Raw genomic sequence first — 55,991 nt, 5'->3', positions numbered from 1 at the left:
AAGAGGAAATCCTGCAATGTGATCACTGCTCCATGACATTTCCTCAATTTTTAAAGGTGGGCCGTTTTGGATGTGCACAATGCTATGAAACCTTTAAAGAACAGCTTAAACCTGTTTTGGGCCGCCTTCACAGTGGCAACTGGTCACATAACGGAAAAATTCCAAAACGAATTGGCGGCGGAATTTATCTTCGAAAGCAATTAGATGAACTGAAACACGCACTCAGAGAGTCCATCATCAATGAAGAGTTCGAGAAGGCTGCTGAGATACGTGATGAAATACGCAACTTAGAGAAACAATTAGCAGGCAGCCAAGAGGGAGGGGAATAACGACGTGTCACTCGAACGTTTTCTTAATCAAGCGGTCAGCTCCTGGATGAATGCAGAAGGACCTGATTCCGATATTGTCCTAAGTTCACGAATCCGCTTGGCCCGAAATTTTAATGAATATCGATTCCCTACTTTATTTTCACATGAGGAAGCGAAAAGGATCATTTTAGAAATAGAAGAGATTTTAAACAATTCGCGACTCCACAAATTTGACCAAATGGAATTGTTGAAAATTGACCAAATGCAGCCACTTCAGAAAAGAGTTTTAGTAGAAAAGCATTTAATCAGCCCTCATTTAGCGGAAGATTCACCATATGGTGCAGTTCTATTAACCGAAAATGAAGAAGTTAGTATTATGATTAATGAAGAGGATCATATCCGAATTCAATGCTTGTTCCCAGGCTTGCAATTATCTGAGGCTTTGGATGCTGCAAATGAAATTGATGATTGGCTTGAAAGTCATATCCAATATGCCTTTGATGAAAAACACGGCTATCTAACAAGCTGTCCTACCAATGTAGGAACAGGCCTCCGTGCTTCTGTAATGATGCATTTACCAGGGCTAATGTTGACGCAGCAGATTAACCGTATGATTCCTGCGATTCATCAATTAGGACTTGTTGTGAGAGGGATTTACGGCGAAGGCAGCGAAGCCCTGGGGAATATTTTTCAAATCTCCAACCAAATTACATTAGGTAAATCGGAAGAGGATATCGGCCGTGACTTAATGGCGGTTGTCAGCCAGTTAATTTCACAAGAAAGGTCGGCGCGCGAAGCATTACGAAAGACTTCTAACATACAATTAGAAGACAGGGTGTTCCGCTCATTGGGCGTGTTATCTAATAGCCGAATCATTGAATCAAAGGAAGCTGCAAAGTGCTTATCCGATGTTCGGCTTGGAATAGATATGGGGTATATCAATGATATGCCAAAAACGATTTTAAATGAATTAATGATATTAACACAGCCGGGATTCTTGCAGCAATATGCCGGCGGACCGTTAAGACCCCATGAGAGAGATATCAGACGTGCAGCATTAATCAGGGAACGATTAAATTTGGAGAAAGAAAAAATAGGTGAGGAGTGAGAGTATGATGTTCGGCCGTTTTACTGAGAGAGCACAAAAGGTTTTAGCTTTAGCACAGGAGGAAGCGATTCGTCTTGGACACAACAATATTGGAACAGAACATATTTTATTAGGGTTAATTCGTGAAGGAGAAGGAATCGCAGCAAAAGCCCTTTACGGTCTTGGATTAGGTTCTGATAAAATCCAAAAAGAAGTTGAAAACTTAATTGGCAAAGGACAAGAGACGTCTCAAACGATTCACTATACTCCTAGAGCAAAAAAGGTCATTGAGCTTTCCATGGATGAGGCACGTAAATTAGGCCATTCCTATGTGGGTACAGAGCATATTCTCCTTGGGTTAATCCGTGAAGGAGAAGGGGTTGCCGCCAGAGTTCTTAATAATCTTGGTGTCAGCCTGAATAAAGCACGTCAGCAGGTCCTTCAATTATTAGGAAGCAACGAATCAGGCGGACATCAAGGCGGTGGGGCAGTCAGTGCCAATACCCCAACTCTTGATAGCCTTGCTCGTGATTTAACAGCAATTGCAAGAGAAGGCAGTCTCGACCCTGTGATTGGCCGCAGCAAAGAAATTCAGCGTGTCATTGAGGTCTTAAGTCGTCGGACAAAAAATAACCCTGTCCTAATCGGTGAGCCTGGTGTTGGTAAAACAGCAATTGCTGAAGGGCTTGCCCAACAAATAGTTAATAATGAAGTTCCGGAAATTCTCCGTGATAAGCGCGTCATGACGCTTGATATGGGAACCGTTGTTGCGGGAACAAAATATCGAGGTGAATTTGAGGATCGTTTGAAAAAAGTCATGGATGAAATTCGCCAAGCAGGCAATATTATTTTATTCATTGATGAGCTTCATACTTTAATCGGAGCCGGCGGTGCAGAAGGTGCAATTGACGCATCTAATATTTTAAAACCATCGTTAGCCCGCGGAGAGCTACAATGTATTGGGGCTACGACATTAGATGAATACAGAAAATATATTGAAAAAGATGCGGCGCTCGAACGACGCTTCCAGCCGATCCGTGTTGATGAACCGACGGCAGAAGAATCCATTCAAATTTTAGAAGGTCTACGTGACCGATACGAAGCCCACCATCGTGTTTCAATTACCGATGAGGCAATTGAAGCAGCCGTTAAGCTGTCTGACCGATATATTTCCGACCGATTCTTGCCTGATAAAGCGATTGATTTAATCGATGAAGCAGGTTCGAAGGTACGTCTTCGTTCTTACACTACTCCTCCAAATTTAAAAGAATTAGAGGTAAAGCTTGAAGACGTAAGAAAAGAGAAGGACTCAGCCGTTCAAAGTCAAGAATTTGAGAAAGCAGCCTCCTTAAGAGATACGGAACAGCGCCTTCGTGAACAACTGGAAGAAACGAAGAAAACTTGGAAAGAAAAACAAGGCAAGGAAAATAACGAAGTAACCGTTGAGGATATCGCGAGTGTTGTTTCTAGCTGGACGGGAGTACCTGTTTCGAAACTTCAGCAAACGGAAACAGCAAAGCTATTGAATTTAGAGGAAGTTCTTCATTCACGGGTGATTGGTCAAGAGGAAGCGGTTATTGCAGTCTCCAAAGCTGTTCGCCGTGCGAGAGCAGGGCTAAAAGATCCGAAGCGTCCGATTGGTTCCTTTGTCTTCCTTGGACCAACTGGGGTCGGAAAAACAGAATTAGCACGGGCTTTAGCCGAAGCGATGTTTGGCGATGAGGATGCGATGATTCGGATTGATATGTCAGAGTATATGGAAAAGCACTCTACATCTCGTCTTGTCGGTTCGCCTCCAGGATATGTCGGCTATGAAGAAGGCGGGCAATTAACTGAGAAAGTACGCCGGAAACCATATTCCGTAATCCTCTTGGATGAAATTGAAAAGGCTCATCCGGATGTGTTTAATATTCTGCTTCAAGTCCTTGAAGATGGACGTTTAACCGATTCTAAAGGAAGAACGGTTGATTTCCGTAATACTGTTTTAATCATGACCTCCAATGTCGGGGCAGAAGCATTAAAGCGAAACAAGTATGTGGGCTTTAATATTCAGGACAGCGCACAGGATTATAAAGATATGAAAGGCAAAGTGATGGAAGAATTAAAGAAAGCCTTCCGTCCTGAGTTCTTAAACCGTATCGATGAAATTATTGTCTTCCATGCACTTGAGAAGAAGCATCTCGACGAAATTGTGACACTGTTATCCGATCAATTAGTTAAACGCTTAAAGGAGCAAAATATTTCAATCGAATTAACGCCTGCAGCCAAAGGCAAAATTTCAGAAGAAGGGTACGATCCAGAATATGGAGCAAGACCGCTTCGCCGTGCGATTCAAAAGCATATTGAAGACCGCCTGTCTGAAGAATTGCTTAAAGGTACATTATTAACAGGCCACCATGCTATAATTGATGTGAATAATGGGGAATTTGTTGTAAATTCAGCTGAGAAAACTAGCTTAACAAAATAAATTGAAATAAGTCTGCAAAAAGATAACAGTAGTTACTAGTAGAGGTACACGTGAATAAAGACCAGCCGTGTACCTCTTTTTCATTTTTCGGCTATTAGAAAGGTAGAATTAATAATGGCAAAACGGAAAACAAAGTTTATGTGTTCAGAGTGCGGTTATGAATCCCCAAAATGGATGGGAAAATGTCCAGGGTGCGGTTCGTGGAATAAGATGGTCGAGGAAGTAGAAGTAACAGGAGCAAACCGAAGGGGAGCATTTGCTCATTCCCAGGGAGGATCTGCAATTCTTTCTAAGCCGACCCCGATTACCTCCATTGAAATGGTAAGTGAGCCAAGAATCCTTACTGACTTAAATGAATTAAATAGGGTCCTGGGCGGCGGCGTCGTGAAAGGTTCATTAGTATTGATTGGCGGAGACCCGGGAATCGGAAAATCGACTCTTCTGCTGCAGGTATCTTCCCAGTTAGCCAATAAAGGAAATCCGGTTTTATACATATCTGGTGAGGAATCATTAAGGCAAACGAAACTTCGTGCCGAGCGGTTAGGGATTACCTCTGAAAATCTGCTCGTCTATGCGGAAACAAATCTTGAGGAAATTAATCGTACGATTGATGGTACGAATCCGAGTTTTGTTATTATCGATTCCATTCAAACTGTCTTCCATCCGGATATTACCTCGGCACCGGGGAGTGTTTCTCAGGTTCGTGAGTGCACCTCTGAACTAATGAGAATTGGCAAAACGAAGGGAATTGCGATTTTTATCGTTGGGCACGTCACAAAGGAAGGTTCGATTGCAGGCCCAAGGCTATTAGAACATATGGTGGATACGGTCCTTTATTTTGAAGGAGAAAGACACCATACGTATCGGATATTACGGGCAGTCAAAAACCGCTTTGGCTCCACAAATGAAATGGGTATTTTTGAAATGAAAGAATTTGGTCTCGAAGAAGTTGAAAACCCATCGGAAATTTTCCTCGAGGAACGGTCGCGAGGGGCAGCAGGCTCCACGGTGGTAGCTTCGATGGAAGGGACACGCCCCGTCCTAGTGGAAATCCAGGCTTTAATCTCACCAACAAGCTTTGGAAATCCACGAAGAATGGCCACAGGAATTGACCATAACCGGGTGCCGCTATTAATGGCAGTCCTCGAAAAACGGGTGGGGATGCTTCTGCAGAATCAGGATGCTTATTTAAAGGTAGCGGGCGGGGTAAAATTGGATGAGCCAGCGATTGATCTAGCTGTTGCTGTTAGTATTGCTTCGAGTTTTAGAGACAAACCGACAAGGCCGACTGATTGTATTATCGGTGAAGTCGGGCTGACAGGAGAGGTTAGAAGGGTATCTAGAATCGAGCAGCGTGTTCAGGAAGCTGCGAAGCTCGGATTTGAGCGGGTCATCCTGCCTGCTAATAATTTAGGTGGCTGGAGCGGTCCAAAAGGAGTCGAATTAATTGGTGTTTCCTCTGTTAGCGAAGCACTAAAAGCAACGTTGGGGGAGTAATAGATGGATCATAAAAAACTTGGAGAGCAGACTGTCAGTGATGTTTTACAGCTTATTGCACCGGGTACACCCCTTCGTGAAGGAATAGATAATGTCCTTAGAGCGAATACAGGGGGACTCATTGTTATTGGGTATAACGAAAAGGTGAAAAGTATTGTCGATGGCGGTTTTGAAATTAACTGTCCTTTTTCGCCAAGCTTCTTATATGAATTGGCCAAGATGGATGGTGCCATTATTCTTAATGAAACGGGTAGTAAAATTCTATTTGCTAACGCTCAGCTTGCGCCAGATTCAGATATTACCTCATCCGAAACAGGAATGAGGCACCGAACAGCTGAAAGAGTTGCCAAACAAACGAAATCGCTGGTCATCGCGATTTCTCAACGGAGAAATGTGATTACCTTGTATCAAGGGAATTTCCGTTATGCCTTAAAAGACATAGCAGTCATTTTAACGAAAGCAAATCAAGCGATTCAAACACTGGAAAAATATAAGACCGTGTTAGAACATAGTATTACAAATTTAAGCATTTTAGAGTTTGAGGAATCCGTTACATATAATGATTTTTTACTAGTTCTTCACCGGTTTGAAATGGTTTTAAAAATAAAAAATGAACTATTGACCTTTCTTTATGAGTTGGGAACAGAGGGACGCCTCATTCGCTTGCAGATGAATGAAATTTTGACAGAACTGGAAGAGGCAATCATGTTTATTATCAAGGATTATGCCTTCGACAGAGAAGTGAAAGCAAGAGACGTCCTTCAAAGGATGCAGGTTTTGGCGAACAGCGGCACAATTGAAGATATGGTGTTATTAAAGATGATGGGTTATCTCGGTTATGTTCATTTAGATGAAAATAAAAATCCCCGCGGTTATCGAATTCTAAATAAAATCCCTAGGCTGCCTGCCATCATTATTGAAAATCTAATCAGCAGTTTTGAAGAGCTTTCCAATATTATTACCGCTACCGTTGAAGAACTCGACGAAGTAGAGGGGATTGGCGAGGTCCGAGCCAAGAAAATTAAAGAAGGATTTAAATTGATTAAAGAGAGGCTCTATACAGATCGTCATTTATAATTGGTAATTATTTGACACAAAAAATTTCCAGTGCTACCCTATGAGGAGTAAGAATTGAACATCACAAATAGATTTCAAAACCTTTACAATTTGGAAAAATAATCATCAATTCAAGGTTTCAATTTTACGAATATGTTTATAATGAGTAGAGGAGGTGAAGGAATGTTAAAACGAATTGTGCAGGCTTGCTTCCTCATAATGGGTGGTACGCTTGGGATCTTGTTTTTACCGGAATTGTTCAATTTACTTCATATTAACGACATTCCAATTATTAATAATTCTTATGTTACTGCTATTTTAGGTGCTATTATTTTTTATCTTATTACCTTTTGGGCAGTAGACCATGTGTTTAATTTTATCACTTGGGCTGAAGATTCATTAGTGAAAATTCCTGTTACGGATGTGCTTTTTGGTAGTTTGGGGCTGATATTTGGGCTGCTGGTTGCCTTTTTAATTGGCTTTGCCCTTAACGCGGTACAAGTGCCGATTTTAAATGCAGTTGCGCCAATTTTATTGACGCTTGTGTTTGGTTATCTCGGCTTTCAAGTTGGCTTTAAAAAGCGGGATGAGCTTTTAGGTCTTTTTGGCAAGGGTAGCAGCAAGAAAAAGTCAGCCGAAGAAGAAAATGAAAAAGAAGCGAAGCATCCTCTGAAAATATTAGATACAAGTGTCATCATTGATGGACGCGTGGCTGATATTTGTCAGACAGGATTTTTGGAAGGGACGATTGTCATTCCCCAATTTGTTCTTGCGGAATTACAGCATATTGCGGACTCTTCTGATGTGTTAAAGCGTAATCGTGGCCGAAGAGGTCTGGATATATTAAACCGAATTCAAAAAGAACTTGCCATCAAAGTAGAAATTTATGAAGGTGACTTTGAAGAGATTAGTGAAGTAGATTCGAAATTGGTGAAGCTAGCGAAAATAACGAATGGTATCCTAGTAACCAATGATTTTAATCTTAATAAAGTATGTGAATTACAGAATGTCTCTGTGTTAAACATTAATGATTTAGCTAATGCCGTCAAACCGGTGGTTCTTCCAGGGGAGGAATTGACCGTTCAGGTGATTAAGGATGGGAAAGAATATCATCAAGGTGTTGCTTATCTAGATGACGGAACGATGATCGTCGTCGAAGAAGGCAGAGAATATATCGGCAAAAGAATTGAGGTACTTGTGACGAGTGTCCTTCAAACCTCTGCAGGCCGAATGATATTTGCAAAACCGAAATTATTAGAAAAAGCTTTGTAGAAATAGAATGGGGTTAGAATATGACCTACCAAGTCATTCTCCCGGCTGCCGGCCAGGGAAAACGAATGGGAGCAGGGAAAAATAAGCTGCTTCTCACACTTAATGAAATTCCAGTACTTATCCATACATTAAAGGTGTTTGAAGAAGACGAGGCTTGCGATGGCATCATCTTAGCAATTAATCCGCAGGATGAAATGGAGTTTAAGGCGCTGCTAAAAGAGCACACCATTAACAAAGTCATCGAATTAGTTCCTGGTGGAAAGGAACGACAGCATAGTATCTATCATGCGCTGAAAACAGTGAAAACCGCTGATGTGATTCTTGTTCATGATGCTGCCCGGCCTTTTATCCGAAAAGAGCATATCCATCGGTTAACGGAAAAAGCGGAGGAAACAGGGGCCGCGATTATCGGGGTGCCAGCGAAGGACACAATGAAAAAGGTTCAGGATGGTAAAGTTGTCGAAACTGTCGAACGTTCAAGCTTGTGGGCTATACAAACCCCGCAAGCTTTTCGTATTTCGCTGTTAAAAGAGGCTTATGAACAAGCCGAAAAGGATGATTTTGTTGGAACAGATGATTCCAGTTTGGTAGAACGTCTCGGATACCCGGTTGCCATGGTCGAGGGCGATTATGACAATATTAAACTGACGACACCAGAAGACTTATTTTTTGCAGAAGCAATTTCGAAGAAAAGAAATTCATAAAGGGGTTTTGTTGATGTTTCGAATTGGTCAAGGCTTCGATGTTCATCAATTAACAGAGGGGCGTCCGCTCATTATTGGCGGCATTACCATCCCATACGAAAAGGGCTTATTAGGTCATTCCGATGCGGATGTGTTATTGCATACGGTTTCTGATGCCTGCCTCGGAGCGATTGGAGAGGGGGATATCGGTAAGCATTTTCCCGATACCGACCCGAATTTTAAGGATGCAGACTCTGCGAAGTTGATGGAGCATGTCTGGCAGTTAGTAAAAGAAAAGGGCTATGAGCTTGTCAATGCTGATTGTACAATTATTGCGCAAAAACCGAAAATGGCTCCCTATATTGAGCAAATGCGGGTACGGATTGCTGAATTGCTGGAAGCAGAACCAGATCAGATCAATGTAAAAGCGACAACGACCGAAAAACTTGGCTTCACCGGAAGAGGAGAAGGTATTGCCTCCCAAGCAGTAGTTTTATTGAAAAAGAAATGATAAAATAAGCAGTTGAGAAAATTAAATAGAGAATTGTCTAGCTCCAGCGCCTAGGGGCTCGGGGTCATAAGCCAATCCGTCAGGAAGGTTAAAGAGCAACCTTCCCGCCGGCTCGTCTTATGCCTGGCTACAGAAAGCTAACGCTTTCTGTACGCATTAAGGGAGAATTAGTCGATTTTCAATCGACTAATTCTCCCTATATCGCCCCTGGGCAAGGCGCTTGCGCTTTTCTAATTGGAGGCATTATAGCTATGTCAAACGAAGTTCGTGTAAGGTATGCGCCAAGTCCGACTGGACATTTACATATTGGAAATGCCCGTACAGCGTTATTTAATTATTTATTCGCACGCAATAAAGGCGGGAAATTTATTATTCGGATTGAAGACACCGATAAGAAGCGGAATATTGCGGGCGGTGAAGAAAGCCAATTAAAATATTTAAAATGGCTTGGAATGGATTGGGATGAAAGCGTTGATGTCGGCGGCGAATACAGCCCATACCGTCAATCTGAAAGAAATGATATTTATGAAACCTACTTTAATCAATTACTAGAAAATGGCCATGCTTATAAGTGTTACTGTACAGAGGCTGAGCTTGAAGCAGAGCGGGAGGAGCAAACGGAACGTGGCGAAACACCTCACTATTCCGGCAAATGCCGTCATTTGACCCCGGAAGAGCGCCAGCAGCTCGAAAGTGAAGGCCGTGAGCCAAGCATTCGCATCGCCGTTCCTGAAGGAAAAACCTACAACTTTGATGATATGGTCAAAGGGGTTGTTTCTTTTGAATCGGAAGGGATGGGCGACTGGGTCATCGTTAAAAAGGATGGAACGCCGACCTATAACTTTGCCGTTGCAATCGATGATCATTTAATGGAAATCTCCCATGTTCTTCGTGGAGATGACCATATTTCGAATACTCCGAAGCAGCTGATGGTTTATGAAGCATTAGGCTGGGAACCGCCTATCTTTGGACACATGACTCTAATTGTGAACGAAAGCCGTAAAAAGTTAAGCAAGCGTGATGAATCGATTATTCAATTCATTGAACAATACGAGGAATTAGGCTATTTGCCTGAAGCGTTATTTAACTTTATTACTTTGCTCGGCTGGTCACCTGCTGGTGAAGAGGAGCTATACTCCAAGAATGAATTTATCGAGATTTTTGATGCGAATCGTCTGTCAAAATCACCTGCTTTATTTGATAAACAAAAGCTTACTTGGATGAACAATCAATACATGAAAAAGATAGAAGTGGACCGGGTTGTCGAACTGGCACTGCCTCATTTAATTAAAGCAGGGCGCATCAATGAAAACCTGACTGAAGAAGAACGAAAATGGGTGCATGGCTTAGTTGCTCTTCTGCAAGAAAAAATGAGCTTTGGCGCCGAAATTGTTGAACTTTCCGATATGTTCTTTACAGATGAGGCGGTATATGAGGAAGATGCAAGGGACATACTGACAGGTGAGCAAGTTCCAGAAGTATTAAAGGCATTCTCTCAAGAACTCGATCAGCTCGAAAGCTTCGAGGCTGAGGGCATTAAGGCAGCCATGAAGGCTGTTCAAAAATCCACTGGTCAAAAAGGGAAAAATCTGTTCATGCCAATTCGTGCAGCGGTAACAGGGCAAACCCATGGACCAGACCTCCCGCAGGCGATTGAACTTTTAGGTAAACAAAAGGTTCAAATGAGAATTAATAAAATTATTAGTTAACATTAGAGACAAAATGTAATATAGTATAAGAAAGAATTTCATAGTTATAAAGCGACGAAGAGGAAAAGTAGAAAATTGATGCTTTTAAGAGAGAACCATCACCGGCTGAAAGTGGTTTAAGCCTCTCATTTTTTGAAATGCACCTCTGAGCCCCATGTCGAAAGAGTCAACTCCAGTAGATTTGGGCGGAACAATTCCGTTAACAAGTAAGAGTGAGACTAGTAAGTGTTTTAGATTACAGTCTAATCAGAGTGGAACCACGCATAAGCGTCTCTGTCGTTAAGACAGGGGCGTTTTTTATTTACACAAAAACAAGGGGGAAATGGCGATGTTTAAAAGAATGAAGGAGGATATTGAAGTTGTTTTTGAGCAAGACCCAGCGGCACGAAGCTATTTAGAAGTGGTTCTAACGTATTCAGGCTTACATGCGATTTGGTGGCATCGAGTAGCCCACGCACTCTTTAAACGGAAATTATTTTTCTTAGCCCGGGTTATTTCACAAATCAGTCGCTTTCTTACAGGAATTGAAATCCATCCTGGGGCAAAAATAGGCAGGAGATTTTTTATCGATCACGGAATGGGAGTAGTCATCGGGGAAACATGTGAAATCGGGGATAATGTTACTGTTTTCCAAGGGGTTACGCTCGGTGGTACTGGTAAAGAGAAGGGAAAGAGGCATCCTACTATTAAGGATAATGCGCTTATTGCTACCGGTGCAAAAGTATTGGGATCGATTACGGTTGGGGAAAATTCAAAAATTGGTGCTGGTTCAGTCGTGTTAAAGGAAGTACCGCCGAACTCAACGGTTGTAGGGGTGCCGGGGAGAGTCGTTATTCAAGATGGGAAGCGGATTGGTAAAGATTTAAATCATTGTGACCTGCCAGATCCAGTTGCTGATCGTTTACGGGAAATGCAATATGAACTAAACCAGTTAAGAGATCAACTGGATGATTTGAAGGAAGAAAGGATAAAAGTCAATGGCCATTCAACTTTATAATACACTAACACGTAAAAAGGAAGACTTCATTCCTCTTGAGGAAGGAAAAGTAAAAATGTATGTTTGTGGGCCGACGGTCTATAATTATATCCATATAGGCAATGCCCGCCCAGCGATTGTGTTTGATACGGTGCGCCGCTATTTAGAATTCCGTGGTTTTGCTGTACAGTATGTATCGAATTTCACAGATGTCGATGATAAATTAATCCGTGCTGCCAATCAATTAGGAACGGATGTCCCAACGATTGCAGACCGTTTTATCAATGCTTATTTCGAAGATGTTTCGGCGTTAGGCTGCAAAAAGGCAGATGTCCATCCGCGGGTTATGGAAAATATGGATATCATCATTGATTTTATTAGTCAATTAATTGAAAAAGGCTACGCTTATGAATCCGAAGGAGATGTATATTTCCATACACGGAGTTTCGACGAATATGGCAAACTTTCTCATCAATCGATTAATGATTTGCAAGTTGGCGCAAGGATCGAAGTCGGCGATAAAAAGCAGGACGATTTAGACTTTGCCTTATGGAAAGCGGCAAAAGAAGGGGAAATCTATTGGGAAAGCCCATGGGGAATCGGCCGGCCAGGATGGCATATTGAATGCTCGGCAATGGCGAAAAAATATCTTGGCGAAACGATTGATATTCATGCAGGCGGACAGGATTTAACCTTCCCGCATCACGAAAATGAAATAGCTCAATCGGAAGCACTATCAGGTAAATTGTTCTCCCGCTACTGGATGCATAATGGTTACATCAATATTGATAATGAAAAAATGTCCAAATCACTTGGTAATTTCGTCTTGGTGCATGACATCATCAAGGAACATAATCCACAAGTACTACGGTTTTTCATGCTATCGGTGCATTACCGTAATCCTATCAATTACAGTGTGGAATTGTTAGAAAGTACAAAGGCGGCCTTCGATAGGTTGATGACCTCTTACAAAAATCTAAAACATCGCAGAGAAGCAAGTACGGATTTAACTCATAATAATCAAGAATGGCTTGAAAAAATTGCCGCGTCCCGCGAACAGTTTATCGAAGCGATGGATGATGATTTTAATACAGCGAAAGCTATTTCTGTTCTGTTTGATCTTTCAAAGCTGGCCAATTACTATCTTTTAGAAAAAACAACAGCTGTGGAAGTAATTGATGCATTTACAAATCAATTTGAAGACCTTTTCTTGGTGCTGGGTCTGACAATTGAAAAAAAAGAAATGCTTGATGAAGAAATTGATGCCCTAATCGAACAACGCAACCAGGCAAGGAAAGACCGCAACTTCCAATTGTCTGACCAAATTCGCGACCAGTTGAAGGATATGAACATTATTCTAGAAGATACACCGCAGGGTACTAGGTGGAAAAGAGGCTAATTCATGCTGCACTATGAACATTCAATCGATGTCAAACAATTGAATAGTCTCGCACTTGCCTACATGGGTGATGCCATTTTTGAAACATATGTAAGGCGTCACCTATTGTTCCTCGGACAAGTTCGACCTCACCAGCTGCACCGCGCCGGTACCAGATATGTCTCCGCAAAAGCGCAGAGCCAAATACTTTTTCGAATGATGGATGACGGTCTTTTATCAGAAGAAGAATTAGCGGTCGTGATGCGCGGCAGAAATGCCAAGTCTGGAACCGTTCCAAAAAACACGGATGTCCAAACCTACCGCTACAGTACAGCTTTTGAAGCATTAATGGGCTACTTATACTTAAGGGAAAATATTGCTCGTTTAGAGGAACTCATTCAAAAGGCATTTTTATATGTTGATGAAAAAAGAAAGGAGGAAAAAGAATGAACCAGGAATACATCATTGGAAAAAATCCAGTTATTGAAGCACTGAAATCTGGAAGAGATATTAATAAAATTTTAATAGCAGAAGGTTCCCAGCGTGGTCAGATGTCACAGGTTACCCAATTAGCGAAAGAAGCGAATGTAATCGTTCAATTTGTCCCGAAGAAAAAAATTGACCAAGTCACGGATCAAAATCATCAAGGTGTCCTTGCTTATGTGGCAGCTTATCAATATGCCGAAATGGATGATTTGTTTACAGCAGCAGAAAAGAAAAGTGAACCTCCTTTCTTTTTATTGCTAGATGAAATTGAGGACCCCCACAACCTCGGGTCGATCATGAGGACGGCAGATGCTGTCGGAGCCCATGGAATCATTATTCCGAAGCGCCGGGCAGTTGGCCTTACGGCGACCGTAGCGAAAGCCTCGACGGGAGCAATTGAATATATCCCTGTCGTTCGAGTTACCAATATGGCGCGAACAATTGATGAATTAAAAGAACGCGGCGTTTGGATAGCTGGTACAGATGCAAAGGGGAAACAGGATTATCGGCAAATGGATGGCACGCTGCCGCTTGGTTTAGTGATTGGCAGTGAAGGTAAAGGAATGGGCCGGCTGATCAGAGATAAATGTGATTTTCTCATTCATTTGCCTATGGTAGGAAAAGTCACTTCCTTAAATGCTTCTGTTGCGGCTGCCTTGCTTATGTATGAGGTATATCGAAAACGTCATAGTCTAGAGGGATAGCCATGGATATCCTGCTTGTTGACGGATACAACATAATCGGAGCTTGGCCGGAACTTAGAGCACTAAAGGACCGGGACCTGCCAGCGGCAAGAGATCGTTTAGTGGAGCAGATGGCAGAATACCAAGCTGTTTCTGGTTACCGTGTAATTGTTGTATTTGATGCTCATTATGTACAAGGAACCGAAAAAAAATATAAAAATCATCAAGTAGAAGTAATTTTTACCAAAGAAAATGAAACAGCTGATGAGCGGATTGAGAAAATGGCGATTAGTTTAAGTAATCGGAGAACGCAAATCCATGTGGCAACTTCCGATTTTACCGAGCAATGGGCTATTTTTGGACAAGGGGCCTTAAGAAAATCCGCTCGAGAGCTGCTTATTGAAATGTCATCAATTGAAAAGGGGATTGAAAAAAAAGTAAAGAAAATCCAAGATAAAAAACCTGTCTCCAAAATATCGATTAGCGAAGAAATGGCGGAAATTTTTGAAAAATGGCGCAGAGGGCAAAAATGAGCGTTGGAATTTAATAGATTCTTATGTATAATAATACTATCTATGCTTGTTCGGTGGAGGGGATCTACTTTGAGTACGGACTTCGGGACAAAAATCAATGATGAATTTTTTCGCATGGAAGACGAAGAAATTGTCGATTTAGTGCACCAAGGTGATAGTGAAGCATTGGATTATTTAATCCACAAATATCGTAATTTTGTGCGTGCGAAAGCAAGATCCTATTTTTTAATTGGAGCCGATAAAGAAGATATTGTGCAAGAAGGAATGATCGGCCTTTATAAAGCCATTCGTGACTTTCGTGAGGACAAGCTTACCTCATTCAAGGCCTTTGCCGAGCTGTGTATTACTAGGCAAATCATTACAGCGATTAAGACGGCCACAAGGCAGAAACATATTCCGTTGAATTCCTATGTTTCTTTGGACAAGCCTATCTATGATGAAGAGTCAGACCGGACCTTAATGGATGTGTTGTCTGGTGCTAAGGTGTTGGACCCGGAAGAATTAATCATTAATCAAGAAGAATTCGACCATATAGAAGTTAAAATGACAGAATTATTAAGCGATTTAGAACGAAAGGTTTTGGCCCTTTATCTGGATGGCCAGTCCTACCAAGAAATATCAGAGGAACTAAATCGTCATGTTAAATCCATCGATAATGCCCTGCAGCGTGTGAAGAGAAAACTGGAGCGATACTTAGAAATTCGTGAGTTTTCCCTTTAATTGAACCTGTAGCTAAATTATGTCGTAATTTTGAATCCGCTATCAGAGGATATTGACAATAATTTGGGCTCATGTTACATTTTTAGGGATAAAAAAGATGGGTGAAGGTGCCTTCATATGAGCAAAAAAGTTATACTTGCCTGTGCCGAGTGCGGCTCACGCAATTATTCAACCGGCGGCAATCAGGCTCAATCAGATAGATTAGAATTGAAAAAATACTGTAAGACTTGCGCAACCCATACAATTCATCGAGAAACAAAATGATTTTGATAGATTTTGCAGTGCCACATAAGATAGTTGGGGGTTACAGAAATGCAACGCATAAAGAAATTCTTTAGTGATATTTTACGTGAAATGAGAAAAGTCAGCTGGCCAAAACGCGGTGAGCTTACTCGTTCTACCATTACTGTTTTATCAACGGTTGTCTTCTTTGCAGCATTCTTTGCTGTACTAGATTTAGGAATTTCCAAATTGATTCGGTTAATTCTTGAATAATAAAGTATACTTCATGGTATAATGGTGATTAATAAAGGAATTTTTAACTAAAACCCGTATTGCGGGTTTTTTAATTTGTCTAGAAATAGGGAGGGACGGACGTTAGTCCTCTTAAATGGAAAAAAATTGGTATGTTGTCCATACTTACTCGGGTTATGAAAATAAAGTAAAGGCCAACTTAGAGAAACGTGTGGAATCGATGGGAATGTCGGATAAAATTTTCCGCGTTGTCGTTCCGGAAGAAGAAGAAACAGAAATCAAAAATGGTAAGAAAAAGGTCGTAAAACGAAAAGTTTTCCCTGGGTATGTGTTGGTTGAAATCGTAATGACGGATGATTCATGGTACGTCGTGCGTAATACACCGGGCGTAACTGGATTCGTCGGTTCTGCAGGTTCAGGGTCAAAACCAACTCCATTGCTACCGGAAGAGGTAATAGTATTATTGAAGCGCATGGGTGTAGACGAAAAACGAGTGGATGTTGATTATGAAATCGGCGAAACCGTCCGCGTAAAGGAAGGTCCATTTGCTAACTTCACTGGATCTGTTGAAGAAATGGACAAGAACCATTCTAAGCTTAAAGTTCTTGTAAATATGTTCGGCCGTGATACCCCGGTAGAACTTGATTTTACACAAATTGAAAAATTATAATGTAAAAAAACTTGAAATCAATTTTAAAAAATGTTAATATTTCATAGGTCAGTATGTCTCCGTATTGGAGACAAGACTTTTGTCAAGTTCTTTGTATTTATATAAAGACTAATTGCCTGAGTGGGAGGGGTAAAACCCCATTAACCACATCACGGACTTTAAGGAGGTGTGTCTCGTGGCTAAAAAAGTAATTAAAGTTGTTAAATTACAAATCCCTGCTGGTAAAGCAAACCCTGCACCACCAGTTGGTCCTGCACTAGGTCAAGCCGGTGTTAACATCATGGGATTCTGTAAGGAATTTAACGCTCGTACAGCAGATCAAGCTGGATTGATCATTCCTGTTGAAATCACGGTATTTGAAGACCGTTCATTTACATTTATTACGAAAACTCCTCCTGCTGCCGTTCTTTTGAAAGTAGCAGCTGGAATTCAGTCTGGTTCAGGCCAGCCTAACCGTAATAAAGTAGCAACAGTAAAGCGTGGTACAGTACGCGAGATTGCGGAACAAAAAATGCCTGACCTTAACGCAGCTAGCGTTGAAGCAGCAATGCGCATGGTTGAAGGTACTGCACGCAGCATGGGTATCGTAATCGAAGACTAATCCATGTAAAACTGGTTGTTTGTAATGAGGGTTGCGCGTTAATTATACTCGCAGCCCTTATTCGTGGGAGAATAATTCGCTAAAACCACAATTTAGGAGGAAATTAAAATGGCTAAAAAAGGTAAAAAGTATCTAGAAGCTTCAAAGCTTGTAGATCGCACAAAAGCTTACCCAATTGCAGATGCAATTGAACTTGCTAAGCAAACTAACTTTGCAAAATTCGATGCGACTCTTGAAGTTGCTTTCCGCTTAGGCGTTGATCCTAAGAAAGCTGACCAACAAATCCGTGGTGCAGTAGTACTTCCGAACGGAACTGGTAAAACTCAGCGCGTATTAGTATTCGCGAAGGGTGAAAAAGTGAAAGAAGCAGAAGCAGCTGGCGCTGATTTTGTAGGCGATACTGAATACATCAACAAAATCCAACAAGGTTGGTTTGACTTTGATGTAATCGTAGCAACTCCTGACATGATGGGTGAAGTTGGTAAACTTGGTCGTGTATTAGGACCAAAAGGTTTAATGCCAAACCCTAAAACTGGTACTGTTACATTTGATGTAACTAGAGCCATCAATGAAATCAAAGCAGGTAAAGTTGAATACCGTGTTGACAAAGCTGGTAACATCCACGTGCCAATCGGTAAAGCATCTTTCGAAAACGAAAAGCTTGTTGAAAACTTTACAACTGTATTTGAAACTATGTTAAAAGTTAAACCTTCTGCTGCAAAAGGTACTTACATGAAGAACGTTACTGTTACTTCAACAATGGGACCTGGCGTAAAAGTAGATCCTTCTACAGTAGCAGCTAAGTAAGGTGAAACTTCGATCAGCGATAGCTGATTGTTAGTTGAACCAATCGGGCATTTACGGGCAGTTGAACATTGCTTTGTATACCTGAGGATTAACTTTACTGCCCGTTAATGCGGGACAATTTTTACCAATTGACAATTAAAACAACATCTTATACAATATATTATGTTGTTTAATATTATAAACATTTGTACTGTAGACAGCAGGTGCCGCTAGGCTTAATTTCCTGCCGAGGTAGAGCGAATAGATTCAGCTGAGTTGTTCAGTTGTTATATGCTGCCTCCATGTCATAGATCGATATGGAGGCTTTTACTTGCCTGGTATAAATGTAAAAAATACAGGAGGTGTAAAGATGAGCACTGCAATCGAAGCAAAAAAACATGTTGTTGAAGAAATTACAGATAAATTAAAGAACAGCGTATCAACAATCGTTGTTGATTACCGTGGTCTTACAGTTGCTGAAGTAACTGAACTTCGTAAACAACTTCGCGAAGCTGGTGTTGACTTCAAAGTTTACAAAAACACGATGACTCGCCGTGCTGCTGAAGCTGCTGAGCTTGCTGGCTTAAACGATGCCCTTACAGGTCCTAACGCAATCGCGTTCAGTACTGAAGATGTTGTGGCACCAGCAAAGATCTTAAATGATTTTGCGAAAAAGCATGAAGCGCTTGAAATTAAAGCGGGTGTTATCGAAGGTAATGTTGCGACTGTTGAAGAGGTTAAAGCTCTTGCTGAACTTCCTTCACGCGAAGGCTTACTTTCTATGCTACTCAGCGTACTACAAGCTCCAATCCGCAATCTTGCTCTTGCTACAAAAGCTGTGGCGGAACAAAAAGAAGAACAAGGCGCGTAAGTTAATCTTAACGCTCAACTAATAAAATCGAACGAAAACTAAGGAGGAAACAAATCATGACTAAAGAACAAATCATCGAAGCAGTTAAAAATATGACTGTTTTAGAACTTAACGATCTAGTAAAAGCAATCGAAGAAGAATTCGGCGTAACTGCTGCTGCTCCTGTAGCAATGGTAGGCGGAGCTGGTGCGGCTGCTGTTGAAGAAAAAACAGAATTCGACGTAATCCTAGCTGGCGCTGGAGACCAAAAAATCAAGGTTATCAAAGTTGTTCGTGAAATCACTGGTCTTGGTCTTAAAGAAGCAAAAGATCTTGTTGACAACACTCCAAAGCCTGTTAAAGAAGGCGTTTCTAAAGAAGATGCTGAAGCTATCAAAGCTAAGCTTGATGAAGTTGGAGCTAACGTTGAAGTTAAGTAATTTTTCTATAAAAAAGCTCGCTGTATAAGCGGGCTTTTTTTGACTTCCTCAAAGTTAAACTTTGAGAATTGTCTAGCTTCAGCGCCTAGCCCCTCGAGGTTTCTTGTCGGGGCTGACCAAGGCGCTTCCGCATTTCAAATTCCTCAGGAGGTGAGTCTACATGTCTGAACATTACTATTCTCGCACCCAAAAGGTTGAAAGTGATCCGAAATATTGGGATTTTACGCTCAAGAACCATAACTTCCGATTTAAAACGGACAATGGTGTCTTTTCGAAAAGAGAAGTAGATTTTGGTTCACGGTTATTGATTGAGTCTTTTGCTATCCCAGAAGTGGACGGGTCCATTCTTGATGTAGGTTGCGGATATGGCCCAATCGGCCTATCAATTGCTAAAAGTCATCCTGAACGATTTGTACATATGATTGATGTGAATGAGCGTGCGATTGAATTAGCAAGAGAGAATGCGGTGCTAAACCGAATTGAGAATGTGAACATCTATGAAAGTGATCGGCTGCTAAATGTAAATGAAAATACATTTGCTGCCATCTTAACAAACCCGCCAATACGAGCTGGAAAAAAGACGGTTCATGATATTTTTGAGCAAAGCTTTGAACATCTTGTGATGCAAGGGGAGCTTTGGGTAGTTATTCAAAAGAAGCAAGGTGCACCATCCGCATTTGAAAAGTTAAAAAATATATTTTCCCATGTAGAAACTATTGACAAGTCGAAAGGTTATTTTATCATAAAGGCGATAAAATAGTTGACTCGGATATGTCGTTGTGGTAGCATTATAAAATGCCATCATAATATTTACCGAATTATTCCTTAAAATACTTATTTTTTAGTATAAAAACGGGATAAGAAGGAAATGATGACAAAATAATAGTCAAAATGTGAAAATGTGGTTTTTGAGCAAAAAACCCTTTTTCTTTTTGTCTTATAGAAAGGCTTAAAATTCCGTTCTATAAGATGTAATAGATTATTTTAAATAACGCTTGATTTGAGGGGTGAATCAGTTGACAGGTCAACTAGTTCAGTATGGACGACACCGCCAACGAAGAAGTTACGCGCGAATCAGTGAAGTTTTAGAATTACCAAATCTAATCGAAATCCAAACCTCTTCCTATCAATGGTTTCTTGATGAGGGATTGCGTGAAATGTTCCAGGATATTTCACCGATTGAAGACTTTACTGGTAACCTATCACTAGAATTTATTGATTACAGTCTTGGCGATCCAAAGTATTCTGTTGAAGAGTCAAAAGAACGGGACGTTACATATTCTGCTCCATTGCGTGTAAAAGTACGTCTTGTAAACAAAGAAACAGGCGAAGTAAAAGATCAAGATGTCTTCATGGGTGATTTCCCGCTCATGACAGAAACAGGCACATTTGTGATTAATGGTGCAGAACGCGTTATTGTTTCACAATTAGTGCGCTCACCGAGTGTTTACTTCAGTGGCAAACTTGATAAAAACGGAAAAAAAGGGTTTACAGCAACTGTAATTCCGAACCGCGGCGCTTGGCTGGAGTATGAAACAGACGCCAAAGACGTCGTATATGTCAGAATAGATCGTACTCGGAAACTGCCCGTTACGGTTCTTTTGCGTGCACTTGGGTTCGGCTCTGATCAAGAAATCATCGAATTGATTGGTGATAACGAATATATTCGTAACACACTTGAAAAGGACAACACGGAAGGTGTAGACAAAGCATTGCTTGAAATCTACGAACGCCTCCGTCCAGGTGAACCACCGACCGTTGATAACGCTAAAAGTTTGTTGGTTTCGCGTTTCTTCGATCCAAAACGCTATGACCTTGCAAATGTAGGTCGTTACAAGATCAATAAAAAGCTTCATATTAAAAATCGTTTATTCAACCAACGGTTAGCAGAATCGCTTGCTGATCCTGAAACCGGCGAAATCATTGCTGAAAAGGGATTAGTTCTTGATAGGAGAAACCTTGACAGAATTATACCTGCTCTTGAAAAACACATTAATTTCAAGAACTTTAATCCTGTTGGCGGTGTAGTGGACGAAGAAATTACCCTTCAGGGCATTAAAATTTATGCTCCTGGAGATGAAAATGAGAAAGTCATTAATGTACTAGGCAACGCTTATGTTGCTGAACCAATTAAAAATATTACTCCAGCGGATATTATTGCCTCAATCAGCTACTTCTTTAACTTGCTGCATGGAGTAGGCGATACCGATGATATCGACCATTTAGGTAACAGACGTCTTCGTTCTGTTGGTGAACTATTGCAAAATCAGTTCCGTATTGGTTTATCACGTATGGAGCGTGTTGTTCGTGAAAGAATGTCGATTCAAGACACGGCAACAATCACACCACAGCAATTAATTAATATTCGTCCTGTGATTGCGTCTATTAAAGAATTCTTTGGAAGTTCGCAATTATCTCAGTTCATGGATCAAACGAATCCGTTAGCTGAATTAACACATAAGCGACGTCTATCTGCATTAGGACCTGGTGGATTAACGCGTGAGCGCGCAGGGATGGAAGTTCGTGACGTTCACTATTCCCACTATGGCCGTATGTGTCCGATTGAAACACCAGAAGGTCCGAATATTGGATTGATTAACTCTTTATCATCATATGCGAAGGTAAACCGTTTTGGATTTATCGAAACGCCGTATCGTCGTATTGATCCAGAGACTGGAAAGGTAACTGGACGCATCGATTACTTAACTGCAGATGAAGAAGATCTCTATGTAGTGGCCCAAGCCAATTCACGGCTTGGTGACGATGGTTCATTCCTTGATGAAGAAGTCGTTGCCCGTTTCCGCGGTGAAAACACGACAGTAAAACGTGAACGAATTGATTATATGGACGTATCACCAAAACAGGTTGTTTCTGCGGCGACTGCGTGTATTCCGTTCCTTGAAAATGATGACTCGAACCGTGCCTTGATGGGTGCGAACATGCAGCGTCAAGCTGTACCACTTATGCAACCGGAAGCTCCACGGGTAGGAACAGGTATGGAATATGTATCTGGTAAAGACTCAGGTGCTGCGGTAATTTGTAAGCATGAAGGTATCGTTGAGCACGTGGAAGCCCGTGAAGTTTGGGTTCGCCGTATTAATGTGGTTGACGGACAAGAAGTGAAAGGCGATCTTGATAAATATCGCATGTTAAAATTCATTCGTTCCAACCAAGGAACATGCTACAACCAGCGTCCAATTGTTGCAGTTGGAAACCGTGTTACTAAAGGAGAAATTCTTGCTGATGGTCCTTCAATGGAGCTAGGTGAGCTAGCGCTTGGACGCAACGTCCTTGTTGCCTTCATGACATGGGATGGTTATAACTATGAAGATGCGATTATCATGAGCGAACGTCTTGTTAAAGATGATGTTTATACTTCCATCCATATCGAAGAATACGAATCAGAATCTCGTGATACGAAACTTGGGCCAGAGGAAATTACCCGTGATATTCCAAACGTTGGGGAAGATGCCCTTCGCAACTTGGATGAACGCGGTATTATCCGTACTGGTGCTGAAGTTAAGGACGGAGACCTTCTAGTTGGTAAGGTTACACCTAAAGGGGTAACAGAACTAACAGCCGAAGAACGCTTGCTTCATGCTATTTTTGGTGAAAAAGCCCGTGAGGTTCGTGATACTTCCCTTCGTGTTCCGCATGGCGGCGGTGGTATTGTTCTTGATGTTAAAGTCTTTAATCGTGAAGATGGCGATGAACTGCCACCAGGAGTGAATCAGTTAGTCCGCGTTTATATCGTGCAGAAACGTAAAATCTCTGCAGGGGATAAAATGGCAGGACGTCACGGAAACAAAGGGGTTATCTCGAGAATTTTACCTGAAGAAGATATGCCGTATCTGCCAGACGGTACACCAGTTGATATCATGTTAAATCCATTAGGGGTACCATCACGTATGAATATCGGTCAGGTGCTTGAGCTTCATCTTGGTATGGCAGCACGCTACCTTGGCATTCATGTTGCATCACCTGTATTTGACGGCGCTCGCGAGGAAGATGTTTGGGGCACGATTGAAGAAGCTGGAATGGCACGTGATGCGAAAACGGTACTGTATGATGGACGTTCCGGTGAACCGTTTGATAATCGTATCTCTGTTGGTGTTATGTATATGATTAAATTAGCCCACATGGTTGATGATAAATTGCATGCCCGTTCAACTGGACCATACTCACTTGTTACGCAGCAGCCACTTGGCGGTAAAGCTCAATTTGGCGGTCAGCGTTTCGGTGAGATGGAGGTTTGGGCTCTTGAAGCATACGGTGCAGCCTATACACTTCAAGAAATTCTTACAGTGAAGTCAGATGACGTTGTTGGTCGTGTGAAAACATATGAAGCCATCGTAAAAGGCGAAAATGTTCCAGAGCCAGGAGTACCTGAGTCGTTCAAAGTATTAATTAAAGAGCTTCAAAGCTTAGGTATGGATGTGAAAATCCTATCCGGTGATGAAGAAGAAATTGAAATGCGTGATACGGAAGATGACGATGACTTACAGCAAGTCGATACGTTAAACATTGTTCCTGATGCACAAAGCTTTGAATCTGAAAAGGTTGGTTCAAAAGAATAGACTTTCAAGCTAAAAGCGCACAACACAAGTGTGTGCGCTTTTAGCTTTTATACTTCGTAATTAGAGGGTAAAACCTGGAGATCGAAAGGGAGGTAGGCCCCTTGCTAGACGTTAATAATTTTGAGTATATGAAAATTGGTCTTGCTTCACCGGATAAAATCCGTTCATGGTCATTCGGAGAAGTGAAAAAGCCAGAAACCATTAACTATCGTACGTTGAAGCCTGAAAAGGACGGTTTATTCTGTGAGCGTATTTTCGGTCCAACAAAGGACTGGGAATGTCATTGCGGAAAGTACAAGCGCGTCCGTTATAAAGGTGTTGTCTGTGACCGATGTGGAGTAGAAGTTACAAGAGCAAAGGTTCGCCGTGAACGTATGGGTCATATCGAACTAGCTGCACCTGTTTCTCACATTTGGTACTTTAAAGGAATCCCAAGCCGGATGGGTCTTGTGTTAGATATGTCCCCTCGTGCATTGGAGGAAGTCATTTACTTTGCTTCCTACGTTGTAACAGAATCCGGTGACACAGCTCTTGATAGAAAGCAGTTGCTGTCTGAAAAAGAATATCGTGCATACCGTGAAAAGTACGGAAACAAATTCCAAGCTGCCATGGGTGCAGAAGCGATTAAGAAACTTCTTTCCGATATCGATTTGGAGAAAGAAGTGGATAGTTTAAAGGAAGAATTAAAAACAGCACAAGGTCAACGCCGTACTCGTGCCATTAAACGACTTGAAGTGCTGGAAGCATTCCGTGGTTCCGGTAACGAGCCATCTTGGATGATTCTTGATGTTCTTCCAGTTATCCCGCCAGAATTACGTCCAATGGTTCAATTGGATGGCGGCAGATTTGCAACATCTGACTTAAACGATCTTTACCGTCGGGTTATTAACCGTAACAATCGTTTGAAGCGTTTATTAGATCTTGGAGCACCAAGCATTATCGTTCAAAACGAAAAGCGTATGCTACAAGAAGCTGTTGACGCCTTGATTGACAACGGTCGCCGTGGCCGTCCTGTTACAGGTCCAGGTAACCGTCCGTTAAAGTCGCTTTCCCATATGTTAAAAGGAAAGCAAGGCCGTTTCCGTCAAAACCTGCTTGGAAAACGTGTTGACTATTCAGGACGTTCCGTTATTGTTGTAGGCCCTAACTTGAAAATGTATCAGTGCGGTCTTCCGAAAGAAATGGCTCTTGAATTGTTCAAGCCGTTTGTTATGAAGGAATTAGTTGAAAAAGGCTTAGCGCACAACATTAAATCAGCAAAACGTAAAATTGAACGAGTATCCCCAGATGTTTGGGATGTACTTGAAGATGTTATCAGAGAGCATCCGGTTCTCTTAAACCGTGCCCCTACTCTGCATAGATTAGGAATTCAGGCATTTGAACCAACACTAGTTGAAGGGCGGGCAATTCGCCTCCATCCACTTGTATGTACAGCATACAATGCTGACTTTGACGGTGACCAAATGGCTGTTCACGTACCACTTTCATCGGAAGCACAAGCAGAAGCCCGTCTTTTAATGCTTGCTGCGCAAAACATCTTGAACCCTAAAGATGGTAAACCGGTTGTTACTCCTTCCCAGGACATGGTATTAGGGAACTATTACTTGACTCTTGAACGTGAAGGTACAGTCGGCGAGGGTATGGTTTTTAAAGATACAAACGAAGCAGTCCTTGCCTATCAAAATGGTTATGCCCACTTCCATACACGTGTTGCTGTACATGCTGGATCATTAGGAAATGAAACTTTTACAGAAGAACAAAATAATAAATTATTAATCACAACGGTTGGTAAGCTTATTTTTAATGAGATTCTGCCAAAATCATTCCCATATATCAATGAACCGACTAGACACAATTTAGAAGTTGAAACACCTGCAAAGTATTTTGTAGAAAAAGGCGAAGACATCAAAGCCAAAATTAAAGATATGCCTTTGGTTGATCCGTTTAAAAAGAAAATTCTTGGAAATATCATTGCTGAAGTATTCAAGCGTTTCAAAATAACTGAAACGTCCAAAATGCTTGACCGTATGAAAGACTTAGGATTTAAGCATTCAACAAAAGCTGGTATTACTGTTGGTGTGGCGGATATCGTCGTACTAGGAGAAAAACAAGAAATTCTTAAGGATGCACAAAGTAAAGTAGACAACGTCATGAAACAATTCAGACGTGGTTTAATTACCGAAGATGAGCGTTATGATCGTGTTATTGCCATCTGGAGTGCGGCTAAAGATACTATTCAAGGTAAATTGATGAAATCGTTGAATAAAACGAACCCAATCTTCATGATGTCTGATTCAGGTGCCCGTGGTAACGCTTCTAACTTTACTCAGCTTGCTGGTATGCGTGGTTTGATGGCCAACCCGGCTGGACGAATCATTGAGTTACCGATTAAATCAAGTTTCCGTGAAGGTTTAACGGTATTAGAGTACTTTATCTCTACACACGGTGCGCGTAAAGGTCTTGCCGATACCGCTCTTAAAACAGCTGACTCTGGTTACTTAACACGTCGTCTCGTTGATGTTGCACAGGATGTTATTGTCCGTGAAGATGACTGTGGAACTGATCGTGGCTTTACGATCAGTGCATTAAAAGATGGTACGGAAATCATTGAAGGATTGGATGAACGCTTAATTGGCCGTTATGCTCGTAAGGCTATCAAGCATCCTGAAACAAATGAAGTACTAGTTCCTGAAAACGGATTGATTACGGAAGATTTAGCCGAGATTATTGTCGGAGCAGGAATTGAAACAGTAAAAATCCGCTCAGCCTTTACATGTAATACTCGTCATGGGGTATGTAAAAAGTGTTATGGCCGTAACTTGGCAACTGGTCAAGAGGTCGAAGTGGGCGAAGCAGTTGGTATTATCGCTGCTCAATCCATCGGTGAACCGGGTACACAGTTAACCATGCGTACGTTCCATACAGGCGGTGTTGCTGGAGACGATATCACGCAAGGTTTACCGCGTATCCAAGAGATTTTTGAAGCCCGTAACCCTAAAGGTCAGGCGGTTATTTCGGAAATTGATGGTGTTGTTGTCGGCATTAATGAAGGCCGCGATCGTCAGCATGAAATCGTTGTTCAAGGCGAGGTTGAATCACGGACCTATAATGCACCGTACACAGCACGCTTAAAAGTGGCAATTAATGAACAAGTTGCCCGTGGTCAGGAATTAACCGAAGGTTCGATTGATCCAAAAGAGTTAATCAAAGTAAAAGACGTGACATCTGTCCAAGAATATTTATTGCGTGAAGTACAGAAAGTTTACCGTATGCAAGGGGTAGAAATTGGCGATAAGCACGTTGAAGTAATGGTACGTCAAATGCTGCGCAAAATTCGTGTCAGTGATGCAGGTGAAACAGAGGTACTACCAGGTACACTTCTTGATATTCACCAGTTTACTGATGCTAACGAAAAAGCATTATTGGCTGGCAAAATGCCTGCAACAGGACGTCCAGTTTTACTTGGTATTACTAAAGCATCTCTCGAAACAGATTCATTCTTGTCAGCAGCGTCGTTCCAAGAAACAACAAGAGTTCTTACCGATGCGGCGATCAAAGGCAAGCGCGATGAATTACTCGGCTTAAAAGAAAATGTTATCATCGGTAAGCTTGTACCTGCTGGAACTGGTATGCAACGCTATCGCAAAGCAGAACCAGTCCTAAGAGATACAACTTCTGAAGAAACCGTAACTGTTGATTAAAAATAATTTAGTACGGTATCTGCCCTATGGCAGATACCGTATTTTAAGAAAAAAAATCAAATGTGTTGTTGACATCTTATTATGAAGGTGTTACTATATCAAAGGTGCTCCTATTCACCTGATACTTTGGAGGATATGCGGCTTTATGTCTTATGAAAAAGTATTACAGGCACAAAAGACCATTATAGGAACTAAACAAACAGTGAAAGCACTTAAGGAAGGAAAAGTCCAAGAACTATTTATCGCAACCGATGCTGAACCGAAGGTAACAGCAAAGGTTATAGAAGAAGCCCTTGGGTTAGACGTTCCGATCCAATATGTTGATTCGATGAAAAAACTCGGAAAAGCATGCGGGATTGAAGTGGGTGCGGCAGCTGTTGCAATTATCCGTTAAAAACTGTTTTTGTAGATAGAGTAGTCTGCAAAAACTTTGTTTTTGCAAAAAAATGAACCACCTGGATGTGTGGGCTTACAAATAATGAAGGGAGGAAAAATTCATGCCTACTATTAACCAATTAGTGCGCAAGCCTCGTCAATCTAAAGAGGAAAAGTCAAAATCACCTGCGCTAAATAAAGGTTACAACAGCTTCAAGAAATCACAAACAAATGTATCTTCACCACAAAAACGCGGTGTATGTACTCGTGTTGGTACAATGACACCAAAGAAACCAAACTCAGCGTTACGTAAATATGCTCGTGTACGTTTGACAAATGGTATCGAGGTGACTGCATACATTCCTGGTATCGGCCACAACCTTCAAGAGCACAGTGTTGTTCTTATCCGTGGAGGACGTGTAAAGGACTTACCGGGGGTACGTTATCACATCGTACGTGGAGCGCTTGATACAGCTGGTGTTAACAACCGTATGCAAGGCCGTTCAAAATATGGTACTAAGAGACCAAAAGCAGCTAAGAAATAATTCTTTTATAAATAGAAGCTTCGTTGAAAGGAGGAAATTACATGCCACGTAAAGGTCCTGTAGCAAAGAGAGACGTGTTACCAGATCCGTTATATAATTCAAAGTTAGTAACTCGTCTAATCAACAAAATGATGATTGACGGTAAAAGAGGTAAATCTCAAGAAATTCTTTACTCTGCATTCAACACAATCCGTGAGCGTTCTGGTAAAGAACCAATGGAAGTATTTGAAGCAGCGATGAAAAACATTATGCCAGTATTGGAAGTAAGAGCACGCCGTGTAGGTGGTGCGAACTACCAAGTACCAGTTGAGGTGCGTCCTGACCGCCGTACAACTCTTGGTCTTCGCTGGTTAGTTAACTATTCACGTCTTCGCGGTGAAAAAACGATGGAAGAGCGTTTAGCTAACGAAATCATGGATGCAGCTAACAACACTGGTGCATCTGTTAAGAAGCGTGAAGATACACACAAAATGGCAGAAGCAAACAAAGCGTTTGCTCACTATCGTTGGTAATTTAACCTTCAATATAAAAACTTTCATACTAGGAAGGAGAAAGACCCAATGGCAAGAGAGTTCTCCTTGAACAACACTCGTAATATCGGTATCATGGCACACATTGATGCTGGTAAAACGACGACCACTGAGCGTGTCCTTTATTACACTGGTAAGATTCATAAAATCGGTGAAACACATGAAGGTGCATCTCAGATGGACTGGATGGAGCAGGAACAAGAGCGCGGAATCACAATTACTTCCGCTGCAACAACTGCACAATGGAAAGGCCACCGCGTAAACATCATCGACACTCCAGGACACGTAGACTTCACAGTTGAAGTTGAACGTTCCCTACGTGTACTTGATGGTGCAGTAGCTGTCCTTGATGCACAATCAGGCGTTGAGCCACAAACTGAAACAGTATGGCGCCAAGCAACAACTTACGGTGTACCTCGTGTTGTTTTCGTAAACAAGATGGACAAAATCGGAGCTGACTTCCTATATTCTGTAGGAACAATTCACGACCGTCTTCAAGCGAATGCACATGCTATCCAGTTGCCAATCGGTGCTGAAGATCAGTTTGAAGCAATCATTGACCTAGTGGAAATGAATGCTGTATTCTACGGAAATGACTTAGGTACTGATATTGAAGTACGTGAGATTCCAGAAGAATATCGCGCTCAAGCTGAAGAATACCGCGAAAAGCTAGTTGAAGCAGTTGCTGAACTAGATGAAGAGTTAATGGAAAAGTACCTTGGTGGTGAAGAAATCACTAAAGAAGAACTTAAAGCAGGGATTCGTAAAGGTACCGTTAACGTTGAATTCTACCCAGTAATTTGTGGATCTGCATTCAAAAACAAAGGTGTTCAGTTAATGTTGGATGCTGTAATTGATTATCTTCCATCTCCATTAGATGTACCTGCAATCAAAGGTCATGCTGTTGATGATGAAGAAGAAGCAATTGAACGTCATTCAAGCGATGAAGAGCCATTCTCAGCTCTTGCATTCAAAGTTATGACTGACCCTTATGTTGGTAAATTAACGTTCTTCCGCGTTTACTCTGGTACTTTAGAATCTGGATCTTATGTTCAGAACTCAACTAAAGGCAAGCGTGAGCGTATCGGACGTATCCTGCAAATGCACGCAAACAGCCGTCAAGAAATCTCTAAGGTTTATGCCGGTGACATTGCTGCTGCAGTAGGTTTGAAAGATACAACAACTGGTGATACTCTATGTGACGACAAAAACCCTGTTATCCTAGAGTCTATGCAATTCCCTGAACCAGTTATTCAACTTTCTGTTGAACCAAAATCAAAAGCTGACCAAGATAAGATGACAACTGCACTACAGAAGCTACAAGAAGAAGATCCGACTTTCCGTGCACATACTGACCAGGAAACTGGACAAGTAATCATCGCTGGTATGGGTGAACTTCACCTAGATATCATCGTTGACCGTATGCGTCGTGAATTCAAAGTTGAAGCTAATGTAGGTGCGCCTCAGGTTGCTTACCGTGAAACTTTCCGTGCTTCTGCGCAAGTAGAAGGTAAGTTTGCACGTCAATCTGGTGGTCGTGGACAATACGGTCACGTTTGGATCGAATTCTCACCTAACGAAGAAGGAAAAGGATTCGAATTTGAAAACGGTATTGTCGGTGGTGTTGTTCCTCGTGAATACATCGCTCCAGTTCAGGCTGGTCTTGAAGATGCTCTGCAACGTGGTGTTCTTGCTGGATATCCATTAGTTGATATTAAAGCAAGACTATTTGACGGATCATACCATGATGTTGACTCCTCTGAAATGGCGTTTAAAATTGCCGCTTCAATGGCTCTTAAAAATGCTGCTTCTAAGTGTCAGCCTGTAATCCTTGAACCTATGATGAGAGTTGAAGTTGTTATCCCTGAAGAATATCTTGGTGATATCATGGGACAAATCACTGCTCGTCGTGGACGTGTAGAGGGTATGGAAGCTCGTGGTAATGCTCAGGTTGTTCGTTCAATGGTTCCACTTTCAGAAATGTTTGGTTATGCAACAGCTCTTCGTTCAAGTACACAAGGTCGCGGCGTATTCTCTATGCACTTCGATCACTACGAAGAAGTACCAAAGTCGGTTTCTGAAGAAATCATCAAAAAAAATAAAGGTGAATAATTGATTTCTACCTTTATATCAAGTATAAATACTATTGTAAGCTATGGTTACTATGAAGATAGATTCGTCTATCTTCATAAACCCATATATACTTAATTATTTCTTTTAAATTAAAGGAGGATTTCCTAATGGGTAAAGCTAAATTCGACCGTTCAAAGCCACACGTAAATATTGGAACAATTGGTCACGTTGACCACGGTAAAACAACTTTAACAGCTGCTATCACTTCTGTTCTTGCAAAAACTGGTAAAGCAGAAGCTCGTGCATACGATCAAATCGACGGTGCTCCTGAAGAAAGAGAACGTGGAATCACAATCTCTACTGCACACGTAGAATATGAAACTGATGCACGTCACTATGCACACGTTGACTGCCCAGGACACGCTGACTATGTTAAAAACATGATCACTGGTGCTGCGCAAATGGACGGCGGTATCCTAGTTGTTTCTGCAACTGACGGTCCAATGCCACAAACTCGTGAGCACATCCTTCTTTCTCGTCAGGTAGGCGTACCTTACCTTGTTGTATTCATGAACAAGTGTGATATGGTTGACGACGAAGAATTACTTGAATTAGTTGAAATGGAAATTCGTGATCTTTTATCAGAATACGACTTCCCTGGTGATGACACTCCAGTAATCAAAGGTTCTGCTCTTAAAGCATTAGAAGGCGATGCTTCATGGGAAGAAAAAATCTATGAACTTATGACTGCTGTTGATGAGTGGATTCCAACTCCAGCTCGTGACACTGACAAGCCATTCATGATGCCAGTTGAGGATGTATTCTCAATCACAGGTCGTGGAACAGTTGCTACAGGACGTGTTGAGCGTGGTGTAGTTAAAGTTGGTGACGTAGTTGAAATCGTAGGTTTCACTGAAGAGCCAAAATCTACTACTGTAACAGGTGTAGAAATGTTCCGTAAGCTTCTTGATTTTGCTGAAGCTGGTGACAACATTGGTGCTCTTCTTCGTGGTGTTGCTCGTGAAGAAATCGAGCGTGGACAAGTTTTGGCTAAGCCAAAATCAATCACTCCACACACAAAGTTCAAAGCACAAGTTTACGTTTTAACAAAAGAAGAAGGTGGACGTCACACTCCATTCTTCACTAACTACCGTCCACAATTCTATTTCCGTACTTCTGATATCACTGGTATTTGTAACCTTCCAGAAGGTACTGAAATGGTTATGCCTGGCGACCACATTGAAATGACTGTTGAGCTAATCGCTCCAGTTGCGATCGAAGAAGGAACTAAGTTCTCAATTCGTGAAGGTGGCCGTACAGTAGGATCAGGTTCAATCACTGAAATCACTGAGTAATCAATTACCTATATAAAAAGCAGATGGGTGACGATCCATCTGCTTTTTTTGTTTGCACATTAGTTAGCTGGGCTATGGGACAGTTTTAAGAGTTGGAGTGTTAGTTTTGTCCCATAGAACCTGTCTATGGGACATTTTCGTGTGTTTGAGGAACAGTTTTGTCTCATAGAACCAGTCTAAGGGACATTTTAAAGTGTTTGAGCACTAGATTTGTCCCAAAGCGCTTGTATAAGTGTTCGATCCTCAACTATATGTCTTAATATAGATTAGTTTCTTCTATTATATATAAACACAAATTGATTTAATATTTTGAGTATAAAATTAGGAGAAAACTGGAGATTGAATTTAACTATTGAAATCAAAATCTTGAGCCGCTATAATAGAAAAAGTGTTCAGCACAGAAACATAAAAAAATAATCGTAATTAATGTTGCGTTTGCTTTATGTTTTATGTATAATAGACAATGTTGGTCTTTGACTGCGATGAGGTGGAAGGTTGCTGACACACCCGGCCGCTTTGCCATGGCGAGTGTGTGGGAAATTTTCACTGAGAATGTCTATTTTAAAAATAGGCGAATAAAGGAGGGAAAATAATGGCAAAACAAAAAATTCGTATCCGCTTAAAAGCATATGATCACAGAATTCTTGATCAATCTGCAGAAAAAATCGTAGAAACAGCAAAACGTTCAGGTGCGGCAGTTTCAGGTCCGATCCCGCTTCCAACTGAAAAATCTGTTTACACAATCCTTCGTGCAGTTCACAAGTACAAAGATTCTCGTGAACAGTTCGAAATGCGGACACATAAGCGTCTAATCGACATCGTTAACCCAACTCCACAAACAGTTGATGCGTTAATGCGTTTAGATTTACCATCTGGTGTAGATATCGAAATTAAACTTTAATCAAAATAAATTAACAATTTTACAGGAGGTGTGACTTAAATGACCAAAGGAATCTTAGGAAGAAAGATTGGTATGACTCAAGTATTTGCAGAGAACGGCAACTTAATCCCTGTAACTGTTGTTGAGGCAGCTGCTAACGTTGTACTTCAAAAGAAGACTGTTGAAACTGATGGGTATACTTCAGTTCAAGTTGGATTTGAAGACAAACGCGAGAAGTTATCTAACAAACCAGAAAAAGGCCATGTTGCTAAAGCAAATACTGCTCCTAAGCGCTTCGTTCGTGAATTCCGCGGAGATGACTTAGCAGCACTTGAAGTTGGTCAAGAAGTCAAAGTTGATATTTTCGCTGCAGGCGATATTGTTGATGTAACAGGAATCTCAAAGGGTAAAGGTTTCCAAGGTGTAATCAAGCGCCACGGACAATCTCGCGGCCCAATGGCTCACGGTTCTCGTTATCACCGTCGTCCAGGTTCAATGGGACCAGTTGCTCCAAACCGTGTATTCAAAGGTAAATTATTACCAGGACGTATGGGTGGAGAGCAAGTTACAGTTCAAAATCTTGAAATCGTAAAGGTTGATACTGAACGTAACTTACTTTTAATCAAAGGTAACGTTCCAGGAGCTAAAAAAGCATTACTTAAAATTAAAGGTGCGGTAAAAGCATAGTCACTTTTTAAGAAAGGAGGAACAAAGGAATGCCAAAGGTAGCATTATTAAACCAAAACGGATCACAAGTTGGTGATATCGAGCTTAATGAATCAGTTTTTGGTATTGAGCCTAACCAACACGTATTATTTGAAGCGATTGTTATGCAAAGAGCTTCTTTACGTCAAGGAACTCATAAAACTAAAATTCGTTCTGAAGTAGCAGGCGGTGGCCGTAAGCCATGGCGTCAAAAAGGAACTGGCCGTGCTCGTCAAGGGTCAATCCGTTCTCCACAATGGCGCGGAGGTGGTACTGTATTCGGTCCAACACCACGCAGCTACAGCTATAAATTACCTAAAAAAGTTCGTCGTTTAGCGATCAAATCTGCATTATCTTCTAAAGTTCTAGAAGAAAGCATCTTAGTATTAGAAAGCTTAAACGTTGAAACTCCAAAAACAAAAGATTTCAAAGCTGTTTTAAACGGTCTTTCTGTTGAGAAAAAAGCACTTATTGTTACAGCTGACCTTGATGAAAATGTAGCACTTTCTGCTCGCAACATTCCTGGTGTAACAGTAGTAACAGCTGATGGAATCAACGTATTAGATGTTGTGAACCATGATAAATTAATCATGACTAAAGCAGCGGTTGAAAAAGTAGAGGAGGTGCTTGCATAATGGATGCACGCGATATCATTAAGCGCCCCGTTATCACTGAGCGTTCTACTGACCTAATGGCTGAAAAGAAATATACGTTCGAAGTTGATGTTAAAGCTAACAAAACTCAAGTTAAAGATGCTATTCAAGAAATCTTTGGCGTTGAAATTGAAAAAGTAAACATCATGAACTATAAAGGTAAATTCAAGCGTATGGGTAAATTCGGCGGTTACACAAACAAACGTCGTAAAGCAATTGTAAAACTAACAGCTGACAGCAAAGAAATCGAATTCTTTGAAAGCTAAAATCTAACGAGAAGAGGAGGGAAATAAAATGGCGATTAAAAAGTACAAACCTACCTCCAATGGTCGTCGCGGAATGACTAGCTCTGATTTCGCTGAAATCACAACTAGCACTCCAGAAAAGTCTTTATTAGCTCCATTAACAAGAAAAGGCGGCCGTAATAACCAAGGTAAGTTAACTGTTCGTCATCAAGGTGGCGGCCATAAGCGTCAATATCGTTTAATTGATTTTAAACGTAACAAAGATGGCATTCCAGGACGCGTTGCCACTATCGAGTATGATCCAAACCGTTCTGCAAATATAGCATTAATCAACTATGTGGATGGAGAAAAGCGTTATATCTTAGCTCCTAAAAATCTACAAGTTGGCAATGAAGTAATGTCTGGCCCTGAGGCAGATATTAAAGTAGGTAACGCTCTACCATTAGCTAACATCCCTGTTGGTACAGTAGTACACAACATCGAATTAAAGCCTGGTAAAGGCGGTCAATTAGTTCGTTCTGCTGGAACAAGTGCACAAGTTCTAGGTAAAGAAGGAAAATACGTTTTAGTTCGTTTGAATTCAGGCGAAGTTCGTATGATTCTTGCTGAGTGCCGTGCAACTATTGGTCAAGTTGGTAACGAACAACATGAACTTATTAAAATTGGTAAAGCAGGTCGTTCTCGTTGGTTAGGCAAACGCCCAACTGTTCGTGGATCTGTAATGAACCCTAACGATCACCCACACGGTGGTGGTGAAGGACGCTCACCAATCGGACGTAAATCACCAATGTCTCCATGGGGTAAACCAACTCTTGGATACAAAACTCGTAAGAAGAAAAACAAATCAGATAAATTTATCGTACGTCGTCGTAAAAAATAACGGGACTTTACTACGGTTCAAAGATAGAACCGTAGAACAGTCACGAAGGGAGGTACCTTCATGGGTCGCAGCTTAAAAAAAGGACCATTCGTTGATGATCATTTAATGGTTAAGGTCGAAAAATTAAATGAAACTGAGAGCAAGCAAGTTGTTAAAACTTGGTCTCGCCGTTCTACGATTTTCCCACAATTTATCGGCCACACAATCGCAGTTTATGATGGTCGCAAACATGTGCCTGTATATGTAACTGAAGACATGGTAGGTCACAAACTTGGAGAATTTGCTCCAACTCGTGCTTACAAAGGCCATGGTAATGATGATAAGAAAACAAGACGTTAAGAGAGGAGGGCATCCAAATGCAAGCTAAAGCTGTTGCAAGAACAGTTCGTATTGCTCCTCGTAAAGCACGTTTAGTCGTTGATTTAATCCGAGGAAAGCAAGTTGGTGAAGCTGTGGCGATTTTAAATCTCACTCCTAAGGCTGCTTCTCCAATCGTGGAAAAAGTATTAAAATCCGCTATGGCAAACGCTGAGCACAACTATGAAATGGACGTTAACAGTCTAGTTGTTACTCAAGCATTCGTTGACGAAGGACCAACCTTAAAACGTTTCCGTCCTCGCGCAATGGGCCGTGCTAGCCAAATTAACAAACGCACATGCCACATTACAATCGTATTAACAGAAAAGAAGGAGGGATAAGCTGTGGGTCAAAAAGTAAATCCAGTCGGTTTGCGTATCGGAATCATCCGTGATTGGGAATCTAAGTGGTACGCAGGTAAAGACTTCGCTGATCTTTTACACGAAGACCTTAAAGTTCGTGAGTATATCACGAAACGTTTAAAAGATGCTTCTGTTTCTAAAGTAGAAATCGAACGTGCTGCTAACCGTGTTAACGTAACGATTCATACAGCTAAGCCTGGTATGGTAATCGGTAAAGGCGGTACAGAAGTTGAAGCACTTCGTAAAGCATTAAATCAACTTACTGGCAAACGAGTTCACATCAATATCCTTGAAATCAAGAGAGCTGATCTTGATGCGAAACTAGTTGCTGAAAACATTGCTCGTCAATTAGAAAACCGTGTATCTTTCCGTCGTGCACAAAAGCAAGCTATTCAACGTGCTATGCGCGCTGGTGCGAAAGGTATCAAAACACAAGTATCTGGTCGTCTTGGCGGTGCAGATATCGCTCGTGCTGAACACTACAGCGAAGGAACTGTACCTCTTCATACACTTCGTGCAGATATCGACTATGCTACTGCTGAAGCAGATACCACTTATGGTAAGCTAGGCGTTAAAGTATGGATCTATAAGGGAGAAGTCCTTCCTACTAAGAAGAAAAATGCGGAAGGAGGCAAATAATCATGTTATTGCCAAAACGCGTAAAATATCGCCGTCAACACCGTGGTAAAATGCGTGGTAACGCAAAAGGCGGAACTGAAGTAACTTTTGGTGAATTCGGCCTACAAGCTATGGAAGCTTCTTGGATTACAAATCGTCAAATCGAAGCAGCCCGTATTGCCATGACACGTTACATGAAACGTGGCGGTAAAGTTTGGATTAAAATATTCCCACATAAGCCTTACACTGCTAAGCCTCTAGAAGTTCGGATGGGTTCCGGTAAAGGTTCACCTGAAGGATGGGTAGCTGTTGTAAAGCCTGGAAAAATCATGTTTGAAATTGCTGGTGTTTCTGAAGAAATCGCACGTGAAGCACTACGTCTTGCAATGCACAAACTTCCAGTAAAATGTAAGTTTGTAAAACGAGAAGAAATTGGTGGTGAATCAAATGAAAGCTAATGAACTTCGTGACCTTACCACTGCTGAAATTGAACAAAAAGTAAAATCTCTTAAAGAAGAGCTTTTCAACCTACGCTTTCAATTGGCGACAGGACAACTAGAAAACACTGCTCGCATTCGTGAAGTACGTAAAGCGATTGCTCGTATGAAAACTGTTGTTCGTGAAAGAGAAATCAGCGTAAACAAGTAAAACTAGAGAGGAGGTTCACAGATGAGTGAACGTAACCAACGCAAAGTTTACACAGGACGCGTGGTTTCTGACAAGATGGATAAAACCGTTACTGTTCTTGTTGAAACATACAAAAAGCATCCTTTATATGGTAAACGCGTTAAGTACTCTAAAAAGTATAAAGCTCATGATGAGCAAAACCAGGCAAAAACTGGCGATGTAGTTCGTATCATGGAAACTCGCCCACTTTCAGCTACTAAACGCTTCCGTTTAGTCGAAGTAGTAGAAAAAGCCGTTATTATTTAAATGTTCGGATAAGCTTCAATCCGAAGGGAGGTTACACACATGATTCAACAAGAATCACGTTTAAAAGTTGCTGACAACTCTGGTGCTCGTGAAGTACTAACGATTAAAGTTCTTGGTGGCTCTGGTCGTAAAACTGCTGGTATTGGTGATGTGATCGTTTGTACAGTAAAACAAGCAACACCTGGTGGCGTTGTTAAAAAAGGTGATGTTGTTAAGGCTGTTATCGTTCGTACGAAAAGCGGTGCTCGCCGTCCTGATGGATCTTACATTCGTTTCGATGAAAACGCATGTGTAATCATCAAAGATGATAAGAGCCCACGTGGAACACGTATCTTCGGACCAGTTGCCCGCGAACTTCGCGATAACAACTTTATGAAAATCGTTTCTCTAGCTCCAGAAGTATTATAATTTAAATTCAATTGCCTTTAAGGAGGTGCGAACAGATGCATGTAAAAAAAGGTGACAAAGTAAGAGTCATCTCTGGTAAGGATAAAGGTAAAACAGGTGTAATCCTGGCTGCTTATCCTAAAGATAGCCGTGTATTGGTAGAAGGTGTGAACGTTGTTAAAAAACACTCTAAGCCTTCTCAAGTGAATCCACAAGGCGGCATCATCAGTTTTGAGGCTCCAATTCATGTATCAAACGTAATGCCTATCGATCCTAAATCAGGTAACCCGACTCGTGTAGGTTACACTACGGTTGATGGCAAAAAAGTACGCGTAGCAAAATCCGGTGAAGTTTTAGATAAATAGTTTAAATTAAGAAGGGAGGTACTCACATGAACCGCCTAAAAGAAAAGTTTGTTAAAGAAGTTACTCCTGCTCTAATGAGCAAGTTCAACTATAAATCAATTATGGAAGTTCCTAAAATTGAAAAAATCGTTGTAAATATGGGTGTTGGTGACGCTGTTGCAAATGCAAAAGCACTTGATAATGCTGTTGAAGAATTAGCAACCATCACTGGACAAAAACCACTTATTACTCGTGCGAAAAAATCTATTGCTGGCTTCCGTCTACGTGAAGGTATGCCAATCGGCGCAAAGGTTACTCTTCGCGGTGAGCGCATGTACGAATTCTTGGATAAATTAGTTTCTGTTTCTTTACCTCGTGTACGTGACTTCCGTGGTGTTTCTAAGAAAGCTTTCGACGGTCGCGGTAACTATACTTTGGGTATTAAAGAACAATTAATCTTCCCTGAAATTGATTACGATAAAGTAAGCAAAGTTCGTGGTATGGATATCGTTATCGTAACGACTGCTAACACTGATGAAGAATCTCGTGAACTTTTAACTCAATTTGGAATGCCATTCCAAAAGTAATCGCTAAATAAGGGAGGCGAAAACGTGGCTAAGAAGTCAATGATTGCGAAACAAAAACGCACGCCTAAATATGCAGTACAAGAGTACACACGCTGTGAACGTTGCGGCCGTCCACACTCTGTATATCGTAAATTTAAGCTTTGCCGTATTTGTTTCCGTGAATTAGCATACAAAGGACAAATTCCTGGTGTTAAAAAAGCTAGCTGGTAAACAGCAGAGTTGTGGAAGGAGGTAAAAATAATGGTCATGACAGATCCAATTGCAGATATGCTTACTCGCATTCGTAATGCGAACATGGTGCGTCACGAAAAGTTAGAAGTGCCTGCTTCTAATATGAAAAAAGAAATCGCTGAAATTTTAAAGCGTGAAGGTTTCGTACGTGACGTTGAATTTATCGAAGACAATAAACAAGGTATCATCCGTATCTTCTTAAAATACGGTACAGGTAATGAGCGTGTAATTACTGGTCTTAAGCGCATAAGCAAGCCTGGACTTCGTGTTTACGCAAAATCTACTGAGGTACCACGTGTTCTTAACGGTCTTGGTATCGCTCTAGTTTCTACTTCACAAGGTGTTATTACAGATAAAGAAGCTCGTGCAAAACAAATCGGCGGAGAAGTTTTAGCATACGTTTGGTAATCGAGTTTTTGAATGAATGGAGGTGCACTAAATGTCTCGCGTAGGAAAAAAACCTATTGAAATCCCAGCAGGTGTAACAGTTACTGTGAACAACAGCACTGTTACTGTAAAAGGACCAAAAGGCGAACTTTCTCGTACTTTTAATCCTGATATTACAATCAATGTTGAAGAGAACGTTGTAACAATTACTCGTCCTTCTGATGTGAAAGAACACCGCGCATTGCACGGAACTACTCGTGCGGTGATCGCGAACATGGTTGAAGGTGTTTCCAAGGGCTTTGAAAGAGGTCTAGAATTAATCGGGGTTGGTTACCGTGCGCAAAAGCAAGGTACTAAGCTTGTACTAAACGTTGGTTACTCTCATCCAGTTGAAATCGAACCTGAAACAGGTTTAGAAATCGAAGTACCTGCTAACACAAAGATTATTGTTAAAGGTACTGATAAAGAACGTGTTGGTGCATTAGCAGCCAATATTCGCGGAGTTCGTCCTCCAGAGCCGTATAAAGGCAAAGGAATCCGTTACGAAGGCGAGTTTGTTCGTCGTAAAGAAGGTAAAACTGGTAAGTAATGCCGCATAGGTAAACGAAAGGAGTGACGTAAATGATTACGAAGCAAGATAAAAACGCTACTCGCAAGAAAAGACATGCTCGTGTTCGTGCGAAACTTAGCGGAACTTCTGCTCGTCCACGTCTAAATGTGTTTCGTTCTAATAAACACATTTATGCTCAAATTATCGATGACATGAATGGAGTTACTTTAGCAAGTGCTTCTACAAAAGAAAAAGACTTTAGTCTTGAATCTACTAGCAACGTTGATGCTGCAAAAGCGGTCGGTGAATTAGTCGCTAAACGTGCGGTAGAAAAAGGGATCTCTGCTGTTGTATTTGACCGTGGAGGATACCTATACCATGGACGTATTCAAGCATTAGCTGATGCTGCCCGTGAAAACGGCCTACAATTTTAATAGACAAAGGAGGGACACTTAAAGATGCGTCGTATTGATCCAAACAAACTTGAACTAGAAGAACGCGTAGTTACGGTTAACCGTGTTGCGAAGGTTGTTAAAGGTGGACGTCGTTTCCGTTTCTCTGCACTTGTCGTAGTGGGAGACAAAAACGGTCATGTCGGCTTCGGTACTGGTAAAGCTCAAGAAGTACCTGATGCAATTCGTAAAGCAATCGAAGATGCAAAGAAAAACTTAGTGGAAGTACCAATGGTTGGAACTACTGTTCCTCACCAAGTAATTGGACGTTTTGGTGCTGGTGAAATTCTTCTAAAACCTGCTTCTGAAGGTACAGGAGTTATCGCTGGTGGTCCAGTTCGTGCGGTTCTTGAATTAGCTGGGGTAGCTGATATCCTTTCTAAATCATTAGGCACAAACACTCCAATTAATATGGTACGTGCTACAGTTGATGGTTTAAAACAATTAAAACGTGCTGAAGACGTAGCGAAATTACGTGGTAAATCAGTAGAAGAACTGTTAGGATAAGGGGGGAATTCAAATGGCGAAACTATTAATTACCCTCAACCGCAGCGTAATTGGTCGCCCTGAGGACCAACGTGCAACAGTTACAGCGCTAGGTTTACGTAAATTAAATCAAACAGTTGAGCATCAAGATAACGCTGCGATTCGCGGTATGATCAATAAAGTTGCTCACCTTGTAACAGTAAAAGAACAATAATTAATTGTTTTCTTTCATAAGGAGGTGCCAATATGAAACTTCATGAATTAAAACCTGCCGAAGGTTCTCGTCAAGAGCGTAAACGTTTAGGTCGTGGTATCGGTTCTGGCCAAGGTAAGACTGCAGGTAAAGGTCATAAAGGTCAAAACGCCCGTTCTGGCGGCGGTGTACGTGTTGGTTTTGAGGGTGGTCAAACACCTTTATTCCGTCGTTTACCAAAACGCGGATTCACAAACATCAGCCGTAAAGAATACGCAATCGTGAATCTTGATTCTTTAAACCGCTTTGAAGAAGGTACAGAAGTTACTCCAGAACTTCTTATCGAATCAGGCGTTGTAAGTAACGAAAAAGCAGGAATTAAAGTTCTTGCTAAAGGGAACGTTGAGAAAAAGTTGACTGTTAAAGCTCACAAATTCTCCTCTGCCGCTAAGGAAGCGATCGAAGCTGCTGGTGGAACTACTGAGGTGATCTAATGTTCCAGACAATCTCCAATTTTATGCGCGTGGGTGAGATAAGAAAGAAGATTATTTTCACCCTTTTAATGTTAGTCGTATTTCGACTAGGTACATTTATTCCTGTACCGAATGTAAATGCTGAAGTTCTTGCTAATCAAGATAAGCTAAGTGTATTCGGTATCTTAAATACCTTTGGCGGTGGAGCGTTGAAACAATTCTCCATCTTTGCAATGGGTATCATGCCGTATATCACTGCTTCGATTATTATTCAGCTTTTACAAATGGATGTCGTTCCGAAGTTTACGGAATGGTCCAAGCAAGGGGAATCAGGGCGTCGTAAGATTGCTCAATTCACACGCTATTTCACTGTTGTGCTTGGATTTATCCAAGCATTAGGTATGTCATATGGCTTTAATAACTTAGCCAGTGGCCAATTGATCGAAAATCCTGGAATTGGAACCTATCTTCTGATTGCTGTTACATTAACTGCTGGTACATCTTTCTTAATGTGGTTAGGTGAGCAAATTACTTCCAAAGGTGTTGGAAATGGTATTTCCATCATTATCTTCGCGGGAATTGTTGCTGCTATTCCTAATACTGCTAATCAGATTTATGTTCAACAGTTTGAAAACGCAGGAGAAGCATTGTTCCTACGTATTGTTACCGTAGCGTTAATTGTATTGGCTGTTATCGCAATTGTTGTTGGGGTTATTTTCATCCAACAAGCAACACGTAAAATTCCAATTCAATATGCGAAACGCGTTGTAGCAGGACGCAATCCTGTAGGTGGCCAATCCACTCACATGCCGTTAAAAGTTAACGCAGCCGGCGTTATTCCTGTTATCTTTGCAGTTTCATTCATTGTAACACCAAGAACAGTTGCTTCATTCTTTCCAACTAATGATGTAACGCTTTGGATTACAAAAGTATTCGACTATTCTCATCCAATTGGGATGACTCTTTATGCAGCTTTGATTATCGCGTTTACTTATTTCTATGCCTTTATTCAAGTTAACCCTGAACAAGCAGCGGAAAACTTACAAAAGCAAAGCGGCTATATTCCGGGAATCCGTCCTGGTAAGAGCACGCAAGAATACTTAACACGCGTATTATATCGTTTAACTTTTGTTGGTGCGATCTTCTTATCGGTCATTGCAGTACTTCCTGTTATTTTTATAAAAATAGCAAACTTACCGCAAACGGCTCAAATCGGCGGAACAAGCTTACTTATCGTTGTCGGTGTTGCACTTGAAACGATGAAACAGCTTGAAGCACAACTAGTTAAACGTCACTATAAAGGTTTTATCAAGTAAAAGGTTTTGGGGACCTATGGGCCCCTGAAACCAAATATAGCACGAGGGGGGAACACGTGTGAATTTAGTATTAATGGGGCTTCCGGGTGCCGGAAAAGGCACTCAAGCTGAAAGAATCGTCGAGCAATACGGCATCCCTCATATCTCAACTGGAGATATGTTCCGTGCAGCGATGAAAGAAGGTACTGAACTAGGATTACAAGCTAAATCTTTCATGGACAAAGGTGAACTTGTTCCTGATGAGGTAACAATCGGCATTGTTCGTGAACGATTAAGCAAAGATGACTGTCAAAATGGCTTTTTGCTAGATGGCTTTCCTAGAACTGTACCTCAGGCAGAAGCGTTAGAAAACTTACTAGTTGATTTAGATAAAAAGATTGACTATGTAATTAATATTAACGTAGACAAAAGTATTTTAATGGAACGTTTGACAGGGCGTCGGATTTGTAAAGACTGTGGATCAACCTATCATTTAGTTTTTAATCCTCCAGCTCAAGAAGGCAAGTGCGATAAATGTGGCGGGGAGCTTTATCAACGTGCAGATGATAATGCAGAAACTGTTCTAAATCGTTTAGACGTCAACATCAAACAACAAGAACCATTACTTACTTTTTATAAAACAAAAGGCTATCTCCGCACAATTGATGGTCAACAGGACATCCGTAAGGTATTTGTTGATATTGAGCAATTACTTGAGGGTTTACGTTAATGATCGATGGCAATACCGGGCGAACGACTCTCGAACATCTCTTAAAAAGAAATCAAAAGTATGTGGGAGAAAATGGCTTTTCTATTGTACCGAGTATGTAAGACCGAGAGTTGGGCAAGACTTACATGAGGACTTTTAAATTCCTTAAAATGTAGAATTTAGTTGCGGACAAGTGACGCATAATATGTTAAAATTTTAAGGTTGCTATTGATGTACGAATGAGAAGAATTATATTACATTTTCGAATACTATTTTTGATGATGAGAAGGGAGACGAGTTGATGGCTAAGGATGATGTAATTGAAATTGAAGGTAAAGTCATTGAAACTTTGCCAAATGCGATGTTTAAGGTAGAATTAGAAAATGGTCATACTGTGCTAGCTCATGTTTCTGGTAAAATCCGAATGCACTTCATTCGCATTCTTCCAGGTGATAAAGTTACTGTAGAGCTTTCTCCATATGACTTGACACGCGGAAGAATTACTTACCGCTTCAAATAATTCGCTTGCACTCCGTACTACTAAGGAGGTTAGGATAATGAAAGTAAGACCATCTGTTAAACCGATCTGCGAAAAGTGCAAAGTTATCCGTAGACGCGGAAAAGTTATGGTTATCTGTGAAAACCCTAAACATAAACAAAAACAAGGTTAATCATTGAAGGAGGTGCGCTCATTATGGCACGTATTGCTGGTGTAGATATTCCACGTGAAAAGCGTGTAGTTATCTCTTTAACTTACATTTATGGTATTGGTAAAAATACAGCACAAAAAGTATTAGCTGAGGCTGGCGTTTCTGAAAATACTCGTGTGCGTGATTTAACAGAAGACGAATTAAACAAAATCCGTGACATCATCGACAAGTTAAAAGTTGAAGGTGATCTTCGCCGTGAAATTTCTCTTAACATTAAGCGTTTAATGGAAATCGGCTGCTACCGCGGATTACGTCATCGTCGTGGTTTACCGGTTCGTGGACAAAATACGAAAAACAACGCTCGTACACGCAAAGGTCCTCGTAAGACTGTTGCGAACAAGAAGAAGTAATCGGCAAAGGAGGTTATTTAAATGGCACGTAAAACTAATACACGTAAGCGTCGTGTTAAAAAGAATATTGAATCAGGTATCGCTCATATCCGTTCAACTTTCAACAATACGATCGTAACTATCACTGATGTTCATGGTAATGCAATTTCTTGGTCAAGTGCTGGTGCGCTTGGATTTAAAGGTTCTCGTAAATCTACTCCATTCGCAGCGCAAATGGCAGCTGAAACGGCAGCTAAAACTTCCATCGAACATGGTATGAAAACTTTAGAAGTTACAGTTAAAGGACCTGGTGCAGGACGTGAAGCTGCAATCCGTGCTCTTCAAGCTGCTGGTCTTGAAGTAACTGCTATTAAAGACGTTACTCCAGTTCCTCATAATGGATGCCGTCCACCAAAACGTCGTCGCGTATAATTTTTCTGTATAGATTTCGAATCATATGTCTATAATGGGATATGATATAATTTTTGAAAAAATACAGAAGAATTATTCCAGTTGTTGTGCACAAAACGGGAACGTAAACATGGGGGAATATCGGTTAGCAATACTCACTAATCGAGTTTCGACGTTTTGAAGGAGGGTTAATGGATGATCGAAATAGAAAAACCAAAAATCGAAACGGTTGAGATCAACGATGATGCCAAGTACGGCAAGTTCGTCGTCGAACCACTTGAGCGTGGATATGGTACCACTTTGGGTAACTCCTTACGTCGTATCCTATTATCTTCACTCCCAGGTGCCGCTGTTACATCGATTCAAATCGATGGGGTACTTCATGAGTTCTCAACAATTGAAGGCGTCGTAGAGGATGTAACATCCATCATTTTAAACATTAAAAAATTAGCTTTAAAAATCTACTCTGATGAAGAAAAATCACTTGAAATTGATGTACAGGGTGAAGGACCTGTCAAGGCTAGCAGCATTACTCATGACAGTGATGTGGAGATTTTAAATCCAGACCTTCATATTGCGACATTGGCTTCAAATGGACATCTTCGCATGCGTTTAACGGCTAGACGTGGACGTGGATATACACCGGCTGATCAGAACAAGAGAGAAGATCAACCAATTGGTGTTATTCCAATTGACTCAATCTATACGCCAGTTGCTCGTGTGGCATTCCAAGTAGAAAATACTCGTGTTGGCCAAATGTCAAATTTCGATAAGCTTACGCTTGATGTTTGGACAGATGGAAGCACTGGGCCAAAAGAAGCAATTGCTCTTGGTTCAAAAATTTTGACCGAGCATTTGAATATTTTCGTTGGATTAACTGACGAGGCACAAAATGCTGAAATCATGATTGAAAAAGAAGAAGACCAAAAAGAAAAAGTTCTAGAAATGACTATTGAAGAACTCGATCTTTCTGTTCGTTCTTATAACTGCTTAAAGCGTGCTGGCATCAACACTGTTCAGGAATTAGCTAATAAGACTGAAGAAGATATGATGAAAGTTCGTAACTTAGGCCGTAAATCACTTGAAGAAGTGAAGGCAAAACTAGAAGAGCTTGGATTAGGCTTACGTAAAGACGACTAGTCAATTGCGGAGCAAATAATCCGTTTAATGACTTCAACAAAGGAGGGAACCCTTCATGGCATACAGAAAGTTAGGACGCACAAGTGCACAGCGTAAAGCTATGTTACGTGATTTAACTACAGATTTAATTATCAACGAGCGCATCGAAACAACAGAAACTCGCGCGAAAGAACTTCGTGTGACTGTTGAAAAAATGATCACTCTAGGTAAGCGCGGCGATTTACACGCTCGTCGTCAAGCTTCTTCTTACGTACGTAACGAAGTTGCTAATGCTGAAAATGGTCAAGATGCTGTACAAAAACTTTTCGCTGATATCGCTCCACGTTACTCTGAGCGTCAAGGTGGATACACTCGTATTATGAAACTTGGACCTCGCCGCGGTGACGGTGCACCAATGGTTATTATCGAGTTAGTTTAATACCTTTTAACAGACAACAAGGGCGCTGGACAGTTTACAATCAAACTTGTTCTTTGCCCTTTTTCTGTAAAAGCAAATTTTATATTTTAGTTTTACCAAGCCAAACGAGTGTTATGATGAGCGTAACTTCACTTATTGTGAAGCGGATGATTCTTTCCCGGAAAGAACATTTAGATTCTTTTTTACGTCTCGTCTAGCTCATGCACCTCCTCCCATTTCTATTATAGAAATCCCTTTTTATCGCAGCGTCTGAAGCGCAGTGCTGCCAGGGGCGAGGTGCAGGCTTTTTTTGTATGTAAAAGAATTTTGAGCGTAGATCAGACTAGCTGAGAGGAGAGTCAAGTGGTGAAAAAGTCAATTGTATCTCTAAAAGAAGTATCCTTTCAATACGATTCACAGGAACGCTATGCCTTAAAAAGTGTTTCTTTTGACATCTATGAAGGTGAGTGGCTTGCCATCGTCGGTCATAACGGTTCAGGGAAATCAACTATGGCAAAGTTATTGAATGGCTTGCAGTTTCCGATGGAAGGGGAAATTATCGTTGGTGACCTTGAGTTGACCGAGGAATCCATTTGGGATATCCGTAAACAAATTGGCATGGTATTTCAAAATCCTGATAACCAATTTGTCGGTACCACTGTTCAGGATGATGTGGCTTTTGGTTTAGAAAATCATGGCATTCCCAGAGAAGAGATGGTCCAGAGAGTTGAGGATTCTCTCAAAAAGGTAAAAATGGATCAGTTTCTATATCAAGAGCCCCACCATCTATCAGGCGGACAAAAGCAGCGGGTAGCCATTGCAGGAGTTCTCGCCTTAAGACCGTCTATTATTATTTTAGATGAAGCCACTTCGATGCTCGATCCTAAAGGCAGAGAAGAAGTGCTAGAGACGGTAAGAACCTTAAAGGATGAAAAGCTGCTCACCGTTATCTCGATTACGCATGATTTAGACGAGGCTGCCAAAGCTGACCGAATTATTGTAATGAATCAGGGAGAAGTGTTTCGAGAAGGAACTCCGGAAGAGATATTCTCGATGGATGAGCAATTGATTCAATTAGGGCTTGATATTCCCTTTTCAGTTAAAATGAGTAAAGCATTCCGTCAACAAGGGATTGACCTTTCCAAGCACTATTTATCAGAAGAAGAGTTGGTGACAGAGCTATGGACATCTCGCTCGCGCATGTAGAGTACCGATATCAAGCAAATACTCCATTTGAGAGACTTGCCATCAAAGATGTATCTATCGACATTCCCTCGGGCACCTATATGGCTCTGATTGGGCATACCGGCTCAGGTAAGTCAACCGTCCTGCAGCACTTGAATGCCCTCCTGCAACCGACAGAGGGAATGGTGAAAATTGGTGACCATGAAATTAAAGCTAAGACAAAAAATAAAAATCTCAAGCCAGTCCGTCAAAAGGTTGGGATTGTGTTTCAGTTTCCTGAGCATCAACTGTTTGAGGAAACAGTGGAGAAGGATATTATTTTTGGACCGCTTAATTTTGGAGTTTCCGAGCCAGAAGCAAAACAGCGGGCCCGTATCGCCCTTAAACAAGTCGGTCTAAGTGAAGAAATCCTAGGAAAATCTCCGTTTGATCTTTCAGGCGGACAAATGAGACGCGTGGCTATTGCCGGAGTACTGGCGATGGAGCCTGATGTACTTGTCTTGGACGAGCCTACAGCTGGATTAGATCCACGCGGCCGTAAAGAAGTTATGGATATGTTCTATCAACTTCATCAGGAAAGAGGTCTTTCCACAATATTAGTCACTCACAGTATGGAAGATGCAGCTAGGTATGCCGACCAAATTGTGATTATGCAGCATGGCATGGTAGCTAAAAAAGGAACGCCCGAGGAGATTTTCTCTAATCCCGTTGATTTAGTGCAAATGGGTCTTGATGTTCCAGAGGTGGTTCGCTTTCAGCTAAAGCTTGAGGAAAAGATGGGGCATACTTTAGATAAAATTTATCTCTCCATTGATGAGTTGTCTTCTGCTGTATCAGACTTTTTAAGCAGAGGTGTCCGCTCATGATGGAAAAAATGATATTTGGCCGATATGTACCAACTGATTCGATTATTCATAAAATGGACCCACGTTCTAAATTGATCATTATCTTTTTATTTGTTTGTATTATTTTTCTTGCAAATAACTTGCTAACCTATGCACTTATAGGCATTTATACTTTTTTAATGCTTGGTTTATCGAAGATCTCTATTCGTTTCTTATATGGCGGTTTAAAGCCGGTATTATGGCTTGTTCTATTTACCTTAGTACTGCAACTTCTCTTTACAAAACAAGGCGATTTACTATGGGAAGTTGGCCCTTTGAAGATCTATGAGGGAGGCGTTCGCCAAGGAATCTTTATTTCTTTAAGATTCTTTTTCTTAATATTAATGACGTCATTATTGACGTTAACCACCACGCCTATTGAGATTACGGATGGACTTGAAACACTGCTGCATCCGTTAAAAAAGGTGCGTTTTCCTGTCCATGAAATGGCGTTGATGATGTCGATCTCCTTACGCTTTATTCCCACGCTCATGCAGGAAACAGACAAAATCATGAAGGCACAAATCGCTCGGGGAGTGGAATTTGCAAGCGGACCTTTTAAAGAGCGAATCAAGGCGGTCATTCCGCTCTTAATTCCTTTGTTCGTTAGTTCATTTAAACGGGCGGAGGAACTCGCCATTGCCATGGAAGCAAGAGGCTATCGCGGCGGTGAAGGGAGAACGAAATACCGCCAATTAAGCTGGCAAATGGCGGACACCCTGCAACTGGTTATGTTGTTTGTCTTATCGGTCTTCTTATTCTTATTACGATCATAATGAGGCGAAACCATGCAAAGATATAAATGTGTTATATCCTACGACGGTTCTGGTTTTTCTGGTTATCAGGTACAGCCTAATAAGCGGACTGTACAATTAGAATTAGAAACCGTTTTGGCAAAAATGCATAAGGGTGAACAGGTGAAGATAGCCGGTTCGGGTCGAACAGACGCTGGTGTTCATGCGAAGGGGCAGGTTATTCATTTTGATTCGTCACTGCCTATTCCTGAGGATAAGTGGGAGATGGCGTTGAATTCAATGCTGCCGGCGGATATTTCGGTGCTTTCAGTTGAAAAAGCTAGTGAGTCCTTTCATGCCCGTTTTGATGCGACTGGGAAAGAATACCGATATCAGCTGCTCCTTTCTGTTAAACGTGACCCATTTCAGCGGAATTTTGTCTATCAGTACCCCTATCAGTTGGATATTGACGCAATGCAAGAAGCAAGTAAATATTTCCTTGGGACCCATGACTTTACGAGTTTTTGCGCTTCGAAGACGGAAGTAGTGGACAAGGTTAGAACGATTGAAATCATTGATTTTGTCTTAGATGGCGATCTGCTAACGATTCGTTTCATTGGAAATGGCTTTTTGTATAACATGGTTAGGATATTGGTAGGAACATTATTAGAGGTAGGGTCAGGTGAGCGCAAGCCTGCTCATTTAGCAGATATATTGGCAGGAAAAGACCGCCGCTTCGCTGGTAAAACCGCACCTGCTCATGGGTTGTATCTTTGGGAAGTTTTTTATAAATAATTTTATTTAAATATTTTTCTGTAAGTTAAACAGTGCCCGTGAAGGGTTGAAGAAGCCGGGGACGATCACTCTGGGATGCTGAACTGTGCCCGTGTAAGGGAAAAGCCGTTAAATAAAAGGGATTTTTAAACAGGTTTTAATAAATAAATAAAAATCTCTTAAAACAACCTAACCTGGTGTAACATTTCCTTGACATTTTCACGATGACTATTTATTATATTATATGTGTGTGTTTTTAATCCCACGATTAAGCCCCGGAAAGTCTTCATCGTGATTGAAAATATGTGATTTGAAAAATTAACCGCACAAGGGCAATCCGTCGTTCATTCCCGGAACAGAATCGGACACTGGATGCTTTGATGGTGCGAAAACAATAACCTTTAACGGAATTAATTAGGAGGGAAACTCATGCGTACAACGTTTATGGCAAATGCCAACAATATCGAGCGTAAATGGTACGTAATTGATGCAGAAGGCAAAACTCTTGGTCGTCTTGCTTCTGAAGTAGCATCAATTTTACGTGGTAAAAACAAACCAACTTTTACACCACATGTTGACACTGGTGATAATGTAATCATTCTTAACGCTTCTAAAGTAGAATTAACTGGTAAGAAATTAACTGACAAGATCTACTACCGTCACACTAATCACCCAGGTGGTTTAAAGCAAAGAACAGCTCTAGAAATGCGTACAAACTATGCTGAGAAAATGATCGAGCTTGCTGTTAAAGGCATGCTTCCGAAGAATTCTCTTGGTCGTCAAATGTTCAAAAAATTACACGTATACGCTGGTGCAGAACATCCACACCAAGCACAAAAACCTGAAGTTTACGAACTTCGCGGTTAATTAAGAGGGAGGGAATTAACTTGGCACAAGTTCAATATATTGGTACTGGTCGTCGTAAGAGCTCTGTCGCACGTGTGCGCTTAGTTCCAGGTACAGGTAAAATTGTTGTTAACGGTCGTGAAATCGAAGATTATATCCCATTTGAAGCTTTACGTGTTGTTGTAAGACAACCATTAGTAGCTACTGAAACAGTAGGCAGCTACGATGTTCTTGTAAACGTAAGCGGCGGTGGATACACTGGTCAAGCTGGCGCAATCCGCCACGGTATTGCTCGCGCATTACTACAAGCTGACCCAGAATTCCGTCCAACATTAAAGCGCGCTGGATTATTAACTCGTGATGCACGTATGAAAGAGCGTAAGAAATACGGTCTTAAAGGTGCTCGTCGTGCGCCTCAGTTCTCAAAACGTTAATTATCAACATACAAAGGCTCCCAACCGATTTGGTTGGGAGCCTTTTGTTTGTTTATGCATGGGCCTGTGCTAAATCGAAGCTGTTTGTAGAACTTTAGACTCTCTTTTAAAAACAAGCATAAACACTAGAAACGTAATGAAGGCAATTATAGCATTGTATAAAAAGACATCCCTCATTCCCACGTATTCACTGAATACTCCCCCGAGGATACTTCCAAGGATACGGGCGACACCTAAACTGATTAATCCGTTAAATGTCTGTCCAGAGGCCTTCAGTTCGTTGGGCACTTCTTCGTTTATGAAAATAGCCATCGTAACCAATAATACGATAACAATTACCCCATGAAGCATTTGAATCGGCAGGACCATATAAGGGTTATGAACATAAAACATCAGCAGCCACCTGATCGCCGAAAGAACGCTGTACCAAGGAGGATTTTAGGAATTCCCAATCGTTCCACGATTTTGTGTCCAAAAAGCAAGAAAGGAAGTTCACTGATAGAAGAGAAAACCATGGACCATCCAAGTAAAGTATTATCGGCCCCCAGTTCCTGAAAGTAGATTGGAAAAAAGGCATAGTAATATCCTAGTGTAATTTGGATAAAAAAGTTTAACAGCATAAACAGCATTAGTTTTCGATTTTTTAAAAGCACAAGAATTGAAACTTTCTTGCCTTGGGACTGATATCCCTTTATCTTTGGCAGTTTAAAACAGATGAAAAAAGTGAGCAGCATAATCAAACAATAGGCGTTAAAGATACTATCAATATGTTTTTTTGCAATCATCCCAAAGGCTACGGACATCAGAGCAAAACCTATTGTGCCAGCTAAACGAATTGGACCGAAATTCCATTTCGTCCGGGACAAATATTCCAATGTGATCGCATCACTTAAAGGATAAATAGATGCTTGGAAAAATGTTGTGACACATATGACTATTAACAAATAGCTGTATAGATCAGATAATGGAAATAGCAGTACTGTAATCCCGCTTCCCAATAGCAGAATTTGCAGGACCCTGTTTTTACTTCCCGACCGGTCTCCAACGCTTCCCCAAACTGGCTGGGCCAATATGGCAACCAATGGACCGAAACTCAAAAGTGTGGCAATGGATGTTTGAGTTAGTCCGATCCCCTTAAGGTAAACGGGTAAAAAGGTTTGGAAAATGGCACTTCCCATATAAGCAATTCCATATAGACCTAAAAATAAAAGATAAATTCTCGCCGATTTTTCCTTCAAGATGGTTCACCCCGATTTATTTGCAGCAAAGACCACGGCTTTTCACAAACCTAATTATAATAAACCCTCCACTATGTTCTAAAATGGAGGGTTTGTGCTATTCCCGGGAGTTTATGCTGTTTGTTGTTTTCCAGCGTCTTGTTTTTGTTGTTCTTGCTCCTGGTTATAGGCAATACGGTCTGCTGATTTGAAAAATGGATAGTAAATGGCCGCTGAAATGATGATTTGTATAATATTCAGAACGGCACCCTTCCATCCGCTCACAAGGAAACCTGCGATAACTGGTGGAGTTGTCCATGGAATATTCGTTCCGTTTGTATACGGTACCAAACCGGATAACATGGAGAAATAAGCAACTACAGCCAGGACAAGCGGTGTTAGAATAAATGGAATAACCATAATTGGGTTCAATACGACTGGAAGACCAAAGATGATTGGTTCGTTGATGCCAAAGAACCCAGGCCCAATGGATAATTTTCCTAGCGCTTTGAACTGACTTGATTTTGAAGCAAATAAAAGCAATAAGGCAAGGCCAAAGGTTCCTCCAAATCCACCAATCTTCATGAAGTTCGCATAGAACTGGAAGTTAATAATGTGCGGCAATGTTTCACCTGCTGCAAATGCATTCGCATTTTCGGCAGTTAAGGTAAGCCAAATTGGTTTCATAATCCCGCTTATTACATTGGAACCGTGGATCCCAAAAGACCATAAAGTTCCCTCGAAAATAGTGGAAATTAACATTGCCGGAAGTGTACTGCCCAAGCTTGTTAACGGTAGTTGCAGATAGTGGAAGATGAATGCTTGAACCGTTGCGAAATCTGTTAAGGAAAACACGATGCGGATTAGATTAAAAAAGATAATAACAAATAGTCCTGGGATTAGTGCAGAGAAGGAGCGGGAAACATTCTCGGGAACGGAATCCGGCATTTTAATTCTCCAGCCTTTTTTATCAACAAAACGAACAATCTCAACCGTTAATACGGCTGTAATCATCCCAAGGAAAAGACCGCTGGCACTTAGATTTGATGTCGGGATCCCGAAGCCTCCGTCTTTAAATTCTAACGTCGGTGTTAAAAGCAGGAAGGCAACTACGGATAATGTGATACAGGTAATGCTGTCCAGCTTATAGGTTTTTCCAAGACTTCTGGCCATTGCGATGACCACATAAATAGTCATGATGCTCATGGTTACATCATATGGAACCTTGAAATAGCTTGGCCAGTTTTCTCCAAGGATAGATGCCATGAATTCCGGATATCCTGTAATCGGAAGGTTTGCAAGCAGCAAGAAGAACGATCCAATGATGAGCAGGGACATGACCCCGAACAATCCATCTTTAATTGCAGTAATATACCTATTGCTGTCAAGCTTGAAGGCAAGCGGTGCCATTTTGCTTTCTAAAACTTCCATGAATCTCTGCATACGTAAATCCCTCTTTTCTAAAATGTTTGGTAGAAATCATTCGATTTCTAATATTCAGTTAACTTTTAGTAAACTACTCAATGGCCATCTAACAACAGCTTAATTTGAAAACGCTTCACTTTTTAAGCAGATATTTTGCCGTTACTAACGGAAAAAATCACCACTGAAAACAGAGTGTTTTATTTGAGTAACTCATTACTTTTTATGGAAATTGTTACTTTGTGTTTTCACTTGTATTTACGAATTTTGTGGAGCTACACTTTCAATAATAGGAGACTTTCACTTCCTTAAGGACCTAGGGTTCTTTAATCATTCTCGACAATAGGGAAAAATGGCTCGTTTTTTCGTATCGCTAGTCGATATATGTTGCAAATAAGCGTGATAACCTTCATAGTTAATAGTAAAAGGAGGTGCGATATGCGACGTGATATACAACCGAATGAAAGAGCTTTCTCCTCTAAGGAAGCTGCTGAAGAAGTGGGAATTGCAACACCTACTGTTCGAAAGTATGGCCAAATCTTAGAGCGCAACGGATATGAGTTTTTAAAAGATGGCGATCGCCGTATATTTGTTCAATCTGACATCGAAGCGCTTGTAGCGTTACGCGATACAGACAAGCCCCTTGACGATACGGCGAAGGACCTTGTGCATCAACAACTAGAAAGATTGGAAGAATCCAATCAAAGTGAGATTGTGGTAGCCGATACATATGAAAAATTACCCCAAGACCCCAATCAATTAAAAGAGGTTTTAAAGTTTTTAGTCAATGAGCTGGCGGCCACACGAGAAGTGAATATACAACTAACAAACGATATGTCGCAGCTTAAAACCCAGGTTTCTAGGCTCCAGCAGGATCATCATGCTATCAGTTCAAGTATTGCGAATTCTGCTCAAAAAACGAATGCAAAAATTGAAAAATTAACGGAACAACAAAATACCCATTATGAATCACTGCTGAAACAAGAACAACAAAGTAACGAACTCTTACAAAATGAAATTCAAAAAATTAGGGACGAACAGTTAAAAGAATGGCATTCTCAAAATGAATTTAATAATCGTTTAGAGGAAGCAATACAAAAGCCTAAAGTAAAATGGGGAGGTCTTTTCTCCATATTCCAAAAATAATCTGCCTATTTAAGGCTTTTTTTGTGCATATTGCTAGGCGATACAAAAATATAAACAGGTTTCTCCGCATCTCGAACACAATTTTTCAAATTCCAACAAATTCCCGGGAAATATCTACAAATTCTGAGTAAATGTTCGACAAATAAAAAATGGTCATTCAAAGATTCTCAACCAATTTGGTTGGAGTCTTTTTTTTATTCGCAATTACTTTAACACGTAAAAAATTAAGTAAATAATTTCATATATAAAAAGACTCCCAGCCATTGGGAGTCTCAGACTGTCGACAAATTCG

At 41.1% G+C, this 55,991-nt stretch carries 69 protein-coding genes and 2 other annotated features (1 of these 71 running past the window's edge); of the genes, 66 read left to right on the top strand and 3 right to left on the bottom strand.

What is annotated here, in order from left to right; all coding sequences use genetic code 11:
* The 65 genes from ABES02_RS15435 to rpsI all read left to right on the top strand — a co-directional run.
* Positions 1-329 carry the 3' portion of a UvrB/UvrC motif-containing protein gene (locus ABES02_RS15435; protein WP_430136503.1) on the top strand. The gene continues 220 nt to the left of window position 1, outside the view, so the window shows 329 of its 549 coding nt (coding positions 221-549); its start codon lies beyond the left edge, outside the window; the stop codon is at positions 327-329.
* A gap of 4 nt (positions 330-333) precedes the next feature.
* Positions 334-1,416: a protein arginine kinase gene (locus tag ABES02_RS15430; RefSeq protein ID WP_430136500.1), complete on the top strand. Its 1,083-nt coding sequence runs from the start codon at positions 334-336 to the stop codon at positions 1,414-1,416.
* A gap of 4 nt (positions 1,417-1,420) precedes the next feature.
* Positions 1,421-3,862 (top strand): ATP-dependent protease ATP-binding subunit ClpC, encoded by a 2,442-nt coding sequence (gene clpC / locus ABES02_RS15425; RefSeq protein WP_430136496.1) that lies wholly within the window; start codon positions 1,421-1,423, stop codon positions 3,860-3,862.
* Between the two features lie 114 nt (positions 3,863-3,976).
* Positions 3,977-5,359 carry a DNA repair protein RadA gene (gene radA, locus ABES02_RS15420; RefSeq protein ID WP_430136493.1) on the top strand — a complete coding sequence of 461 codons (1,383 nt, stop codon included), beginning with the start codon at positions 3,977-3,979 and terminating at the stop codon, positions 5,357-5,359.
* Positions 5,360-5,362: 3 nt separating this feature from the next.
* Positions 5,363-6,436, top strand: coding sequence for a DNA integrity scanning diadenylate cyclase DisA (disA, locus tag ABES02_RS15415; protein ID WP_430136490.1), 1,074 nt, complete (start codon positions 5,363-5,365; stop codon positions 6,434-6,436).
* 162 nt (positions 6,437-6,598) lie between these two features.
* On the top strand, positions 6,599-7,687 hold the full coding sequence (locus ABES02_RS15410) for a PIN/TRAM domain-containing protein (RefSeq protein WP_430136487.1): 1,089 nt from the start codon (positions 6,599-6,601) through the stop codon (positions 7,685-7,687).
* Positions 7,688-7,707: 20 nt separating this feature from the next.
* Positions 7,708-8,391: a 2-C-methyl-D-erythritol 4-phosphate cytidylyltransferase gene (ispD, locus tag ABES02_RS15405; protein WP_430136484.1), complete on the top strand. Its 684-nt coding sequence runs from the start codon at positions 7,708-7,710 to the stop codon at positions 8,389-8,391.
* Positions 8,392-8,404: 13 nt separating this feature from the next.
* Positions 8,405-8,881 (top strand): 2-C-methyl-D-erythritol 2,4-cyclodiphosphate synthase, encoded by a 477-nt coding sequence (ispF, locus tag ABES02_RS15400; RefSeq protein ID WP_430136482.1) that lies wholly within the window; start codon positions 8,405-8,407, stop codon positions 8,879-8,881.
* A gap of 251 nt (positions 8,882-9,132) precedes the next feature.
* Complete coding sequence (gene gltX, locus ABES02_RS15395) at positions 9,133-10,590, top strand: glutamate--tRNA ligase (RefSeq protein ID WP_430136479.1); 1,458 nt, start codon at positions 9,133-9,135, stop codon at positions 10,588-10,590.
* A 45-nt stretch (positions 10,591-10,635) separates the two neighbouring features.
* Positions 10,636-10,868, top strand: a binding site (T-box leader).
* Positions 10,869-10,918: 50 nt separating this feature from the next.
* On the top strand, positions 10,919-11,587 hold the full coding sequence (gene cysE, locus ABES02_RS15390) for a serine O-acetyltransferase (protein ID WP_430136476.1): 669 nt from the start codon (positions 10,919-10,921) through the stop codon (positions 11,585-11,587).
* The gene (gene cysS / locus ABES02_RS15385; protein WP_430136473.1) at positions 11,568-12,965 is read left to right on the top strand and encodes a cysteine--tRNA ligase; all 1,398 of its coding nucleotides are present in this window, start codon (positions 11,568-11,570) and stop codon (positions 12,963-12,965) included. The genes cysE and cysS overlap by 20 nt, the downstream gene beginning before the upstream one ends.
* 3 nt (positions 12,966-12,968) lie before the next feature.
* Positions 12,969-13,394, top strand: coding sequence for a Mini-ribonuclease 3 (locus tag ABES02_RS15380; protein ID WP_430136470.1), 426 nt, complete (start codon positions 12,969-12,971; stop codon positions 13,392-13,394).
* A complete protein-coding gene (rlmB, locus tag ABES02_RS15375; RefSeq protein ID WP_430136467.1) occupies positions 13,391-14,134 on the top strand; it encodes a 23S rRNA (guanosine(2251)-2'-O)-methyltransferase RlmB in 744 nt (247 codons plus the stop codon). The genes ABES02_RS15380 and rlmB overlap by 4 nt, the downstream gene beginning before the upstream one ends.
* Positions 14,135-14,136: 2 nt before the next feature.
* Entirely contained in the window at positions 14,137-14,646 is a 510-nt protein-coding gene (locus ABES02_RS15370) for an NYN domain-containing protein (RefSeq protein ID WP_430136464.1), read from the top strand.
* A 69-nt stretch (positions 14,647-14,715) separates the two neighbouring features.
* Entirely contained in the window at positions 14,716-15,366 is a 651-nt protein-coding gene (gene sigH, locus ABES02_RS15365) for an RNA polymerase sporulation sigma factor SigH (protein ID WP_430136461.1), read from the top strand.
* Positions 15,367-15,483: 117 nt separating this feature from the next.
* Positions 15,484-15,630, top strand: coding sequence for a 50S ribosomal protein L33 (rpmG, locus tag ABES02_RS15360; protein ID WP_430136458.1), 147 nt, complete (start codon positions 15,484-15,486; stop codon positions 15,628-15,630).
* Between the two features lie 48 nt (positions 15,631-15,678).
* The gene (gene secE, locus ABES02_RS15355) at positions 15,679-15,861 is read left to right on the top strand and encodes a preprotein translocase subunit SecE (RefSeq protein ID WP_223595884.1); all 183 of its coding nucleotides are present in this window, start codon (positions 15,679-15,681) and stop codon (positions 15,859-15,861) included.
* Between the two features lie 115 nt (positions 15,862-15,976).
* Positions 15,977-16,510, top strand: a complete 534-nt coding sequence (gene nusG, locus ABES02_RS15350) for a transcription termination/antitermination protein NusG (protein WP_430136455.1) — start codon at positions 15,977-15,979, stop codon at positions 16,508-16,510.
* Between the two features lie 175 nt (positions 16,511-16,685).
* Positions 16,686-17,111 carry a 50S ribosomal protein L11 gene (gene rplK, locus ABES02_RS15345; RefSeq protein ID WP_223595882.1) on the top strand — a complete coding sequence of 142 codons (426 nt, stop codon included), beginning with the start codon at positions 16,686-16,688 and terminating at the stop codon, positions 17,109-17,111.
* A gap of 108 nt (positions 17,112-17,219) precedes the next feature.
* Complete coding sequence (gene rplA / locus ABES02_RS15340) at positions 17,220-17,918, top strand: 50S ribosomal protein L1 (RefSeq protein ID WP_430136453.1); 699 nt, start codon at positions 17,220-17,222, stop codon at positions 17,916-17,918.
* Between the two features lie 172 nt (positions 17,919-18,090).
* Positions 18,091-18,236, top strand: a sequence feature (ribosomal protein L10 leader region).
* Between the two features lie 31 nt (positions 18,237-18,267).
* Complete coding sequence (gene rplJ / locus ABES02_RS15335; protein ID WP_430136450.1) at positions 18,268-18,768, top strand: 50S ribosomal protein L10; 501 nt, start codon at positions 18,268-18,270, stop codon at positions 18,766-18,768.
* Positions 18,769-18,824: 56 nt separating this feature from the next.
* On the top strand, positions 18,825-19,187 hold the full coding sequence (rplL, locus tag ABES02_RS15330) for a 50S ribosomal protein L7/L12 (protein WP_430136448.1): 363 nt from the start codon (positions 18,825-18,827) through the stop codon (positions 19,185-19,187).
* A 160-nt stretch (positions 19,188-19,347) separates the two neighbouring features.
* Entirely contained in the window at positions 19,348-19,947 is a 600-nt protein-coding gene (locus tag ABES02_RS15325; protein ID WP_430136445.1) for a class I SAM-dependent methyltransferase, read from the top strand.
* A gap of 256 nt (positions 19,948-20,203) precedes the next feature.
* Entirely contained in the window at positions 20,204-23,764 is a 3,561-nt protein-coding gene (gene rpoB, locus ABES02_RS15320) for a DNA-directed RNA polymerase subunit beta (protein ID WP_430136442.1), read from the top strand.
* 101 nt (positions 23,765-23,865) lie between these two features.
* Positions 23,866-27,465, top strand: a complete 3,600-nt coding sequence (gene rpoC / locus ABES02_RS15315; protein WP_430136439.1) for a DNA-directed RNA polymerase subunit beta' — start codon at positions 23,866-23,868, stop codon at positions 27,463-27,465.
* 145 nt (positions 27,466-27,610) lie between these two features.
* Complete coding sequence (locus tag ABES02_RS15310) at positions 27,611-27,859, top strand: 50S ribosomal protein L7ae-like protein (RefSeq protein ID WP_430136436.1); 249 nt, start codon at positions 27,611-27,613, stop codon at positions 27,857-27,859.
* A gap of 103 nt (positions 27,860-27,962) precedes the next feature.
* Positions 27,963-28,385, top strand: coding sequence for a 30S ribosomal protein S12 (rpsL, locus tag ABES02_RS15305; protein ID WP_026565517.1), 423 nt, complete (start codon positions 27,963-27,965; stop codon positions 28,383-28,385).
* 41 nt (positions 28,386-28,426) lie between these two features.
* Positions 28,427-28,897 carry a 30S ribosomal protein S7 gene (gene rpsG / locus ABES02_RS15300; protein WP_223595871.1) on the top strand — a complete coding sequence of 157 codons (471 nt, stop codon included), beginning with the start codon at positions 28,427-28,429 and terminating at the stop codon, positions 28,895-28,897.
* A 48-nt stretch (positions 28,898-28,945) separates the two neighbouring features.
* The gene (gene fusA / locus ABES02_RS15295; protein WP_430136433.1) at positions 28,946-31,027 is read left to right on the top strand and encodes an elongation factor G; all 2,082 of its coding nucleotides are present in this window, start codon (positions 28,946-28,948) and stop codon (positions 31,025-31,027) included.
* A 128-nt stretch (positions 31,028-31,155) separates the two neighbouring features.
* A complete protein-coding gene (tuf, locus tag ABES02_RS15290) occupies positions 31,156-32,343 on the top strand; it encodes an elongation factor Tu (protein ID WP_430136430.1) in 1,188 nt (395 codons plus the stop codon).
* A 592-nt stretch (positions 32,344-32,935) separates the two neighbouring features.
* Positions 32,936-33,244 (top strand): 30S ribosomal protein S10, encoded by a 309-nt coding sequence (rpsJ, locus tag ABES02_RS15285; protein ID WP_007085291.1) that lies wholly within the window; start codon positions 32,936-32,938, stop codon positions 33,242-33,244.
* Between the two features lie 39 nt (positions 33,245-33,283).
* A complete protein-coding gene (gene rplC, locus ABES02_RS15280) occupies positions 33,284-33,910 on the top strand; it encodes a 50S ribosomal protein L3 (protein WP_430136427.1) in 627 nt (208 codons plus the stop codon).
* Between the two features lie 29 nt (positions 33,911-33,939).
* Positions 33,940-34,563 carry a 50S ribosomal protein L4 gene (gene rplD, locus ABES02_RS15275; RefSeq protein ID WP_430136424.1) on the top strand — a complete coding sequence of 208 codons (624 nt, stop codon included), beginning with the start codon at positions 33,940-33,942 and terminating at the stop codon, positions 34,561-34,563.
* Positions 34,563-34,847, top strand: coding sequence for a 50S ribosomal protein L23 (rplW, locus tag ABES02_RS15270; RefSeq protein WP_430136421.1), 285 nt, complete (start codon positions 34,563-34,565; stop codon positions 34,845-34,847). The genes rplD and rplW overlap by 1 nt, the downstream gene beginning before the upstream one ends.
* A gap of 28 nt (positions 34,848-34,875) precedes the next feature.
* Positions 34,876-35,706 carry a 50S ribosomal protein L2 gene (rplB, locus tag ABES02_RS15265; protein WP_430136417.1) on the top strand — a complete coding sequence of 277 codons (831 nt, stop codon included), beginning with the start codon at positions 34,876-34,878 and terminating at the stop codon, positions 35,704-35,706.
* A gap of 60 nt (positions 35,707-35,766) precedes the next feature.
* Entirely contained in the window at positions 35,767-36,045 is a 279-nt protein-coding gene (gene rpsS, locus ABES02_RS15260; RefSeq protein WP_040203241.1) for a 30S ribosomal protein S19, read from the top strand.
* A 17-nt stretch (positions 36,046-36,062) separates the two neighbouring features.
* Entirely contained in the window at positions 36,063-36,404 is a 342-nt protein-coding gene (rplV, locus tag ABES02_RS15255; RefSeq protein WP_430136414.1) for a 50S ribosomal protein L22, read from the top strand.
* 3 nt (positions 36,405-36,407) lie between these two features.
* On the top strand, positions 36,408-37,064 hold the full coding sequence (gene rpsC / locus ABES02_RS15250) for a 30S ribosomal protein S3 (protein ID WP_430136411.1): 657 nt from the start codon (positions 36,408-36,410) through the stop codon (positions 37,062-37,064).
* A gap of 2 nt (positions 37,065-37,066) precedes the next feature.
* A complete protein-coding gene (gene rplP / locus ABES02_RS15245; RefSeq protein WP_430136408.1) occupies positions 37,067-37,501 on the top strand; it encodes a 50S ribosomal protein L16 in 435 nt (144 codons plus the stop codon).
* Positions 37,491-37,691, top strand: coding sequence for a 50S ribosomal protein L29 (gene rpmC / locus ABES02_RS15240; protein ID WP_007085282.1), 201 nt, complete (start codon positions 37,491-37,493; stop codon positions 37,689-37,691). Before rplP ends, rpmC begins: the two co-directional genes overlap by 11 nt.
* 21 nt (positions 37,692-37,712) lie before the next feature.
* Positions 37,713-37,976, top strand: a complete 264-nt coding sequence (gene rpsQ / locus ABES02_RS15235; protein ID WP_430136406.1) for a 30S ribosomal protein S17 — start codon at positions 37,713-37,715, stop codon at positions 37,974-37,976.
* 39 nt (positions 37,977-38,015) lie between these two features.
* Positions 38,016-38,384 carry a 50S ribosomal protein L14 gene (rplN, locus tag ABES02_RS15230; RefSeq protein ID WP_034676100.1) on the top strand — a complete coding sequence of 123 codons (369 nt, stop codon included), beginning with the start codon at positions 38,016-38,018 and terminating at the stop codon, positions 38,382-38,384.
* Between the two features lie 35 nt (positions 38,385-38,419).
* Positions 38,420-38,728 carry a 50S ribosomal protein L24 gene (gene rplX / locus ABES02_RS15225; RefSeq protein WP_430136403.1) on the top strand — a complete coding sequence of 103 codons (309 nt, stop codon included), beginning with the start codon at positions 38,420-38,422 and terminating at the stop codon, positions 38,726-38,728.
* 26 nt (positions 38,729-38,754) lie between these two features.
* A complete protein-coding gene (gene rplE / locus ABES02_RS15220) occupies positions 38,755-39,294 on the top strand; it encodes a 50S ribosomal protein L5 (protein WP_430136400.1) in 540 nt (179 codons plus the stop codon).
* Between the two features lie 24 nt (positions 39,295-39,318).
* Entirely contained in the window at positions 39,319-39,504 is a 186-nt protein-coding gene (locus ABES02_RS15215; RefSeq protein WP_034676107.1) for a type Z 30S ribosomal protein S14, read from the top strand.
* 30 nt (positions 39,505-39,534) lie between these two features.
* Positions 39,535-39,933: a 30S ribosomal protein S8 gene (rpsH, locus tag ABES02_RS15210; RefSeq protein ID WP_430136398.1), complete on the top strand. Its 399-nt coding sequence runs from the start codon at positions 39,535-39,537 to the stop codon at positions 39,931-39,933.
* Between the two features lie 31 nt (positions 39,934-39,964).
* Positions 39,965-40,501, top strand: coding sequence for a 50S ribosomal protein L6 (gene rplF, locus ABES02_RS15205; RefSeq protein WP_430136395.1), 537 nt, complete (start codon positions 39,965-39,967; stop codon positions 40,499-40,501).
* 32 nt (positions 40,502-40,533) lie between these two features.
* Entirely contained in the window at positions 40,534-40,896 is a 363-nt protein-coding gene (rplR, locus tag ABES02_RS15200; RefSeq protein WP_430136393.1) for a 50S ribosomal protein L18, read from the top strand.
* A 24-nt stretch (positions 40,897-40,920) separates the two neighbouring features.
* Complete coding sequence (gene rpsE / locus ABES02_RS15195; RefSeq protein ID WP_223595843.1) at positions 40,921-41,421, top strand: 30S ribosomal protein S5; 501 nt, start codon at positions 40,921-40,923, stop codon at positions 41,419-41,421.
* Positions 41,422-41,434: 13 nt separating this feature from the next.
* A complete protein-coding gene (rpmD, locus tag ABES02_RS15190; RefSeq protein ID WP_024027891.1) occupies positions 41,435-41,614 on the top strand; it encodes a 50S ribosomal protein L30 in 180 nt (59 codons plus the stop codon).
* Between the two features lie 32 nt (positions 41,615-41,646).
* Positions 41,647-42,087 carry a 50S ribosomal protein L15 gene (rplO, locus tag ABES02_RS15185; protein ID WP_430136390.1) on the top strand — a complete coding sequence of 147 codons (441 nt, stop codon included), beginning with the start codon at positions 41,647-41,649 and terminating at the stop codon, positions 42,085-42,087.
* Positions 42,087-43,382, top strand: a complete 1,296-nt coding sequence (secY, locus tag ABES02_RS15180; protein ID WP_430136387.1) for a preprotein translocase subunit SecY — start codon at positions 42,087-42,089, stop codon at positions 43,380-43,382. The genes rplO and secY overlap by 1 nt, the downstream gene beginning before the upstream one ends.
* Positions 43,383-43,440: 58 nt before the next feature.
* A complete protein-coding gene (locus ABES02_RS15175) occupies positions 43,441-44,091 on the top strand; it encodes an adenylate kinase (protein WP_430136384.1) in 651 nt (216 codons plus the stop codon).
* Between the two features lie 280 nt (positions 44,092-44,371).
* The gene (infA, locus tag ABES02_RS15170; RefSeq protein WP_007085268.1) at positions 44,372-44,590 is read left to right on the top strand and encodes a translation initiation factor IF-1; all 219 of its coding nucleotides are present in this window, start codon (positions 44,372-44,374) and stop codon (positions 44,588-44,590) included.
* Between the two features lie 37 nt (positions 44,591-44,627).
* A complete protein-coding gene (rpmJ, locus tag ABES02_RS15165; protein ID WP_000868344.1) occupies positions 44,628-44,741 on the top strand; it encodes a 50S ribosomal protein L36 in 114 nt (37 codons plus the stop codon).
* Between the two features lie 23 nt (positions 44,742-44,764).
* Positions 44,765-45,130, top strand: coding sequence for a 30S ribosomal protein S13 (gene rpsM, locus ABES02_RS15160; RefSeq protein WP_166243776.1), 366 nt, complete (start codon positions 44,765-44,767; stop codon positions 45,128-45,130).
* A gap of 21 nt (positions 45,131-45,151) precedes the next feature.
* Positions 45,152-45,541, top strand: coding sequence for a 30S ribosomal protein S11 (gene rpsK, locus ABES02_RS15155; RefSeq protein ID WP_026574109.1), 390 nt, complete (start codon positions 45,152-45,154; stop codon positions 45,539-45,541).
* A gap of 174 nt (positions 45,542-45,715) precedes the next feature.
* A complete protein-coding gene (locus ABES02_RS15150) occupies positions 45,716-46,660 on the top strand; it encodes a DNA-directed RNA polymerase subunit alpha (RefSeq protein WP_430136381.1) in 945 nt (314 codons plus the stop codon).
* Positions 46,661-46,715: 55 nt separating this feature from the next.
* Positions 46,716-47,078 carry a 50S ribosomal protein L17 gene (gene rplQ, locus ABES02_RS15145; RefSeq protein ID WP_430136378.1) on the top strand — a complete coding sequence of 121 codons (363 nt, stop codon included), beginning with the start codon at positions 46,716-46,718 and terminating at the stop codon, positions 47,076-47,078.
* A gap of 345 nt (positions 47,079-47,423) precedes the next feature.
* Positions 47,424-48,263 carry an energy-coupling factor ABC transporter ATP-binding protein gene (locus ABES02_RS15140; RefSeq protein WP_430136376.1) on the top strand — a complete coding sequence of 280 codons (840 nt, stop codon included), beginning with the start codon at positions 47,424-47,426 and terminating at the stop codon, positions 48,261-48,263.
* The gene (locus tag ABES02_RS15135) at positions 48,239-49,108 is read left to right on the top strand and encodes an energy-coupling factor ABC transporter ATP-binding protein (RefSeq protein ID WP_430136373.1); all 870 of its coding nucleotides are present in this window, start codon (positions 48,239-48,241) and stop codon (positions 49,106-49,108) included. The genes ABES02_RS15140 and ABES02_RS15135 overlap by 25 nt, the downstream gene beginning before the upstream one ends.
* Complete coding sequence (locus ABES02_RS15130) at positions 49,105-49,902, top strand: energy-coupling factor transporter transmembrane component T family protein (protein WP_430136370.1); 798 nt, start codon at positions 49,105-49,107, stop codon at positions 49,900-49,902. Before ABES02_RS15135 ends, ABES02_RS15130 begins: the two co-directional genes overlap by 4 nt.
* 12 nt (positions 49,903-49,914) lie before the next feature.
* Positions 49,915-50,655 carry a tRNA pseudouridine(38-40) synthase TruA gene (truA, locus tag ABES02_RS15125; protein WP_430136367.1) on the top strand — a complete coding sequence of 247 codons (741 nt, stop codon included), beginning with the start codon at positions 49,915-49,917 and terminating at the stop codon, positions 50,653-50,655.
* 408 nt (positions 50,656-51,063) lie between these two features.
* Entirely contained in the window at positions 51,064-51,501 is a 438-nt protein-coding gene (rplM, locus tag ABES02_RS15120) for a 50S ribosomal protein L13 (RefSeq protein ID WP_430136365.1), read from the top strand.
* A 20-nt stretch (positions 51,502-51,521) separates the two neighbouring features.
* On the top strand, positions 51,522-51,914 hold the full coding sequence (gene rpsI, locus ABES02_RS15115; protein WP_098533175.1) for a 30S ribosomal protein S9: 393 nt from the start codon (positions 51,522-51,524) through the stop codon (positions 51,912-51,914).
* 69 nt (positions 51,915-51,983) lie between these two features.
* Here the strand turns inward: rpsI and ABES02_RS15110 are convergent, their stop codons facing one another.
* The 3 genes from ABES02_RS15110 to ABES02_RS15100 form a co-directional block, all read right to left on the bottom strand.
* Positions 51,984-52,307, bottom strand: coding sequence for an MFS transporter (locus ABES02_RS15110; RefSeq protein ID WP_430136361.1), 324 nt, complete (start codon positions 52,305-52,307; stop codon positions 51,984-51,986).
* Positions 52,307-53,152: an MFS transporter gene (locus ABES02_RS15105; protein WP_430136359.1), complete on the bottom strand. Its 846-nt coding sequence runs from the start codon at positions 53,150-53,152 to the stop codon at positions 52,307-52,309. Before ABES02_RS15105 ends, ABES02_RS15110 begins: the two co-directional genes overlap by 1 nt.
* A gap of 111 nt (positions 53,153-53,263) precedes the next feature.
* A complete protein-coding gene (locus ABES02_RS15100) occupies positions 53,264-54,574 on the bottom strand; it encodes a PTS sugar transporter subunit IIC (RefSeq protein ID WP_430136356.1) in 1,311 nt (436 codons plus the stop codon).
* Positions 54,575-54,991: 417 nt separating this feature from the next.
* Between ABES02_RS15100 and ABES02_RS15095 the strand changes: the two genes are divergently transcribed.
* Positions 54,992-55,699 carry a hypothetical protein gene (locus ABES02_RS15095; protein WP_430136353.1) on the top strand — a complete coding sequence of 236 codons (708 nt, stop codon included), beginning with the start codon at positions 54,992-54,994 and terminating at the stop codon, positions 55,697-55,699.
* The last annotated feature ends 292 nt before the right edge of the window (positions 55,700-55,991 follow it).

The sequence above is a fragment of the Neobacillus pocheonensis genome, from assembly GCF_050477905.1.
In the GTDB taxonomy this organism is placed as follows: Bacteria; Bacillota; Bacilli; order Bacillales; family Cytobacillaceae; genus Neobacillus; species Neobacillus pocheonensis_A.
Note: the sequence above shows the minus strand (reverse complement) of the source record. Positions and strands in the feature narration are given on the sequence as shown.

What these genes read in the sequence shown, in the direction of transcription:
- clpC (WP_430136496.1), top strand. Translation starts at nt 1,421, where the DNA reads ATGATGTTCGGCCGTTTTACTGAGAGAGCACAAAAGGTTTTAGCTTTA.
- radA (WP_430136493.1), top strand. Translation starts at nt 3,977, where the DNA reads ATGGCAAAACGGAAAACAAAGTTTATGTGTTCAGAGTGCGGTTATGAA.
- disA (WP_430136490.1), top strand. Translation starts at nt 5,363, where the DNA reads ATGGATCATAAAAAACTTGGAGAGCAGACTGTCAGTGATGTTTTACAG.
- ABES02_RS15410 (WP_430136487.1), top strand. Translation starts at nt 6,599, where the DNA reads ATGTTAAAACGAATTGTGCAGGCTTGCTTCCTCATAATGGGTGGTACG.
- ispD (WP_430136484.1), top strand. Translation starts at nt 7,708, where the DNA reads ATGACCTACCAAGTCATTCTCCCGGCTGCCGGCCAGGGAAAACGAATG.
- ispF (WP_430136482.1), top strand. Translation starts at nt 8,405, where the DNA reads ATGTTTCGAATTGGTCAAGGCTTCGATGTTCATCAATTAACAGAGGGG.
- gltX (WP_430136479.1), top strand. Translation starts at nt 9,133, where the DNA reads ATGTCAAACGAAGTTCGTGTAAGGTATGCGCCAAGTCCGACTGGACAT.
- cysE (WP_430136476.1), top strand. Translation starts at nt 10,919, where the DNA reads ATGTTTAAAAGAATGAAGGAGGATATTGAAGTTGTTTTTGAGCAAGAC.
- cysS (WP_430136473.1), top strand. Translation starts at nt 11,568, where the DNA reads ATGGCCATTCAACTTTATAATACACTAACACGTAAAAAGGAAGACTTC.
- ABES02_RS15380 (WP_430136470.1), top strand. Translation starts at nt 12,969, where the DNA reads ATGCTGCACTATGAACATTCAATCGATGTCAAACAATTGAATAGTCTC.
- rlmB (WP_430136467.1), top strand. Translation starts at nt 13,391, where the DNA reads ATGAACCAGGAATACATCATTGGAAAAAATCCAGTTATTGAAGCACTG.
- ABES02_RS15370 (WP_430136464.1), top strand. Translation starts at nt 14,137, where the DNA reads ATGGATATCCTGCTTGTTGACGGATACAACATAATCGGAGCTTGGCCG.
- rpmG (WP_430136458.1), top strand. Translation starts at nt 15,484, where the DNA reads ATGAGCAAAAAAGTTATACTTGCCTGTGCCGAGTGCGGCTCACGCAAT.
- secE (WP_223595884.1), top strand. Translation starts at nt 15,679, where the DNA reads ATGCAACGCATAAAGAAATTCTTTAGTGATATTTTACGTGAAATGAGA.
- nusG (WP_430136455.1), top strand. Translation starts at nt 15,977, where the DNA reads ATGGAAAAAAATTGGTATGTTGTCCATACTTACTCGGGTTATGAAAAT.
- rplA (WP_430136453.1), top strand. Translation starts at nt 17,220, where the DNA reads ATGGCTAAAAAAGGTAAAAAGTATCTAGAAGCTTCAAAGCTTGTAGAT.
- rplJ (WP_430136450.1), top strand. Translation starts at nt 18,268, where the DNA reads ATGAGCACTGCAATCGAAGCAAAAAAACATGTTGTTGAAGAAATTACA.
- rplL (WP_430136448.1), top strand. Translation starts at nt 18,825, where the DNA reads ATGACTAAAGAACAAATCATCGAAGCAGTTAAAAATATGACTGTTTTA.
- ABES02_RS15325 (WP_430136445.1), top strand. Translation starts at nt 19,348, where the DNA reads ATGTCTGAACATTACTATTCTCGCACCCAAAAGGTTGAAAGTGATCCG.
- ABES02_RS15310 (WP_430136436.1), top strand. Translation starts at nt 27,611, where the DNA reads ATGTCTTATGAAAAAGTATTACAGGCACAAAAGACCATTATAGGAACT.
- rpsL (WP_026565517.1), top strand. Translation starts at nt 27,963, where the DNA reads ATGCCTACTATTAACCAATTAGTGCGCAAGCCTCGTCAATCTAAAGAG.
- rpsG (WP_223595871.1), top strand. Translation starts at nt 28,427, where the DNA reads ATGCCACGTAAAGGTCCTGTAGCAAAGAGAGACGTGTTACCAGATCCG.
- fusA (WP_430136433.1), top strand. Translation starts at nt 28,946, where the DNA reads ATGGCAAGAGAGTTCTCCTTGAACAACACTCGTAATATCGGTATCATG.
- tuf (WP_430136430.1), top strand. Translation starts at nt 31,156, where the DNA reads ATGGGTAAAGCTAAATTCGACCGTTCAAAGCCACACGTAAATATTGGA.
- rpsJ (WP_007085291.1), top strand. Translation starts at nt 32,936, where the DNA reads ATGGCAAAACAAAAAATTCGTATCCGCTTAAAAGCATATGATCACAGA.
- rplC (WP_430136427.1), top strand. Translation starts at nt 33,284, where the DNA reads ATGACCAAAGGAATCTTAGGAAGAAAGATTGGTATGACTCAAGTATTT.
- rplD (WP_430136424.1), top strand. Translation starts at nt 33,940, where the DNA reads ATGCCAAAGGTAGCATTATTAAACCAAAACGGATCACAAGTTGGTGAT.
- rplW (WP_430136421.1), top strand. Translation starts at nt 34,563, where the DNA reads ATGGATGCACGCGATATCATTAAGCGCCCCGTTATCACTGAGCGTTCT.
- rplB (WP_430136417.1), top strand. Translation starts at nt 34,876, where the DNA reads ATGGCGATTAAAAAGTACAAACCTACCTCCAATGGTCGTCGCGGAATG.
- rpsS (WP_040203241.1), top strand. Translation starts at nt 35,767, where the DNA reads ATGGGTCGCAGCTTAAAAAAAGGACCATTCGTTGATGATCATTTAATG.
- rplV (WP_430136414.1), top strand. Translation starts at nt 36,063, where the DNA reads ATGCAAGCTAAAGCTGTTGCAAGAACAGTTCGTATTGCTCCTCGTAAA.
- rplP (WP_430136408.1), top strand. Translation starts at nt 37,067, where the DNA reads ATGTTATTGCCAAAACGCGTAAAATATCGCCGTCAACACCGTGGTAAA.
- rpmC (WP_007085282.1), top strand. Translation starts at nt 37,491, where the DNA reads ATGAAAGCTAATGAACTTCGTGACCTTACCACTGCTGAAATTGAACAA.
- rpsQ (WP_430136406.1), top strand. Translation starts at nt 37,713, where the DNA reads ATGAGTGAACGTAACCAACGCAAAGTTTACACAGGACGCGTGGTTTCT.
- rplN (WP_034676100.1), top strand. Translation starts at nt 38,016, where the DNA reads ATGATTCAACAAGAATCACGTTTAAAAGTTGCTGACAACTCTGGTGCT.
- rplX (WP_430136403.1), top strand. Translation starts at nt 38,420, where the DNA reads ATGCATGTAAAAAAAGGTGACAAAGTAAGAGTCATCTCTGGTAAGGAT.
- rplE (WP_430136400.1), top strand. Translation starts at nt 38,755, where the DNA reads ATGAACCGCCTAAAAGAAAAGTTTGTTAAAGAAGTTACTCCTGCTCTA.
- rpsH (WP_430136398.1), top strand. Translation starts at nt 39,535, where the DNA reads ATGGTCATGACAGATCCAATTGCAGATATGCTTACTCGCATTCGTAAT.
- rplF (WP_430136395.1), top strand. Translation starts at nt 39,965, where the DNA reads ATGTCTCGCGTAGGAAAAAAACCTATTGAAATCCCAGCAGGTGTAACA.
- rplR (WP_430136393.1), top strand. Translation starts at nt 40,534, where the DNA reads ATGATTACGAAGCAAGATAAAAACGCTACTCGCAAGAAAAGACATGCT.
- rpsE (WP_223595843.1), top strand. Translation starts at nt 40,921, where the DNA reads ATGCGTCGTATTGATCCAAACAAACTTGAACTAGAAGAACGCGTAGTT.
- rpmD (WP_024027891.1), top strand. Translation starts at nt 41,435, where the DNA reads ATGGCGAAACTATTAATTACCCTCAACCGCAGCGTAATTGGTCGCCCT.
- rplO (WP_430136390.1), top strand. Translation starts at nt 41,647, where the DNA reads ATGAAACTTCATGAATTAAAACCTGCCGAAGGTTCTCGTCAAGAGCGT.
- secY (WP_430136387.1), top strand. Translation starts at nt 42,087, where the DNA reads ATGTTCCAGACAATCTCCAATTTTATGCGCGTGGGTGAGATAAGAAAG.
- infA (WP_007085268.1), top strand. Translation starts at nt 44,372, where the DNA reads ATGGCTAAGGATGATGTAATTGAAATTGAAGGTAAAGTCATTGAAACT.
- rpmJ (WP_000868344.1), top strand. Translation starts at nt 44,628, where the DNA reads ATGAAAGTAAGACCATCTGTTAAACCGATCTGCGAAAAGTGCAAAGTT.
- rpsM (WP_166243776.1), top strand. Translation starts at nt 44,765, where the DNA reads ATGGCACGTATTGCTGGTGTAGATATTCCACGTGAAAAGCGTGTAGTT.
- rpsK (WP_026574109.1), top strand. Translation starts at nt 45,152, where the DNA reads ATGGCACGTAAAACTAATACACGTAAGCGTCGTGTTAAAAAGAATATT.
- ABES02_RS15150 (WP_430136381.1), top strand. Translation starts at nt 45,716, where the DNA reads ATGATCGAAATAGAAAAACCAAAAATCGAAACGGTTGAGATCAACGAT.
- rplQ (WP_430136378.1), top strand. Translation starts at nt 46,716, where the DNA reads ATGGCATACAGAAAGTTAGGACGCACAAGTGCACAGCGTAAAGCTATG.
- ABES02_RS15135 (WP_430136373.1), top strand. Translation starts at nt 48,239, where the DNA reads ATGGACATCTCGCTCGCGCATGTAGAGTACCGATATCAAGCAAATACT.
- ABES02_RS15130 (WP_430136370.1), top strand. Translation starts at nt 49,105, where the DNA reads ATGATGGAAAAAATGATATTTGGCCGATATGTACCAACTGATTCGATT.
- truA (WP_430136367.1), top strand. Translation starts at nt 49,915, where the DNA reads ATGCAAAGATATAAATGTGTTATATCCTACGACGGTTCTGGTTTTTCT.
- rplM (WP_430136365.1), top strand. Translation starts at nt 51,064, where the DNA reads ATGCGTACAACGTTTATGGCAAATGCCAACAATATCGAGCGTAAATGG.
- ABES02_RS15110 (WP_430136361.1), bottom strand. Translation starts at nt 52,307, where the DNA reads ATGTTTTATGTTCATAACCCTTATATGGTCCTGCCGATTCAAATGCTT.
- ABES02_RS15100 (WP_430136356.1), bottom strand. Translation starts at nt 54,574, where the DNA reads ATGCAGAGATTCATGGAAGTTTTAGAAAGCAAAATGGCACCGCTTGCC.
- ABES02_RS15095 (WP_430136353.1), top strand. Translation starts at nt 54,992, where the DNA reads ATGCGACGTGATATACAACCGAATGAAAGAGCTTTCTCCTCTAAGGAA.